The organism is Stutzerimonas stutzeri (assembly GCF_024448955.1).
GTDB lineage: Bacteria > Pseudomonadota > Gammaproteobacteria > Pseudomonadales > Pseudomonadaceae > Stutzerimonas > Stutzerimonas stutzeri_AQ.
This window is the reverse complement of record NZ_JAMOIH010000016.1, coordinates 1-56313: the sequence shown is the minus strand read 5'-3', so window position 1 is coordinate 56313 and position 56313 is coordinate 1. Positions and strand designations below refer to the sequence as shown.

52 protein-coding genes (1 of these 52 only partly in view) are annotated in these 56313 nt (G+C 60.7%); 31 read left to right on the top strand and 21 right to left on the bottom strand.

Annotated elements, in window-relative coordinates:
- The 16 genes from mraZ to lpxC all read left to right on the top strand — a co-directional run.
- Positions 1-167: the 3' portion of a division/cell wall cluster transcriptional repressor MraZ gene (gene mraZ, locus NA645_RS16585; RefSeq protein WP_256049865.1), read on the top strand. It extends 289 nt beyond the left edge of the window; the window shows 167 of its 456 coding nt (coding positions 290-456); its start codon lies off the left edge, out of view; its stop codon occupies positions 165-167.
- Complete coding sequence (gene rsmH / locus NA645_RS16580) at positions 164-1111, top strand: 16S rRNA (cytosine(1402)-N(4))-methyltransferase RsmH (protein ID WP_256049864.1); 948 nt, start codon at positions 164-166, stop codon at positions 1109-1111. The genes mraZ and rsmH overlap by 4 nt, the downstream gene beginning before the upstream one ends.
- Before the next feature lie 17 nt (positions 1112-1128).
- On the top strand, positions 1129-1398 hold the full coding sequence (gene ftsL / locus NA645_RS16575) for a cell division protein FtsL (RefSeq protein WP_256049922.1): 270 nt from the start codon (positions 1129-1131) through the stop codon (positions 1396-1398).
- A complete protein-coding gene (locus tag NA645_RS16570) occupies positions 1395-3122 on the top strand; it encodes a peptidoglycan D,D-transpeptidase FtsI family protein (protein WP_256049863.1) in 1728 nt (575 codons plus the stop codon). The genes ftsL and NA645_RS16570 overlap by 4 nt, the downstream gene beginning before the upstream one ends.
- Positions 3122-4585, top strand: a complete 1464-nt coding sequence (locus tag NA645_RS16565) for a UDP-N-acetylmuramoyl-L-alanyl-D-glutamate--2,6-diaminopimelate ligase (RefSeq protein ID WP_256049862.1) — start codon at positions 3122-3124, stop codon at positions 4583-4585. Before NA645_RS16570 ends, NA645_RS16565 begins: the two co-directional genes overlap by 1 nt.
- On the top strand, positions 4578-5954 hold the full coding sequence (locus tag NA645_RS16560; protein ID WP_256049861.1) for a UDP-N-acetylmuramoyl-tripeptide--D-alanyl-D-alanine ligase: 1377 nt from the start codon (positions 4578-4580) through the stop codon (positions 5952-5954). Before NA645_RS16565 ends, NA645_RS16560 begins: the two co-directional genes overlap by 8 nt.
- Complete coding sequence (mraY, locus tag NA645_RS16555) at positions 5954-7036, top strand: phospho-N-acetylmuramoyl-pentapeptide-transferase (RefSeq protein ID WP_256049860.1); 1083 nt, start codon at positions 5954-5956, stop codon at positions 7034-7036. The genes NA645_RS16560 and mraY overlap by 1 nt, the downstream gene beginning before the upstream one ends.
- A gap of 6 nt (positions 7037-7042) precedes the next feature.
- Entirely contained in the window at positions 7043-8386 is a 1344-nt protein-coding gene (gene murD / locus NA645_RS16550; RefSeq protein ID WP_256049859.1) for a UDP-N-acetylmuramoyl-L-alanine--D-glutamate ligase, read from the top strand.
- Positions 8386-9618: a putative lipid II flippase FtsW gene (gene ftsW / locus NA645_RS16545; protein WP_256049858.1), complete on the top strand. Its 1233-nt coding sequence runs from the start codon at positions 8386-8388 to the stop codon at positions 9616-9618. Before murD ends, ftsW begins: the two co-directional genes overlap by 1 nt.
- The gene (murG, locus tag NA645_RS16540) at positions 9608-10678 is read left to right on the top strand and encodes an undecaprenyldiphospho-muramoylpentapeptide beta-N-acetylglucosaminyltransferase (protein WP_256049855.1); all 1071 of its coding nucleotides are present in this window, start codon (positions 9608-9610) and stop codon (positions 10676-10678) included. Before ftsW ends, murG begins: the two co-directional genes overlap by 11 nt.
- Positions 10671-12131, top strand: coding sequence for a UDP-N-acetylmuramate--L-alanine ligase (gene murC, locus NA645_RS16535; protein WP_256049854.1), 1461 nt, complete (start codon positions 10671-10673; stop codon positions 12129-12131). The genes murG and murC overlap by 8 nt, the downstream gene beginning before the upstream one ends.
- The gene (locus NA645_RS16530) at positions 12128-13072 is read left to right on the top strand and encodes a D-alanine--D-alanine ligase (RefSeq protein ID WP_256049853.1); all 945 of its coding nucleotides are present in this window, start codon (positions 12128-12130) and stop codon (positions 13070-13072) included. The genes murC and NA645_RS16530 overlap by 4 nt, the downstream gene beginning before the upstream one ends.
- Before the next feature lie 3 nt (positions 13073-13075).
- Complete coding sequence (locus NA645_RS16525; protein ID WP_256049852.1) at positions 13076-13933, top strand: cell division protein FtsQ/DivIB; 858 nt, start codon at positions 13076-13078, stop codon at positions 13931-13933.
- Between the two features lie 12 nt (positions 13934-13945).
- On the top strand, positions 13946-15193 hold the full coding sequence (ftsA, locus tag NA645_RS16520; RefSeq protein WP_131649958.1) for a cell division protein FtsA: 1248 nt from the start codon (positions 13946-13948) through the stop codon (positions 15191-15193).
- A 53-nt stretch (positions 15194-15246) separates the two neighbouring features.
- Positions 15247-16431 (top strand): cell division protein FtsZ, encoded by a 1185-nt coding sequence (gene ftsZ, locus NA645_RS16515; RefSeq protein WP_131649959.1) that lies wholly within the window; start codon positions 15247-15249, stop codon positions 16429-16431.
- Between the two features lie 111 nt (positions 16432-16542).
- A complete protein-coding gene (gene lpxC, locus NA645_RS16510; protein WP_131649960.1) occupies positions 16543-17454 on the top strand; it encodes a UDP-3-O-acyl-N-acetylglucosamine deacetylase in 912 nt (303 codons plus the stop codon).
- Positions 17455-17656: 202 nt separating this feature from the next.
- Here lpxC and NA645_RS16505 read toward each other — a convergent pair whose 3' ends face one another.
- Entirely contained in the window at positions 17657-18190 is a 534-nt protein-coding gene (locus tag NA645_RS16505; RefSeq protein WP_131649961.1) for a ferritin-like domain-containing protein, read from the bottom strand.
- A gap of 243 nt (positions 18191-18433) precedes the next feature.
- On the bottom strand, positions 18434-18832 hold the full coding sequence (locus NA645_RS16500; protein WP_256049851.1) for a Rho termination factor N-terminal domain-containing protein: 399 nt from the start codon (positions 18830-18832) through the stop codon (positions 18434-18436).
- A gap of 360 nt (positions 18833-19192) precedes the next feature.
- Between NA645_RS16500 and rfbD the strand changes: the two genes are divergently transcribed.
- Positions 19193-20116: a dTDP-4-dehydrorhamnose reductase gene (gene rfbD, locus NA645_RS16495; protein WP_256049850.1), complete on the top strand. Its 924-nt coding sequence runs from the start codon at positions 19193-19195 to the stop codon at positions 20114-20116.
- A 130-nt stretch (positions 20117-20246) separates the two neighbouring features.
- Complete coding sequence (locus tag NA645_RS16490; RefSeq protein WP_256049849.1) at positions 20247-21146, top strand: AEC family transporter; 900 nt, start codon at positions 20247-20249, stop codon at positions 21144-21146.
- Positions 21147-21158: 12 nt separating this feature from the next.
- On the opposite strand, the gene NA645_RS16485 is transcribed toward NA645_RS16490, so the two are convergent.
- On the bottom strand, positions 21159-21914 hold the full coding sequence (locus NA645_RS16485) for a VC0807 family protein (RefSeq protein ID WP_256049848.1): 756 nt from the start codon (positions 21912-21914) through the stop codon (positions 21159-21161).
- 87 nt (positions 21915-22001) lie between these two features.
- Positions 22002-22955: a lysylphosphatidylglycerol synthase transmembrane domain-containing protein gene (locus tag NA645_RS16480; RefSeq protein WP_256049847.1), complete on the bottom strand. Its 954-nt coding sequence runs from the start codon at positions 22953-22955 to the stop codon at positions 22002-22004.
- A 204-nt stretch (positions 22956-23159) separates the two neighbouring features.
- On the opposite strand from NA645_RS16480, the gene NA645_RS16475 reads away from it, so the two are divergent.
- A complete protein-coding gene (locus NA645_RS16475; protein ID WP_256049846.1) occupies positions 23160-24422 on the top strand; it encodes a cytochrome P450 in 1263 nt (420 codons plus the stop codon).
- On the opposite strand, the gene NA645_RS16470 is transcribed toward NA645_RS16475, so the two are convergent.
- From NA645_RS16470 to NA645_RS16415, 12 genes are all read right to left on the bottom strand, one after another.
- Entirely contained in the window at positions 24423-27224 is a 2802-nt protein-coding gene (locus NA645_RS16470) for a hybrid sensor histidine kinase/response regulator (RefSeq protein ID WP_256049844.1), read from the bottom strand.
- Positions 27225-27339: 115 nt separating this feature from the next.
- Positions 27340-28629: a phosphoribosylamine--glycine ligase gene (gene purD, locus NA645_RS16465; protein WP_256049843.1), complete on the bottom strand. Its 1290-nt coding sequence runs from the start codon at positions 28627-28629 to the stop codon at positions 27340-27342.
- A gap of 197 nt (positions 28630-28826) precedes the next feature.
- Positions 28827-30431 carry a bifunctional phosphoribosylaminoimidazolecarboxamide formyltransferase/IMP cyclohydrolase gene (gene purH / locus NA645_RS16460; protein WP_256049842.1) on the bottom strand — a complete coding sequence of 535 codons (1605 nt, stop codon included), beginning with the start codon at positions 30429-30431 and terminating at the stop codon, positions 28827-28829.
- A 147-nt stretch (positions 30432-30578) separates the two neighbouring features.
- Positions 30579-30899 carry a DNA-binding transcriptional regulator Fis gene (gene fis, locus NA645_RS16455; protein WP_131649971.1) on the bottom strand — a complete coding sequence of 107 codons (321 nt, stop codon included), beginning with the start codon at positions 30897-30899 and terminating at the stop codon, positions 30579-30581.
- Positions 30896-31909: a tRNA dihydrouridine synthase DusB gene (dusB, locus tag NA645_RS16450; RefSeq protein ID WP_256049841.1), complete on the bottom strand. Its 1014-nt coding sequence runs from the start codon at positions 31907-31909 to the stop codon at positions 30896-30898. Before dusB ends, fis begins: the two co-directional genes overlap by 4 nt.
- Before the next feature lie 188 nt (positions 31910-32097).
- A complete protein-coding gene (locus NA645_RS16445; protein WP_256049840.1) occupies positions 32098-33369 on the bottom strand; it encodes a DUF3426 domain-containing protein in 1272 nt (423 codons plus the stop codon).
- A gap of 109 nt (positions 33370-33478) precedes the next feature.
- On the bottom strand, positions 33479-34360 hold the full coding sequence (gene prmA, locus NA645_RS16440) for a 50S ribosomal protein L11 methyltransferase (RefSeq protein ID WP_256049839.1): 882 nt from the start codon (positions 34358-34360) through the stop codon (positions 33479-33481).
- 110 nt (positions 34361-34470) lie between these two features.
- Complete coding sequence (gene accC, locus NA645_RS16435) at positions 34471-35820, bottom strand: acetyl-CoA carboxylase biotin carboxylase subunit (RefSeq protein WP_256049838.1); 1350 nt, start codon at positions 35818-35820, stop codon at positions 34471-34473.
- A gap of 17 nt (positions 35821-35837) precedes the next feature.
- Positions 35838-36293 carry an acetyl-CoA carboxylase biotin carboxyl carrier protein gene (gene accB / locus NA645_RS16430; protein ID WP_131649976.1) on the bottom strand — a complete coding sequence of 152 codons (456 nt, stop codon included), beginning with the start codon at positions 36291-36293 and terminating at the stop codon, positions 35838-35840.
- A gap of 79 nt (positions 36294-36372) precedes the next feature.
- A complete protein-coding gene (gene aroQ / locus NA645_RS16425; protein WP_256049837.1) occupies positions 36373-36816 on the bottom strand; it encodes a type II 3-dehydroquinate dehydratase in 444 nt (147 codons plus the stop codon).
- Between the two features lie 199 nt (positions 36817-37015).
- Complete coding sequence (locus NA645_RS16420; RefSeq protein ID WP_256049836.1) at positions 37016-38794, bottom strand: protein-disulfide reductase DsbD; 1779 nt, start codon at positions 38792-38794, stop codon at positions 37016-37018.
- 71 nt (positions 38795-38865) lie between these two features.
- Positions 38866-39189: a Rieske (2Fe-2S) protein gene (locus NA645_RS16415; RefSeq protein WP_256049835.1), complete on the bottom strand. Its 324-nt coding sequence runs from the start codon at positions 39187-39189 to the stop codon at positions 38866-38868.
- Positions 39190-39319: 130 nt separating this feature from the next.
- On the opposite strand from NA645_RS16415, the gene NA645_RS16410 reads away from it, so the two are divergent.
- From NA645_RS16410 to NA645_RS16400, 3 genes are read left to right on the top strand one after another with little or no spacing between them, the layout of a single operon-like run.
- Positions 39320-40357 carry a FecCD family ABC transporter permease gene (locus NA645_RS16410; RefSeq protein WP_272892113.1) on the top strand — a complete coding sequence of 346 codons (1038 nt, stop codon included), beginning with the start codon at positions 39320-39322 and terminating at the stop codon, positions 40355-40357.
- A complete protein-coding gene (locus tag NA645_RS16405) occupies positions 40357-41124 on the top strand; it encodes a heme ABC transporter ATP-binding protein (protein ID WP_256049834.1) in 768 nt (255 codons plus the stop codon). Before NA645_RS16410 ends, NA645_RS16405 begins: the two co-directional genes overlap by 1 nt.
- A gap of 10 nt (positions 41125-41134) precedes the next feature.
- Positions 41135-42007, top strand: coding sequence for a ChaN family lipoprotein (locus NA645_RS16400; RefSeq protein ID WP_256049833.1), 873 nt, complete (start codon positions 41135-41137; stop codon positions 42005-42007).
- Positions 42008-42247: 240 nt separating this feature from the next.
- Here NA645_RS16400 and NA645_RS16395 read toward each other — a convergent pair whose 3' ends face one another.
- The 4 genes from NA645_RS16395 to NA645_RS16380 form a co-directional block, all read right to left on the bottom strand.
- Positions 42248-43045 carry a cyclic nucleotide-binding domain-containing protein gene (locus NA645_RS16395; protein ID WP_256049832.1) on the bottom strand — a complete coding sequence of 266 codons (798 nt, stop codon included), beginning with the start codon at positions 43043-43045 and terminating at the stop codon, positions 42248-42250.
- Positions 43046-43150: 105 nt separating this feature from the next.
- A complete protein-coding gene (locus tag NA645_RS16390) occupies positions 43151-43423 on the bottom strand; it encodes a TfoX/Sxy family protein (protein ID WP_256049831.1) in 273 nt (90 codons plus the stop codon).
- Positions 43424-43431: 8 nt separating this feature from the next.
- Positions 43432-44184 carry a class I SAM-dependent methyltransferase gene (locus NA645_RS16385; protein WP_256049830.1) on the bottom strand — a complete coding sequence of 251 codons (753 nt, stop codon included), beginning with the start codon at positions 44182-44184 and terminating at the stop codon, positions 43432-43434.
- Positions 44185-44336: 152 nt separating this feature from the next.
- Positions 44337-45899 (bottom strand): AAA family ATPase, encoded by a 1563-nt coding sequence (locus tag NA645_RS16380; RefSeq protein WP_256049829.1) that lies wholly within the window; start codon positions 45897-45899, stop codon positions 44337-44339.
- A 153-nt stretch (positions 45900-46052) separates the two neighbouring features.
- Here NA645_RS16380 and mrcB point away from each other — a divergent pair, with 153 nt between their 5' ends.
- Genes mrcB through NA645_RS16365 form a run of 3 tightly spaced genes read left to right on the top strand, consistent with a single transcriptional unit; the run spans position 46053 to position 49450 of the window.
- On the top strand, positions 46053-48365 hold the full coding sequence (gene mrcB / locus NA645_RS16375) for a penicillin-binding protein 1B (protein WP_256049828.1): 2313 nt from the start codon (positions 46053-46055) through the stop codon (positions 48363-48365).
- Between the two features lie 51 nt (positions 48366-48416).
- Positions 48417-49118: a tetratricopeptide repeat protein gene (locus NA645_RS16370; RefSeq protein ID WP_256049920.1), complete on the top strand. Its 702-nt coding sequence runs from the start codon at positions 48417-48419 to the stop codon at positions 49116-49118.
- A complete protein-coding gene (locus NA645_RS16365) occupies positions 49118-49450 on the top strand; it encodes a YqcC family protein (RefSeq protein ID WP_256049827.1) in 333 nt (110 codons plus the stop codon). Before NA645_RS16370 ends, NA645_RS16365 begins: the two co-directional genes overlap by 1 nt.
- 34 nt (positions 49451-49484) lie before the next feature.
- On the opposite strand, the gene NA645_RS16360 is transcribed toward NA645_RS16365, so the two are convergent.
- Positions 49485-49919, bottom strand: coding sequence for a DUF4124 domain-containing protein (locus NA645_RS16360; protein WP_256049826.1), 435 nt, complete (start codon positions 49917-49919; stop codon positions 49485-49487).
- Positions 49920-50323: 404 nt separating this feature from the next.
- Between NA645_RS16360 and NA645_RS16355 the strand changes: the two genes are divergently transcribed.
- From NA645_RS16355 to msrQ, 6 genes are all read left to right on the top strand, one after another.
- On the top strand, positions 50324-52048 hold the full coding sequence (locus NA645_RS16355; protein ID WP_256049825.1) for an acetolactate synthase 3 large subunit: 1725 nt from the start codon (positions 50324-50326) through the stop codon (positions 52046-52048).
- Between the two features lie 2 nt (positions 52049-52050).
- A complete protein-coding gene (gene ilvN, locus NA645_RS16350) occupies positions 52051-52542 on the top strand; it encodes an acetolactate synthase small subunit (RefSeq protein ID WP_256049824.1) in 492 nt (163 codons plus the stop codon).
- 46 nt (positions 52543-52588) lie between these two features.
- A complete protein-coding gene (ilvC, locus tag NA645_RS16345; protein WP_256049823.1) occupies positions 52589-53605 on the top strand; it encodes a ketol-acid reductoisomerase in 1017 nt (338 codons plus the stop codon).
- Positions 53606-53755: 150 nt separating this feature from the next.
- Positions 53756-54589 carry a CDP-diacylglycerol--serine O-phosphatidyltransferase gene (gene pssA, locus NA645_RS16340; protein ID WP_256049822.1) on the top strand — a complete coding sequence of 278 codons (834 nt, stop codon included), beginning with the start codon at positions 53756-53758 and terminating at the stop codon, positions 54587-54589.
- A 58-nt stretch (positions 54590-54647) separates the two neighbouring features.
- Entirely contained in the window at positions 54648-55658 is a 1011-nt protein-coding gene (msrP, locus tag NA645_RS16335) for a protein-methionine-sulfoxide reductase catalytic subunit MsrP (protein WP_256049821.1), read from the top strand.
- The gene (gene msrQ, locus NA645_RS16330) at positions 55658-56275 is read left to right on the top strand and encodes a protein-methionine-sulfoxide reductase heme-binding subunit MsrQ (RefSeq protein WP_256049820.1); all 618 of its coding nucleotides are present in this window, start codon (positions 55658-55660) and stop codon (positions 56273-56275) included. The genes msrP and msrQ overlap by 1 nt, the downstream gene beginning before the upstream one ends.
- Positions 56276-56313: the final 38 nt, after the last annotated feature.

Here is a 56313-nt window from a genome sequence, read left to right as displayed (position 1 = left end):
GCCTGCGTGAATACGCCGGTCTGGACAAGCGGGCCATGCTGGTAGGTCAGCTGAACAAGTTCAGCCTGTGGAACGAGGACGACTGGAACGCGCAAGCAGATGCGGATCTGGCGGCCATAAAACAACCCGGCGCGTTGCCGGAAGCATTGCGTGATCTAATCCTGTGACCCAGACCAGCAGCTATAACCATGTCACTGTGTTGCTCGACGAGGCCGTTGCGGCGCTCGCTGTGCGCCCGGATGGCCGCTATCTGGATGGCACTTTTGGCCGCGGAGGCCATAGCCGCCTGCTTTTGCGGCAGCTTGGGCCTGAGGGATGCTTGCTAGGATTCGACAAAGACCCGCTAGCAATCGCTACGGGGCAAGCACTGGCGGCCGAGGATGGCCGCTTTGTCGTTGTACAGAGAAGTTTCGCCGAGCTCGGCGCCGAAGTCGCGCAGCGTGGCTGGACCGGTACGTTGAGCGGCGTGCTGCTGGACCTCGGCGTGTCCTCGCCTCAGCTGGACGATCCGGAGCGCGGCTTCAGTTTCCTCAACGATGGCCCTCTCGACATGCGCATGGATCCCAGTCGCGGCGTCAGTGCTGCGGACTGGATCGCCACGGCCAGCGAAGAAGATATCGCGCGGGTATTCAAGGAGTACGGCGAAGAACGTTTTGCCAAGCGCATGGCGCGCGCCGTGGTGCAACGGAGAACCGAGCGCCCGTTCGAGCGTACGGCCGATCTCGCTCAGGTACTGACCGTGGCCAATCCGGCCTGGGAAAAAGGCAAGAATCCGGCGACTCGCGCCTTTCAAGGGCTGCGCATCTTTATCAATAACGAGCTCGGCGATCTGGAGGACGGGCTCGAGGCTGCGCTCGAGGCGCTCGACGTCGGTGGCCGGCTGGTGGTTATCAGCTTTCATTCGCTTGAAGACCGCATCGTCAAACAATTTATGCGCCGCCACGCCAAGGGCGAAGCCGACAACCTGCCGCGCGACCTGCCGATCATTCCTGAGAAGTTCGTGCCACGCCTGAAGCTGTTGGGCAAGCCGCAGTACGCATCCCCCGAAGAGGTCAAAGCCAATCCCCGGTCACGCAGTGCCGTGATGCGCGTTGCGGAGAAGCTGCGGTGAATACGCTACGACGCGCCATGCCCAACGGCAGCCTGATGATGCTGGTGCTGTTCATTGCCGTGCTCTTGTCGGCGATCGCGGTTGCCTATAGCGCGCACTGGAACCGCCAGCTGCTCAACGAGCTGTATGGCGAACTCAGCGTACGCGACAAGGCGCAGGCCGAGTGGGGGCGCTTGATTCTGGAACAGAGCACCTGGACGGCGCATAGCCGTATCGAGACGCTGGCGACCGAGCAGCTGAAGATGCTCATCCCTGAAGCGGCTGATGTCAGGCTGGTGGCTCAATGAAGCTCCAGGGCGCGCTGTATCCGTGGCGCTTTCGCATCGTCCTGGCGTTGCTGGCCCTGATGGTTGGCGCCCTTGCGTGGCGCATCGTCGATTTGCAGGTGATCGACCAGGGCTTTCTGCAGAATCAGGGTGACGCTCGCAGTGTGCGGCACATTCCCATCCCGGCGCATCGCGGCTTGATTACCGATCGCCACGGTGAACCCCTGGCAGTCAGCACGCCGGTCACGACGCTTTGGGGTAATCCGCGTGAGCTTCAGGCTGCGCAGGCGCGTTGGCCAGAGCTGGCGCAAGCGCTAGGCCAAGAACCGGTCGCGCTTCAGCAGCGCCTCAAGGAGCAAGCCGAGCGCGAATTCATCTACCTGGTGCGTGGGCTGACACCCGAACAGGGCCAGCGTGTACTGGATCTCGGCATTCCGGGCGTGTATGCCCAGGAGGAGTTCCGTCGCTTCTATCCCGCCGGCGAGGTCGCCGCGCATGTGGTTGGCTTCACGGATATCGACGATCGTGGCCGGGAAGGCCTGGAGCTGGCATATGACGAGTGGCTGGCCGGCGTTCCCGGCAAGCGTCAGGTGCTCAAGGACCGCCGTGGCCGGTTGATCAAGGATGTGCAGGTGGTCAAGAACGCAAAGCCCGGCAAGGCGCTGGCGTTGTCCATCGATCTGCGCTTGCAATATCTGGCTCATAGCGAGTTGCGCAAAGTGGTGCAGGAGCACGGTGCCAAAGCTGCCAGTCTGGTGATGGTCGATGTGCAAACCGGCGAAGTCCTCGCCATGGCCAACCAGCCTACCTACAACCCCAACAATCGCCGCAATCTGCAGCCATCGGCGATGCGCAATCGTGCGTTGATCGACGTGTTCGAGCCCGGCTCGACGGTCAAGCCATTCAGCATTGCTGCAGCCCTCGGAACAGGTAAGTACCAGCCGGAGTCGGTAGTCAATACCTTGCCGGGCTGGATGCGTATCGGCCGGTACACCATCCGCGACGTTTCTCGCGGGGGCATGCTCAACCTGACCGGCATCCTGATGAAATCCAGCAACGTCGGGATCAGCAAGATCGCGTTGGATATCGGTCCGGAGCCAGTGCACACCATCATGCAGCAGGCTGGGTTCGGTCAGGCCACCGGTCTCGGCTTTCCAGGCGAGCGCGTCGGCAACCTTCCCAATCACCGCAAATGGCGGGATGCGGAGACCGCTTCGCTCGCATACGGCTACGGCTTATCGGTGACGGCAGCGCAGCTCGCTCATGCCTATGCCGTACTAGGTAACGAAGGCAACAATGTACCCATGTCGCTGCTGCGTCTGGACCAGCCGCAGGAAGGCGTGCAAGTCATCGACAAGACGATTTCCACCACGGTGTTGCGGATGTTGCAGTCCGTGGTCGAGGAAGAGGGCGGCGGTGGCACCCGCGCCAAGGTCCCGGGTTACCACGTGGCTGGCAAGAGCGGTACGGCGAAAAAAGTATCCGGAACCGGTGGCTATACCAAGGACGCCTATCGTTCGTTCTTCGCCGGTGTGGCACCGGTATCCAATCCACGCATCGCCGTCGTCGTCGTGGTCGACGAGCCCAGCGAGGGCGGGTACTACGGCGGGCTAGTCGCCGCGCCGGTGTTCGGCAAAGTGGCGGCTCGTGCGTTGCGATTGATGAACGTTGCGCCAGACAATCTACCGCCACCCGCAGATGTTCAAACCGCCGAGGCGGCCAAGGTCAAGGGAGGGCGTATCTGATGCCGATGCCGTTGAATCAGTTGCTGCCTCAGGCCGACAGCGCCACCTTGATTCGTGAGCTGACCCTCGACAGCCGCAAGGTGCGACCGGGCGACCTGTTTCTGGCTGTGCCTGGTTACCAGCAGGACGGTCGCGTGCATATTGCCGATGCCGTTTCCCGCGGCGCGGCGGCGGTGGCCTATGAAGCCGAAGGCGCGGTGGAAATGACCGCAGCAAGTGCCGTGCTGGTTCCCGTGCGTCATCTGGCGGAGCAATTGTCGGCGATAGCCGGACGGTTCTACGGCGAGCCGAGCCGCAGCCTGCACCTGGTTGGCGTTACCGGAACCAACGGCAAAACCAGCGTCACTTATCTGGTCGCTCAGGCGCTGGATCGCCTGGGTGAGCGTTGCGGTATCATCGGTACTCTGGGCACCGGTTTTCATGGCGAACTGATACTCGGCCAGCACACGACGCCCGATGCCATCGGCGTGCAAGCCAACCTGGCAAATCTGCGCAAGCAAGGCGCACGGGCCGTTGCGATGGAAGTGTCGTCCCATGGCCTGGATCAGGGACGGGTTGCCGCGCTGGCATTCGATGTCGCCGTGTTCACCAATCTTTCACGCGATCATCTGGACTATCACGGCTCCATGGAAGCCTACGGTGAGGTCAAGGCCCGGTTGTTCAAGATGCCGGAGCTCAGCTGCCGCGTGATCAATCTGGATGATGCGTTCGGGCGCGTTCTTGCTGCTGAAAAAGGCGAATCGCGGCTGATCACCTACAGCCTGGACGATGCCACCGCATACCTTTACTGCCCAGAGGCGCGGCTGGACGACAACGGAATCCATGCACGCCTCATTACCCCGCAGGGTGAACGCTCGCTGCGTAGCCCTTTGCTTGGCCGTTTCAACGTCAGCAATGTGCTCGCGGCGATCGGCGCGCTGCTGGGGATGAACTATCCGCTGGATGAAATCCTCGCCGTACTGCCGGAGATCGACGGTCCTGCTGGACGCATGCAGCGTCTGGGTGGTGGTGAGCGTCCGCTGGTCGTAGTTGATTACGCCCATACGCCTGACGCCCTGGAAAAGGTTCTCAGCGCACTGCGTCCGCATACTCGTGGCCGGTTGTTGTGCCTTTTCGGTTGCGGTGGCGATCGCGACCGCGGCAAGCGTGCGCTGATGGCGCAGGTCGCTGAGCGCCTGGCGGACAGCGTCGTTGTGACTGATGACAATCCACGAAATGAAGATCCGCTGCAGATTCTCGATGAGATTCGTGCCGGCTTCGGCGCACCCGAGCAGGCTGCTTTCGTGCCGGGTCGCGCCGACGCCATCGCCCGCTGCATCGCCGATAGCCATGTCGATGACGTAGTGCTGCTGGCCGGCAAGGGCCATGAGGATTATCAGGAGATAAAAGGAGAGCGCCTGCCGTTCTCCGATCTCGACCAGGCATCGATCGCCCTGGCTGCCTGGAGGGGTTCCGATGCTTGAAACCATTCGTCTGAGTGATCTAGTCGAGTCGCTGTCCGCCAGGCTGGTGAATGCCGATGTGGCGTTCAGTTCGGTTAGCACCGACAGTCGTGCCATCGAGCCAGGGCAGTTGTTCGTGGCGCTGACCGGTCCCCGCTTCGACGGCCATGCCTATCTGGCCGAGGTCGCTGCCAAGGGAGCCGTTGCCGCCCTGGTCGAGCGGCACGTGGAAGATGTATCGCTGCCTCAATTGGTGGTCGCTGACAGCCGCATCGCGCTGGGTCAACTGGGTGCGCTGAACCGCGCCGCCTTTACCGGACCGGTCGCGGCAATTACCGGCTCCAGTGGCAAAACCAGCGTAAAGGAGCTGCTCGCCAGCATCCTGCGCGCCGCCTTTGGCGCCGATGCGGTACTGGCCACCCGTGGCAATCTCAACAACGATCTTGGCGCTCCGCTTACGCTGTTGGAGCTGTCTCCTCAACACAAGGCCGCAGTGATCGAGCTGGGCGCTTCGCGGCTCGGAGAGATCGCTTATACCGTCAGCCTGACGCAGCCGGATGTCAGTCTCATTACCAACGCCGGAACCGCTCATGTCGGCGAGTTTGGTGGCCCCGAGAAAATCGTCGAGGCCAAGGGTGAAATCCTCGACGGCCTCGCGGCTGATGGCATCGCCGTGCTCAATCGCGACGACCGCGCTTATGCCACTTGGCAGCAGCGGGTGGCTGGAAAATCGGTGCTCAGCTTCGCGATACAAAGCCCCCTGGCGGACTTTCATCCCTCATCGATCGCTTATGACCAACGCGGTTGCCCGAACTTCGTCTTGAACGGCCCGTCCGGGTCCGCTCGCGTCCAGCTCAATCTGCTCGGTCGCCACAGCGTGGCCAATGCGCTCGCCGCCGCGGCCGCCGCCCACGCGCTGGGTATCGCGCGCGAACACATCGTCGCGGGTCTCGAGAGCCTGCAGCCGGTCAAGGGCCGGGGTGTTGCGCAGATGCTCGGCAATGGCGTTCGCCTGATCGACGATACCTACAACGCCAACCCAGCCTCCATCTGCGCCGCCACCGACGTGCTGGCTGGCTTCGCTGGGCGTACCGTGCTGGCGCTGGGCGACATGGGCGAGCTGGGCGATTGGGCCGAACAGGGCCATCGCGAGGTGGGCAGCTACGCCGCCGGCAAGGTGGAAGCACTGTTCGCGGTCGGGCCGCTGATGAAGCATGCCGTCGATGCATTCGGGGCTGGCGGTCGTCATTTCGTCGATCAGCAGAGTCTGATCGATGCGTTGCGCCTGGAGCAGGGCAACGCCACAACAATATTGATCAAGGGATCACGGAGCGCCGCGATGGATAAGGTCGTCGCCGCGCTTTCTGCGTCCGGCATGGAGAAACATTGATGCTGCTGCTACTCGCCGAGTATCTGCAACGCTTCCACACGGGCTTCGCGGTCTTCCAGTACCTGTCCCTGCGCGGAATCCTCGGCGTGCTTACCGCGCTGGTGCTTTCGCTGTGGATGGGACCCTGGCTGATCCGCACCCTGCAGCTGCGCCAGATCGGCCAGTCCGTACGGACTGATGGGCCGCAGACGCACCTGTCTAAATCCGGTACCCCGACCATGGGTGGCGCCTTGATTCTCAGCGCCATCGCCATCAGTACGCTGCTCTGGGCGGACCTGTCCAACCGCTACGTATGGGTGGTGCTGGCCGTCACGTTGTTATTCGGGGCGGTGGGTTGGGTCGACGACTATCGCAAGGTGATCGAGAAGAACTCGCGCGGCTTGCCGAGCCGTTGGAAGTACTTCTGGCAATCGGTGTTCGGAGTCGGCGCGGCAATCTTCCTTTATATGACTGCGCAGACGCCCGTCGAAACCACGTTGATCCTGCCGCTGCTGAAAAACATCGAGATTCCGCTCGGGATCGGCTTCGTGGTGCTGACCTACTTCGTCATTGTCGGCTCGAGCAACGCGGTCAACCTCACCGACGGCCTGGATGGTCTGGCGATCATGCCGACCGTGATGGTCGGTGGCGCGCTGGGTATCTTCTGCTACCTCTCGGGCAACGTGAACTTTGCCCAGTACCTATTGATTCCCTATATCCCCGGCGCAGGCGAACTGATCGTGTTCTGCGGTGCGCTGATCGGTGCCGGGCTCGGCTTTCTCTGGTTCAACACCTACCCGGCTCAAGTCTTCATGGGCGACGTCGGTGCCCTGGCACTCGGCGCTGCACTGGGCACCATCGCCGTGATCGTTCGTCAGGAAGTCGTGCTGTTCATCATGGGCGGTGTGTTCGTGATGGAGACCCTGTCGGTAATGATCCAGGTCGCCTCGTTCAAGCTGACCGGCAAGCGGGTGTTCCGCATGGCACCGATTCACCACCATTTCGAACTCAAGGGCTGGCCCGAGCCGCGGGTCATCGTGCGCTTCTGGATCATTACGGTGATTCTGGTGCTGGTTGGTCTCGCCACCCTGAAACTGAGGTAATAAAGAGTGCTCATCGCTTCCGATCAGTTCCGCATCGTCGTCGGTCTCGGCAAGAGCGGCATGTCCCTGGTTCGCCATCTGGCGAGCCGTGGCGTGCCGTTTGCCGTGGCCGATACGCGCGCGAATCCGCCGGAACTGGCCACTCTGCAAGCGCAATATCCGAATGTCGAAGTCCGTTGTGGCGAGCTCGATGCCGAGTTTCTCTGCCGCGCCAGCGAGCTGTTGGTCAGCCCCGGCCTGCCGCTCAGCACACCGGCGCTGCAAGTCGCCGCGTCCAGAGGCGTGAAGATCTCAGGCGACATCGAGCTGTTCGCCCGCGAAGCCAAGGCGCCGATCATTGCAATCACCGGCTCCAATGCCAAAAGCACCGTAACCACGTTGGTCGGCGAAATGGCCGCTGCAGCCGGTCGCAAGGTCGCGGTGGGCGGGAATCTCGGAACCCCCGCACTGGATCTGCTTGACGACGACGTCGAGCTCTATGTGCTGGAGCTCTCCAGCTTCCAGTTGGAAACGACCGATCAGCTGAACGCACAGGTTGCGACCTGTCTGAATATCAGCGAAGACCACATGGATCGCTACGACGGGCTGCCGGCGTATCACCAGGCCAAACACCGGATTTTCCGCGGCGCACGGCAAGTCGTGATCAATCGTGACGATCGTCTGAGCCGTCCGTTGATAGGTGATGACGTGCCGGCATGGTCGTTCGGCCTTGGCAAACCTGACTTCAAGGGCTTCGGGCTGTTCGAGGAGAACGGGGAAAAGTATCTGGCCTTCCAGTTCGATGCTCTGATGCCTGCTAATCAGTTGAAGATTCGCGGTGCGCACAACCAATCCAACGCGCTGGCCGCTCTGGCCCTGGGGCATGCGGCGGGGCTGCCGTTCGAACCGATGCTCGCTACGTTGCGCCGCTTCGCCGGACTTGCCCATCGCTGCCAGTGGGTGGGTGAGCGTAAGGGCGTTCACTATTACGACGACTCCAAGGCGACCAACGTGGGCGCTGCGCTGGCCGCCATCGATGGTTTGGGCAGCGATATCGACGGCAAGCTGGTGTTGATTGCCGGCGGCGACGGCAAGGGTGCCGATTTCTCGGGGCTGCGTAGCCCGGTTTCGCATCACTGCCGCCATGTCGTTCTGCTGGGGCGTGATGCCGAGCTGCTCGCGGCTGCGCTCGATAGCGCTGCGCCGATTCACCGTGTCCAGACCCTGCAGGAGGCTGTGCAGCAGGCGGCCAAGCTGGCGCAGCCTGGCGATGCGGTATTGCTGTCGCCGGCCTGCGCCAGCCTCGACATGTTCATCAATTTCGAAGATCGCGGACGTCAGTTCGCCGCTGCGGTGGGGGCGCTCAACTGATGCTCGCCTTCCTGCGCAGTGCGCCGTCTCCGCTATTCAGCCGCCGTGGCCTGGATCTCGATTTTCCGATGCTCGCGGGTTGCCTGGCGCTGTTGGGCCTGGGGCTCGTGATGATTACCTCAGCGTCTTCGGAAGTCGCTGCGGTGAATGCCGGCAATTCGCTGTACCACATGGTTCGCCATCTGGTGTACGTGCTGCTCGGTCTGGGGGCCGCGGCGGTTGTGTTGCTGGTGCCCTTGTCCGTATGGCAGCGGTCGGACTGGATGCTGCTGTTAGCCGCGTTTGCGTTACTGATCCTGGTACTGATCCCGGGCATTGGGCGTGAGGTCAACGGCTCCATGCGCTGGATCGGCTTCGGCGCCTTCAACGTGCAGCCGTCGGAGTTGGCCAAGCTCTTCGTCGTGGTCTATCTCGCCGGTTATCTGGTGCGCCGTCAGCAAGAAGTACGCGAAAGCCTCTGGGGCTTTCTCAAGCCATTCCTGGTGCTGCTGCCGATGGCGATGCTGTTGCTGCTCGAGCCCGACTTCGGTGCGACCGTCGTCATGATGGGCGCGGCGGTGGCGATGCTGTTCCTTGGTGGTGTCGGCTTGATCCGCTTCAGTCTGCTGGTGCTGCTGGCGGTCGGCGCGGTGTTCATCCTGGTGCAGACGCAGGAGTATCGCCTGCAGCGTCTGATCACCTTCACCGATCCCTGGGCCGATCAATATGGCGCCGGCTACCAATTGACCCAGGCGCTGATCGCGTTCGGGCGGGGCGAATGGCTGGGTGTCGGTCTAGGTAACAGCGTGCAGAAGCAGTTCTATCTGCCTGAAGCGCATACCGATTTCGTGTTTTCGGTGCTCGCGGAAGAACTCGGCATGGTCGGCGCGTTGCTGACGATTTTGCTGTTCGCCTTCGTCGGCGTACGCGCTCTGTATATCGGGCTGGCAGCCGAGCGCGCACGCCAGTTCTTCGCCGCTTACATCGCCTGGGGCGTGGCGTTTTTGTGGCTCGGACAGTTTTTGATCAACGTCGGTGTGAACGTGGGGCTCCTTCCGACGAAGGGGCTGACCCTGCCATTCCTGAGCTATGGCGGCAGTTCGCTGGTGGTGACCTGCGCCAGCATGGCTTTGTTGCTGCGTATCGAGTGGGAGAGCCGCACCGTATTGGGTAGCGAAGACGCCGAGTTCAGCGAAGAAGACTTCGCCGAAGTGCCGGCACCCAAGGCCAAGGGGGTCGCCCATGGCCGCTAACGTACTGATCATGGCCGGTGGCACTGGCGGACACGTTTTCCCCGCGCTGGCCTGTGCGCATGAATTCCAGAGTCGCGGCTACAGCGTGCATTGGCTGGGCACGCCTCGGGGGATCGAGAACGAAGTGGTGCCGGCCGCCGGTCTGCCGCTGCATCTGATCCAGGTGAGCGGGCTGCGAGGCAAGGGCGTAATGTCCTTGCTCAAGGCTCCTTTCCAGTTGCTGCGTTCGCTCGGGCAAGCCCGTCGGATCATGCGGGAGCTCAAGCCGGTCTGCGTACTGGGGCTCGGTGGCTACGTGACGGGGCCCGGCGGATTGGCCGCGAAGCTGGCCGGTGTGCCGCTGGTGATCCATGAGCAGAATGCCGTTGCCGGGACCGCCAATCGTAGCTTGGTGCCGTTTGCGCAACGGGTCTGCGAGGCCTTTCCGAATACCTTCGCCAACAGCGCGAAGCGCCGCACGACCGGTAATCCGGTGCGCCACGAACTGTTTCTCGAAACGCCCCGGCAAACGCTGCTAGGGCGTCGTCCTCGTCTGCTGGTGCTGGGTGGCAGTCTGGGCGCCGAGCCGTTGAACAAACTGTTGCCCGAAGCCCTCGGTCAATTGGCGCACGAGCTGCGCCCCGAGGTGTTCCATCAGGCGGGCAAGCAGCACGCCGACATCACCCGGGAGCGCTATACCGCCGCGGGCGTCGAGGCCGAAGTCGCTCCCTTCATCAAAGACATTGCCCGTGCCTACGCCTGGGCTGACCTGGTGATCTGCCGCGCGGGTGCGCTGACCGTCTGCGAGCTGGCCGCGGCCGGGTTGCCATCGTTCCTGGTGCCTTTGCCCCATGCGATCGACGATCACCAGACCCGCAACGCCGAATACCTGGCGAAGGAGGGCGCTGCTGTTCTTCTCCCACAAGCAAAGACCGATGCTGCCGCGCTGGCCGCGCAGCTGACAGAGGTAATGATGCAGCCGGAAAAACTCAAGACCATGGGGGCCACGGCACGCCGCCTGGCTCGGCCGGACGCCACCCGTACCGTCGTTGATACCTGCCTGGAGGTGGCGCATGGCTAAGTCTCCCGCAGCGGTCAAGGCCGAAGTGCGCCGCATGCGCCGCATCCGCAGAATTCATTTCGTCGGTATCGGCGGCGTCGGCATGTGCGGCATCGCCGAAGTCCTGCTGAATCTCGGCTACGACGTCTCCGGCTCGGATCTGAAAGAATCGGCGAGCACTGAGCGCCTGCAGAGTTTCGGTGCGCAAATTTATATCGGACATCAGGCCGGCAATGTGGCTGGGGCCGATGTGCTGGTGGTTTCCAGTGCGGTGAATGCTTCCAACCCCGAGGTCGCATTTGCGCTTGAACAGCGGATCCCGGTGGTGCCGCGTGCCGAGATGCTGGCCGAGCTGATGCGCTATCGCCACGGGATCGCCGTTGCCGGCACCCACGGCAAGACCACCACGACCAGCCTGCTGGCATCGGTGTTTGCTGCGGGCGGACTCGATCCGACCTTCGTCATCGGCGGGCGTCTGACCGCCGCCGGTACCAATGCGCAATTGGGCACCAGCCGCTATCTGATTGCCGAAGCCGACGAGAGCGACGCGAGCTTCCTGCATTTGCAGCCAATGGTTGCGGTTGTGACCAACATCGACGCCGACCACATGAGCACCTATGGCGGTGACTTCGGGAAGCTTAAGCGGACCTTCGTCGAATTCCTTCACAACCTTCCGTTCTACGGACTGGCAGTGCTCTGTGTGGATGATCCGGTGGTACGCGAAATCATTCCGCAAGTCGGCCGGCCAATTACCACCTACGGCACTCGCGAAGACGCCGATGTACGGGCCATCAACATCCGACAGGAAGGGATGCGCACTTACTTCACCGTGCTGCGTGACGGCTTCGACGCGCTCGATGTATCGGTCAACATGCCGGGCAACCACAACGTACTCAACGCGCTGGCCACCATCGCTATCGCCACCGACGAGGGCATTGACGACGAAGCCATTGTGCAAGGGCTGTCGCAATTTGGCGGTGTCGGTCGGCGGTTTCAGGTCTACGGCGAGCTGCCTGTCGAAGGCGGCAGCGTGATGCTGGTCGACGACTATGGCCACCATCCGCGTGAGGTGGCCGCGGTGATCCAGGCAGTGCGCGGCGGTTGGCCCGAGCGCCGGCTGGTCATGGTCTACCAACCCCATCGCTTCAGCCGAACCCGTGATCTGTACGACGACTTCGTGCAGGTATTGAACGACGCCAATGTGCTGCTGCTGATGGAGGTCTATCCGGCTGGCGAGGAGCCCATTCCGGGTGCTGACAGTCGTCATCTGGCTCACAGCATCCGGCAGCGTGGGCAACTGGATCCGATCTATATCGAGCGGGGCATCGAGCTCGCCCCGTTGGTCAAACCGCTGCTGCGCGCCGGCGACATTCTGCTCTGCCAAGGTGCCGGAGACATCGGCGGACTGGCTCCCCAATTGATCAACAGTCCCCTGTTTGCTGGCGATGCAAGCGCCGCGAGGAAGAGTGAATGACTGGCCTGCAATCGACCCGTGATCCCAAGGCGTTTGGCCGGGTTGCCGTGCTGTTCGGCGGCAAGAGTGCCGAACGCGAAGTGTCGCTGAAGTCCGGTGCCGCGGTACTGGGCGCGCTGCAGTCGGCGGGTGTCGATGCGTTCGGCATCGACGTTGGCGATGATGTGCTGGCTCGCCTGAACAGCGAGCATGTTGACCGCGCCTTTATCGTGCTGCACGGCCGTGGCGGCGAAGACGGCAGCATGCAGGGCCTGCTTGAGTGCGCCGGCATTCCCTATACCGGCAGCGGCATTCTGGCGTCGGCACTGGCCATGGACAAATTGCGCACTAAGCAGGTGTGGCAGAGCCTCGGCCTGCCAACCCCGCGCCATGCCGTGCTGATGACTGAGGCTGACTGTCACGCTGCGGCCGAAAGCCTGGGCTTTCCGCTGATCGTCAAACCCGCGCATGAAGGTTCGAGCATCGGCATGGCCAAGGTCGGCGGCATCGCCGAGCTGATTGCCGCTTGGCGCGCTGCCAGTGCCTATGACTCTCAGGTGTTGGTCGAGCAATGGATTCAAGGGCCGGAATACACGGTCGCCACGCTTCGCGGTTCGGTCTTGCCGCCGATCGGGCTGGGTACCCCGCACACCTTTTACGACTACGACGCCAAGTATCTGGCCAGCGATACCCAGTACCGCATTCCCTGCGGTCTGGATGCGGCCAAGGAAGAAGAACTAAAGAATCTTTCCGCCCGTGCCTGCGAGGCCGTGGGTATTCAGGGCTGGGCGCGTGTCGATGTCATGCAGGACAGCGCCGGCGCCTTCTGGCTGCTGGAGGTGAATACCGTTCCGGGAATGACCGATCACAGTCTGGTGCCGATGGCGGCGCGCGCGGCGGGGCTGGATTTCCAGCAGCTGGTGCTGGCCATTCTCGACGCCAGCCTGGCGGCAGGTAACTAACTCATGATTACCACGCTGCGTCACTCACAACCCGCTACCGGCCGTGCTTCGCGCAAACCGGCGCAGCGGGGTGCGAGCCGGCTGGTGCAACGTGAACCGCTTTCCGCGCGCCTGCCGCGCCCAAGCCTGAGTTCGCTCAAGCGTGTCCTCTGGCCGGTGCTATTGGTTGCGCTGGTGGTCGGGCTTTACGAACTGGTCGAGCGGCTCGCGCCTTATGCCGATCGGCCCATCGCCAAGGTCAGCGTTCGGGGTGAGCTGAGCTATGTCGATCAGCAGGTCGTGCAGGCGCGCATGGCTCCGTTCGTCGAGGCCAGCTTCTTCAAGGTCGATCTCGATGCCCTGCGTCGCGACCTGGAACAAATGCCGTGGATCGCGCATGTGGAAGCGCGCCGTATCTGGCCGGATGAGGTCATGGTGCGCCTCGATGAGCAATTGCCTATCGCCCGTTGGGGCGATGAGGCGCTGTTGAACAACAACGGTCAGGCCTTTGCGCCCAATGACCTGGCTCAGTATGAACACCTGCCGCAGTTGCATGGTCCGAAACGGGCCCAGCAGCGAGTGATGCAGCAATACCAGATGCTCAGCCAGATGCTTCGGCCGCTCGGGTTCTCCATTGCCCGTCTGGAATTGCGCGCTCGGGGCAGCTGGTTCTTGACGACCAGGCAGGGCGTTGAGCTGTTACTGGGAAGGGATCAGATAATCGAAAAAATGCGGCGCTTCACGGCCATCTATCAGCAGGAGCTGGCGCCGGAGAGCGAAAGAATTGCGCGGATCGACCTCCGCTACGCCAATGGCCTGGCCGTTGCGTGGCGCGAGCCGAGCCCGACCACGACGGACGAATCCGTCGTTGCGAAGAATTGAGGAATGAAACACATGTCTAGCGTGCAAAGCGGCAAGATGATCGTCGGCCTCGACATCGGCACCTCCAAGGTGGTGGCGCTGGTGGGTGAAGTGACGCCGGACGGCGAACTCGAAATCGTCGGGATCGGCACCCATCCGTCGCGTGGCCTGAAGAAGGGCGTGGTGGTCAACATCGAGTCCACCGTTCAGTCGATCCAGCGTGCTGTCGAAGAGGCGCAGCTGATGGCGGGCTGCCGTATCCACTCCGCCTTCGTCGGTCTGGCCGGCAATCATATTCGCAGCCTCAACTCCCATGGCATCGTCGCGATCCGTGATCGCGAAGTCAGTACAGCGGATCTCGAACGCGTGCTCGATGCCGCGCAAGCGGTGGCGATTCCGGCGGATCAGCGGGTGCTGCATACGCTTCCGCAGGACTACGTGATCGATAACCAGGAGGGCGTCCGCGAGCCGTTGGGCATGTCCGGCGTGCGCCTGGAAGCGAAGGTCCATGTCGTCACCTGCGCTGTCAACGCAGCGCAGAACATCGAAAAGTGCGTACGTCGTTGCGGCCTGGAAGTCGACGACATCATTCTGGAACAACTCGCATCGGCCCACGCCGTACTGACCGACGATGAAAAGGAATTGGGCGTCTGCCTGGTGGACATCGGCGGCGGCACCACCGACATCTGCATCTTCACCGAAGGCGCGATTCGGCATACGGCAGTCATTCCGATCGCCGGTGACCAGGTCACCAACGATATCGCCATGGCTCTGCGTACGCCGACGCAGTACGCCGAAGAGATCAAGATCCGCTACGCCTGCGCGCTGGCCAAGCTGGCGGGCCCTGGCGAAACCATCAAGGTACCGAGCGTCGGGGATCGTCCGCCGCGGGAACTCTCACGCCAGGCGCTGGCCGAAGTCGTGGAGCCGCGTTATGACGAACTCTTTACATTGATCCAGGCCGAGCTGCGTCGTAGCGGCTACGAGGATCTAGTCCCGGCAGGGATCGTTCTCACTGGCGGTACGGCGAAGATGGAAGGCGCCGTCGAGCTGGCCGAGGAAATCTTTCACATGCCGGTGCGCCTGGGCGTACCGCACAGCATCAACGGACTCACGGATGTGGTCCGCAATCCTATCTATTCAACGGGCGTGGGCCTGTTGCTATACGGCATGCGCAAGCAGACCGATGGCACGACCATGTCCGGTCTCGGCCACTTCGCCGAAGAACCCAAAACATCTGTCGTGGACCGGCTCAAAAGCTGGATCCAAGGCAATTTCTGAGCAGTGCGGCAGTAGCAGTAACCACAACTAGAAAGCTGGAAGGAGAGAGGGAAATGTTCGAACTCGTAGATCATACCCCGCAAAGTGCAGTGATTAAGGTCATTGGCGTAGGCGGAGGCGGCGGCAACGCCGTCAATCACATGGTGCGCAACAGCGTCGAAGGCGTCGAATTCATCTGCGCCAACACCGATGCTCAGGCGCTGAAGAAAATTGAAGCGCGGACCGTACTGCAGTTGGGTTCCGCTATTACCAAAGGTCTGGGTGCCGGTACCAATCCCGATATCGGTCGTCAGGCTGCCATGGATGACCGCGAGCGCATCGCTGAAGTGCTGCAGGGTGCGGACATGGTGTTCATCACCACCGGCATGGGCGGCGGTACCGGTACCGGCGCCGCGCCGGTCATCGCTTCGGTTGCCAAGGAAATGGGCATTCTGACCGTAGCAGTGGTGACTCGCCCGTTCCCGTTCGAGGGGCGCCGTCGCATGCAGGTCGCCGATGAGGGCATTCGTCAGCTCTCCGAGTGCGTCGACTCGCTGATCACCATCCCCAACGAAAAGCTGCTGACCATACTGGGCAAGGATGCGAGCCTGCTCGCGGCTTTCGCTAAGGCCGACGACGTACTCACCGGCGCCGTGCGCGGTATTTCCGACATCATGCAGCGCCCCGGCCTGATGAACGTCGACTTCGCCGACGTGAAAACCGTCATGGGTGAAATGGGCATGGCGATGATGGGTACGGGTTGTGCCACTGGCCCCAACCGCGCTCGCGAAGCCACCGAGGCGGCTATCCGCAACCCGCTGCTCGAAGACGTCAATCTGCAGGGTGCTCGCGGCATTCTGGTCAACATCACCGCTGGTCTGGATCTTTCGCTCGGCGAATACGCTGCCGTCGGTGAGATTATCGAGGCGTTCGCGTCCGATGAAGCGACCGTCAAGGTGGGTGCGGTGATCGATCCCGATATGCTCGACGAACTGCACGTTACTGTCGTCGCTACGGGACTCGGCCCGCGTAATGAGAAGCCGGTCAAGGTTGTCGACAACACCCTGCAGACCGCAGCGGTCGCGCCGCAGGCAGCGCCGGCTCCACGTCAGGATCAAGCAGCAGTGAACTACCGTGATCTGGACCGCCCGACCATCATGCGCAATCAGGCCAACGTGGCGACTGCGGCGAAAATGAATCCTCAGGAGGACTTGGATTACCTCGATATTCCGGCCTTCCTGCGTCGTCAGGCTGATTGATTTGATTTATCAGGAGTATTGGGTTGATTGGTATTCAGCAAACTGGGGTTCTGCTATGATCGCCACCTTTGTTGGAAACCATTCGCAACAGCGCAATAGCGAAACCAAGCCATGATCAGACAACGCACCTTGAAGAACATCATTCGCGCCACTGGCGTCGGCCTGCATTCGGGGGAAAAGGTATACCTGACCCTGAAGCCGGCACCTGTGGATACTGGAATCGTGTTCTGTCGCACCGATCTCAACCCGCCCGTGCAGATTGCCGCACGGGCCGAGAACGTCGGCGAGACAACCATGTCGACCACGCTGGTAAGCGGTGACGTCAAAGTCGACACGGTGGAGCATTTGCTTTCGGCCATGGCTGGACTTGGCATCGATAACGCTTATGTCGAGCTTTCCGCATCGGAAGTGCCGATCATGGACGGTAGCGCTGGCCCCTTCGTATTCCTGATTCAATCAGCCGGCCTGCAGGAGCAGGACGCCCCCAAGAAATTCATCCGCATCATCCGCGAGGTCACGGTGGAGGACGGCGACAAGCGCGCCACGTTCATACCATTCGAAGGCTTCAAAGTGAGTTTCGAGATCGACTTCGACCATCCGGTTTTCCGCGGTCGCACCCAGACCGCCAGCGTGGATTTCTCCAGCACTTCCTTTGTCAAGGAAGTCAGTCGTGCACGAACGTTCGGTTTCATGCGCGACATCGAGTTCCTCCGATCGCACAACCTGGCTTTGGGTGGGAGTGTCGAAAACGCGATCGTGGTTGACGAAGACCACGTGCTCAACGAGGACGGCCTGCGTTATGAGGACGAGTTCGTGAAGCACAAGATTCTCGATGCGATCGGTGATCTTTACTTGCTGGGCACCAGTCTGATCGGCGAATTCCGCGGCTTTAAATCCGGACATGCGTTGAACAATCGTTTGCTGCGCACCTTGATGGAACAGAAGGACGCGTGGGAAATGGTGACGTTCGATGATTCCCAGACCGCACCGATCTCCTACATGCGCCCGGCAGCTGCCGGCTGAGCAGTACTCTCCTTTCCTTTTTTGAGGCCACCTTCGGGTGGCCTTTTTTTGCTTTAAGCTTCAAGCGATTAGAAAAGGCAGCAACCCATTCACGGGCCACGCTTTGGACGTGCTTTGCACCGGACGGTGCTAAGCGTCATCCATCGCCCCCGACAATCCTCGCAGCTTGCAGCTTGCAGCTTGCAGCTTGCAGCTTGCAGCTTCAGTTCATACCGTCGAGCAGGCTGGCCATGTCGTCGGCGTGTTCTTCTTCCTGCGCGAGAATATCCTCGAAGATCCGGCGTGTGGTTGGGTCCTTGTCGCCGATGTACTGAACGATCTCGCGGTAGCTGTCGATGGCGATGCGCTCGGCAACCAGGTTTTCGAAGACCATGTCGCGCAAGCCGTTGCCTTCGGCATATTGCGCATGTGATCGCTCGGTAAGGCTGTCCGGATTGAAGTCGGGTGCGCCGCCCAGCTGCACGATACGTTCGGCCAGTCGGTCGGCATGTTCCTGCTCCTCGTTGGCGTGCTCGAGAAACTCTGCGGCGGCAACGCTCGATTTCAATCCAGTAGCCATGTAGTAGTGGCGTTTGTAGCGCAGGTAGCAAACCAGCTCGGTGGCCAATGCCTCGTTGAGCAGATTGATCACGGTGTCGCGGTCTGCCGAGTAGCTTTCGGTCACCGCACCGTTTTCGACATGCTGCCGGGCACGCTCGCGCAAGGTCTGTTTGTCGCTCAGTTGTACATAGCTCATCACGGTCTCCTGAATTCAATAGGGCTATTCAGCCATGCCGCCGCGCCTGCTGGCGTCTCGCTGGGCTTTAGCTGTGATGGATGAGGAGCAGGAAAGTTTAGCCGGCTCCGCCTTTCTCCGAACGGTCAGGGGCACCGGGCTCTTCAATGGGGACCGGTTGATCGGGCTCCTTGCGCTCTGGAACTGGAACGGGGCTCGGTGTGCCATCGTCCCGCGGGTCGGGGTCATGCATGTCGGTCTCCATCAGCTGAGTGCCTTGATCAGCTCGTCCTTGCGCATCTTCGACCGACCACGGACGTCACGCTCGCGGGCTTTCTGCATCAGTTCGTCCCGTGTCAGCTCAGTGAGCGAGCTACTGCCGGAGCGATTGCTACGCGCCGAGCCCTTGTTGGGGGAGTCGCCGGAGCGTGCTTTCGCCGCGCGATGGGCGGAATCCTTGCGGTCGGCGCGCTTGGCTGTCTCGCTTTTGTTCTGCCCCGATCCACCCTTGCGCTCGCCGCCGCCGGATTGCTTGTTCACCGTGGCCCACGCACGTGCTTCGGCCTCCTTCTCGGGCACACCGCGCTCCTCATAGCTCTGTTCGATATGTTCGGCTTTGCGTTCTTGTTTATCGGTGTACTTGGATTTTTCACCTCTAGGCATAACGATTCCTCCGCAAGCATGAACGATGCGAGGCCTACAGACTTGGGTACGCCGTAGGTTCCGCCATAACACCACCTCTTTCTGGTTGGTCCCCACCGGCGGTGTCGAGTTTCACGCATGTTGGCACCACCCGCTTGCGATTCGTCTTCAGAAGTTGTCATCACGGTCCCGCCATGCTTCCGACGAGCTGGGAATAATTCTTATCAGCCTTGCTTTCGACGGAACAAAATTCGTTTATGCTGGCCTGAATGTGCTTGAGCCGCGCTATCTCGGCGGTTTCAGCACGATGGGCCTGTATCGAATCTGCTTTACGAATCGTGCTTGCCGTTACTAGCGAGCTTTGAATGAGGTGATAACCAGATGCGAATCCTTGTATGCGGTGCCGGTGGCCAAGTCGGCCACGAGTTGGTAGACCGTGCGAGTAAGTATGGTCTCGAGGCGCTTAGCATGACCCGGGAGCAGCTGGATATTACCGATGCTGATCAGGTGGCAGCTGTCGTAGCCCTGCTCAAGCCGGGGATGATCATCAACGCGGCCGCCTACACCCACGTCGACAACGCCGAGACGCATAGCGAGCAGGCGTTCGCAGTGAACCGTGAGGGAGCAGCCAGATTGGCCGAAGCCGCCCGGTATGTCTCCATCCCATTACTGCACATCTCCACCGATTATGTATTTTCCGGTGAAGCCCGAGAGCCTTACCGCGAAGAAGACGAGGTCGAACCAACGGGCGTGTACGGTGCGAGCAAGCTGGCTGGTGAAGAGGCCATCCGGGCGGTGTTGGATGAGCATCTGATTCTGCGAACCAGCTGGGTGTATGGCGCGCATGGCCACAATTTCGTCAAGACGATGCTGCGTCTGGGGCGTCAGCGTGACTCGCTTTCGGTGGTCGCTGATCAGTTTGGCTGCCCTACCCAGGCCGGCAGCATTGCCGATGTGCTACTGCAGCTGGCTCAGCGATATGCGCGTGAAGGCTGGCTTGCATGGGGGCTCTATCATTACAGTGGCCGTTCGCCCTGTACTTGGTTCGATTTTGCTGTAGAGATTTTCCGCCAGGCAGCAGCCAAGGGCATGCTTCCTAAACAACCGCAGGTATCTTCGATCACGACCGCACAATACCCGACGCCCGCGCGTCGGCCGGCCTGGTCCGTGCTCGACTGCACCCGATTCGAAACAACCTTTGGCATCGCTACCCATGACTGGCACGAGGATTTGTCGGTTGTGCTCGACGCACTGGCTACTGCGGAAACGGGCGCCGCGGTTGTCGCTGCGCCTCCTCAGGTCTGACGGCTGACCTATCGGATTTGCCCGGAGCGACCTGGGGCCACACCTGTTGGTTATCCTGTCCGCGAGTCGGTATTCTTTGCCACCTTTTTACGGGGCGGCATGAGGCCGTACCGGTCGTTGGAGAAGCCGCGTGGTCGTGTTCGAGGCAATCCTGCCCATCTTTGGCTTGATCATGCTCGGCTATCTGCTGGGCTGGCGAGGTTGGCTCACTGGCGAAGCGGCAACCGGGCTCGCCAATATCACGTTCAAGTTGTTCATGCCGGCCGTCCTGTTCACCGGTATCGCCCGCGCGCAGCTGAGCGACGGCATGTCGCCGATGCTATTGCTGGCCTATTTTGGTCCGGTGCTCGCCATCTTCATCTTCGTAGGGTTGCTTGCGCATCGTTTGCTGGGGCGCGCTTCGCCGCTGGGATTGACGGCTGCCTATTCCAATAACGTGCTGGTCGGGATCCCTCTGGTGACCACATTGCTCGGACAGGCGAGCCTGGTATACGTGTTCGCAATCCTGGTTTTTCACAGCCTGATCCTATTTTCGCTGCAAAGCTTCTACAGCGCGTTCGGCTCGGGGCAGAAGGTCAGTGGCACGGCGCTGCTGAAGAATCTCGCCAACCCGCTCATCGTGGGGCTGTTGCTCGGAGCCTTGCTGAACGTTTCGGGCTTCGGTCTGCCGCAGCCGATATGGCGCATCGCCGATTGGCTAGCCCAGGCGGCGTTGCCTTGCGCGTTGCTGGTGCTGGGCATCAGCCTGTCACGCTATCGGCTGCGCCCCAGCCCCACTGCGTTGGCGCTGACGCTCGTCAAGCTGGGCTTGTTTCCGCTGTTGGTGTGGTACGTCAGCGGATTGTTGCCCGGACTGAGTCATGAAGCCCGTAGCGTGCTGGTACTGCTGGCGGCCTGTCCGAGTGGTGTGAACGTGCTCGCTTTCGTGTCCAATCCGGACGATACCCGCGCGGTCAGTTCGACGGTGTTTCTCTCGACCATGGTCGCGGCGATCAGCCTGCCGTTGTGGATGTTGCTGATGTCGGCGTGATCGCCGAGGCGGTCACGATTTTCCATCACGCCGATCGGCGTGCGCATGTGGGGCAATGATGTCCTCAAGGCGCAGGCCGGTTAGGCCGTGAATGGTACGCCAGAGGTAATAGAAGATCGCCATCATCATTAGCATGCTCGGGATAGCGATCATCGGGTAGCTGAGCAGAGTCATGCGACCCAGCTCGGCGTTAAAGGCTTCACTGCCGGCCGGGCTGTTGACGATCCATTTGGCCAGTACATAGTTCATGAAAGAAGAGAAAAAGAAGGTGCCGCTGAGAAAGTAGGTGGCGCGCAGCAGCCGCGTTTCGAAGTGAGCGGTTTGCCCGTTGCGCTCGAGTTGCTCATGGACCTTGTCGACGTTGAGCACCTTGGGGTTGTAGAGCAGGGTGCGGATCAGCGGGAAGCGGGTGCGGGTCGAGGCCAGTACCGCAATGCCGATGATGCCGGGAATCGCGGCTTCCTTGACTGCCAGCCATTGGGGGTCGAGTTGCAGCAGGCCGATGCCGCCGGTAAGCAGCACGCTGACGAGGCCCAGCAGGGCGATCCAGTTGAATTTACGATATTTCGCCAGTTCGAACAGACCCCAGCCGAGCGGAAACGCCAGCGCCAGCAGAAGCGCGCCGTCGGCGCCAAGGCGGTTCTCGCCGCTAAGCTTCATCAGGATCAATGATGGGATCACGATGCTGATCGCCAGATCCATCAAGGGCCGTGGCTTGTGCTCGGGCGGTTGATTGGAGCCTGGTCGGGTGGTGCGGGTGTCGGTCATGTGATTTCGTGTTTCATCTCGGATGGAGGCGAATGATCACCCGAGCGAGCGAACATAGCCATACTGCAATGGTGGTGTTCCCGTAGTTTACTGACCGGAGCCGATGCCGGTGCGTCGTTTTGCCGACCACTGGGTGGCTTCGAATACCATCACGACCAATATCGCCAGGGCGAATGGCAGCAGAAGGTAGAAGGCCCTGAATACGATCAGTGCAGCCAGGACATCGGCGGTAGGCAGCTCCGGCAAGGCGGCGATGAAGGTCACCTCGAGTACCCCGAGCCCGCCGGGAGCATGGGACAACAACGCCAGCGAGAAGGATGCGAGAAATACCCCAAGCACCACTAGATAGCCGGGGTTCTGCGCGTCGGGAAGTGCGAAGTAGATGATTGCCGCCGCGCAGGCCAGTTCCAGTGGCGCGGCAATCAGCTGCCTGCCGACGATCGGAAGGCGTGGGTAATCGATTCGCCATTTCCCAAGATGCATGGGCGCGAAATGTCGCCAGGCCCCAATCACGTAAAGACCGACCAGGCACAGCAGGGACGTCCCAATGGCGAACGAAAGCCAAGGCTCTGCGTCGATGAGCCTGCTCAGCAAATCCGGCCGCAGAATCAGTACGGCTCCCCCAGCCAGCAAAGTGCCGAGAAAAAACGTGAGGGAACAGAATACGATCAGTACGCCGATCTCATGCGGACTGAGTCCCTTGCTGCGATATGCGCGATAGCGCACGACCGCCCCGGAAAACACCGACGCGCCCACGTTGTGCGCCAGGGCATAGGCGGTGAACGAGCAAAGCGTGATGAACCACCAGGAGATGTTCTTGCCCAGGTGGGCTATGGCAATCCGGTCATACCAGGCCAGCGCGGTGTAGGCACCAAGCGTCGCCAGGCCGGCCAGCAGCCAGTCCCGATAGCTGATGGCCTCGAGACTTTCGGTGAGTTCGGCCAGCGAGAGATTGTGAATTTCCTGATAGAGCAGATAGCCGGAAAGCAGTACCGCGGTGATGCCGACAAAGGTCCAGACGACATCGCTCCTCTTCATCATTGGGTTGGCTCCTTGGCGACGGCTTATGCCTCGAAGCGAAGGTTCGGACAATGGGTCACAAGCGTCGCGGAATAGTTCGGCCAGTCTTTTATCGGCATCGGAGCGCGCGTTTTGTTCATTCTGGCATCGGTGTGAGCAGGAACGGGCACCGAGACAACGGGATGAGGTCCACCGTAGGGCCTGACATCTAGGGAGGAAACAGTAGTGCCTGATATCCCGCGTGATCTACAAGCAGAGAGTTCGCTTTCGTTGCTCAGCGAAGGGTACTCGTTCATTCCCAGCCGATGTCAGCGGCTTGGATCAGACATCTTCCAGGTCCGCCTGCTGCTGCAGAACACGATCTGCATGAGCGGCGAAGAGGCTGCGAAGTTGTTTTACGACGAGCAGCTATTCGAGCGTCAGCACGCCGCACCGCGCATGCTGCAGAAAACGCTGTTTGGCCAAGGCGGTGTGCAGGGGCTGGATGGTGAGGCCCATCGGCATCGCAAGCGACTATTTATGTCGTTGCTGACCGACGGCGCGGTCGCTGAATTGGTGCGGCTGAGCGAGACCCACTGGCAGGCGGCGATCGAGACGTGGCAGCGTAGCGATCGCATCGTCCTCATGCCCGAGGTCCAGGCGATTCTCACCCGTTCGGTGTGTGAGTGGGCCGGCGTACCGCTCGCCGAGGGTGAAGTACTACTGCGTCGTGATCAGCTGGCCGCCATGATCGATGGCGCCGGTGGTATTGGAGCCCGCCATTTGCGCGCGCGTAAGGCGCGTAAAGAGGCGGAAAATTGGATGATCGGGCTGATCAGCCGAGTGCGAGCCGGGGAACTGCAGGTCGATGAAACTCGGGCGCTGGCGGTGGTCGCGCGGTATCTCGATTTGGGCGGAAAGGCGCTTGATGAGAGAGCGGCGGCGGTCGAAATGCTCAACCTGCTGCGCCCGACTGTAGCGGTTACACGCTTCATCATCTACGCCGCGCTGGAGTTGCTGGCGCATCCAGAATGGCAGCAGCGGTTGCGGCGAGATGATGCTGCGCTGGAACTCTTTGCACAGGAAGTTCGCCGACTCCATGCCTTTTTTCCTTTCACGGCGGCGCGCGTGCGAACGGATTTCGAATGGCGGGGCTATCACTTCCCAAAAGGTACGCGAGTGCTCCTGGACCTCTACGGGACCAATCGAGACTCGCGGCTCTGGACTGAGCCTGAAGCGTTTCGTCCCGAACGTTTCGCCACCTGGGATGGCAGCGCGTTCAATTTCATCACTCAGGGCGGTGGCGATGCCGCGACAGGGCATCGCTGTCCCGGCGAGCCCTTGGCGATCGCACTGCTGATGAGTGCACTGCGCATGCTGACGCGGCGGATGACTTACGCGGTCCCTGCTCAGGATTTACGGATGGACGCTTCACGAATGCCAGCGCAACCGGAAAGCCTCCTGATAATTGAGGATGTGCGCAGCGTGTCGCCAATTTCCCAGCTTTGATCAGGGGCGGTTGTGCCGATCCGCAGAGGCTGCCGCTCGGATATCTACCCAACGTTCGATCAGTTCACGCAGCTGCGACATCTCGACGGGTTTGGACATGTGCCCATCCATGCCGGCTTCGCGGGCGCGCTCTCGATGCTCGCTGAGAATATGAGCCGTCAGCGCCACCACAGGCGTACGTGGGCGGCCTGCCAAAGACTCCCAGGCGCGTAGCCTCGCGGTCGCCTCGAAGCCGTCCATGACAGGCATCTCGCAGTCCATCAGCACCAGATCGTAGGGTTGCGTCTTGATCAGTTCGAGCGCTTCCTCGCCGTTGCTGGCCGTGTCCGGCTTGAGGTTCAGCTTGTTCAGCATGCCTCGGATGACTTTGGTGGAAATACTGTTGTCCTCGGCGACCAGGATGCGGAAGTCGTCCGGTACCGAAAACGATGTGTTGGATTGAATGGCGGTGGAGGCTACGGTAGTGGTGCGGCGAGAGATCTCATCGGCGAGGGTGGTTTTCAGGGTGTAGCCGGCAACGGGTTTGGCCAGGATGCGCTTGATTCCGGCGTTGCGCGCAATGATCTTGCTCGGCGCGCTGCTCATACCGGTCAGCATGATCAGCAGAATGTCGTGGTTGATGCTGAAGTCTTCCTTGATCTTGCTGGCCAGCTGCATACCCGTCATGCCGGGCATGTCCTGATCGAGCAGGACGACATCGAAGTATTCGTGCAGGTGCGCTTTGGTGCGGAGCAAGGCAAGCGCCTCCTTGCCAGAGGCCACGGCACTGACATCCAGGCCCCAGCTGCTGCACTGCTGGCTGATTACCTTCCGACAGGTGTCGTTGTCATCGACCACCAGCAGGCGTGCCCCTTTCAATTGGCTGTCGAGATCGCTGGCGGGTTGTTCGGTAAGCTCAGCACCCAACGGCAGGCTTATCCATAACGTGTTGCCCGAGATGCCGCCGGTCTGGATGCCGAACTCACCGTCCATCAAGTGAACGAGTTGTCTGGCGATGATCAGACCGAGTCGGCCGCCGTGGCGGGTTGCGGCGAGGAAGTCACGGCTATCCAGGGCAGCATTGAGCAACGCATCGCGTTCCTGCGCTTCCAAGGGTCGCCCGCTGTCTTGCACGGTGATGCGCAGACGCGGAGGCGCTTCGTGCTCGTCCACCGCCGCGATCAGCAGGACTTCGCCTTCTTCCGTCTGCTTGAAGGCATTTTCGAGCAGGTTCAGCAAGGCTTGGCGCAGACGGGTAGGGTCGCCTGCGACGACATGTGGAATCTGCGGCTGAACAAAGCTGATCAACTCGACCTTCTGCTGCTCGGCCTTGGCCCGGAAGATACTCAGACAGTCCTCGATCAGGGCGTTGAGGTCGAACTGAACATCGTCCAGTTCGATTTGTCCGGACTCCAGCTTGGAAATATCTAGGATCTCGTTGATCAGGTTGAGCAGTTCGTTGCCGGAGCTGTGAATCGTCTGTACGTAATCGCGCTGTTTGGCCGACAGGGAAGTGTCCAGCAACAACTCGCTCATACCCAGCACCCCGTTCATGGGGGTGCGAATTTCGTGGCTGATCTTGGCCAGAAAGTCTGCCTTGGTCCGTAGCTCAGCGCTGGTGACCGCCTCAGCAGTGTGTTGATTGCGACTGTTGGCTTGGATCTGCCGTTGTCGCTCCAGCAATGCGAAGCTGAGGATCAGCCCTGAGCATGTCGCGACGCTGAACATGATGCCGGTCAGCCAGTTGGGATCGAGCTGGTCGAAGCCCAGCAGAATGGGCAGAACGAATAAAAAGCCGCCATCGAACAACAGCATGCCGGCGACCACTAGTCTGGCGGGCTCATAGCGCTGCCGCCAATGATGGATCGCCACCGCGGTAACGCTGAGCGCAGTGACCAATACCGAGACGTAGATCAGCCAGCTGAACCACAATTCGCCGGTGAGCAATATGATGGTTGCCAAAGCGATGACAACGCCTGCTAGCGTCGCCAGCAACCACGTCACCCAGGGTCGCGTGCGGTGCTGGAAGAAACCAAAGGTGTAGGCAAGCAAGGACAGGCAGGTGAGCAGCGCCGCCATATCGGCAATCAATGGCTGGCTATAGATCAGGTTCGGTATCCATACCGCCAGCAATCCGAGGTTCGCCATGGCGCAGATCAGCAGCGCGCCGTGTAGCAAAGCCAGCCATACATGGCTGTAACTGAGCGTGTAGGCGAAGCGCAGCAGGTTGTAGACCATCAGCAGCGCCAGGGCACCGAACAACGCACCGAACAGGTACGCCGGGCGGGCCTGCTCGACCAGCCCAGCTTCGTCGATCGTATAGAACCAAGTCATGATCGGGTGCGACGACTGCAACCGAACGTAGGCCTCGCGAGGCGCATCGTCGTTGGGCAGCGAGAACAGGTAAGCGCGCGTCGGCAGAGGGCGCGAATCCAGCGGTCTCAGCTCGCCGGTTTCAATATGTTGCTCGAGCTGCCCATCGCGTAGCAGGTAGAAATCGAGATATTGCACGCGAGGGGCGAATACCCACAGCCAGTTCGGCTGAGTGAAGGGGGGGAGGCTCACCTGTAGCCAAACGGCGCTGTCGCTTGCCGGAGCAGCATAGGAGCGGGTGTCGATTCGCTGGAACAGACTACGCTGATCCAGAACCTCGTCGAGCGTAAGCAGGCCTGACTGGTCGACGAGCAATCGCCAGTTGGGTTCCGTTTGTTGCGTGGCGGCAGCGGGGTCGGGAGAGAGTGGCTCGGCTACCGCGTCGAATGACGACAGCGCAGCCAGCAATAGACTGAAGGCAAAAGCAATGGCGACTCTGAGTCGACGCACGATTGAAGTCCCTTCATCTGTCTGACGGCAGATTATAGCCATCGCCATGTGCCCCTGTAATGCGTGCAACGGAAGATAAGCTCTGCCGTTGCGCACATTCCAGCGAGTTTCTCGCTCAGCTTTTGCCCTGTTCGCGCGCAATTGCACGGTAGCCGATGTCATGGCGGTAGAAGTGGCCGTCCCATTCGACGCGTGCAGCCAGCGCGTAGGCGTTCTGCTGGGCTGCCGAGACCGTTTCGCCCATGGCCGTTGCGCAGAGCACGCGTCCACCTGAGGTGGTGATCGCTCCGTCCGCCAGCGTCGTGCCGGCATGGAAGATCTTGCCTTCCAGTTGCGCTGCAGCCTCCAGGCCGCGAATCGTCGCGCCCTTGCTGTAATCGCCGGGGTAGCCTCCAGCCGCGAGAACGACGCCCAGACTCGGGCGAGGATCCCATTGTGCCTCGATCTTATTCAGCGCCTTCGCCAGTGCGGCCTCGACCAGGAGCACCAGGCTCGATTGCAGGCGCAGCATTATGGGCTGGGTTTCCGGATCGCCGAAGCGGCAATTGAACTCGATGACCTTCGGTGCGCCGGCCTTGTCGATCATCAGGCCGGCATAGAGAAAGCCGGTGTAGACGTTGCCTTCGGCGGCCATGCCCTTGACGGTCGGCCAGATGACCTCGTCCATGACACGCTGATGAACCTCAGCAGTGACCACCGGAGCGGGCGAGTAGGCGCCCATGCCGCCGGTATTCGGCCCGCTGTCCCCGTCACCGACGCGCTTGTGATCCTGGCTGGTGGCCATCGGCAGGACGTTCTCGCCATCGACCATGACGATGAAGCTGGCCTCTTCGCCATCGAGAAATTCCTCGATCACGACGCGTGCGCCGGCATCACCGAAGGCGTTGCCCGAGAGCATGTCGCGTACGGCTTCTTCAGCTTCGGCCAGGGTCATGGCGACGATCACGCCCTTGCCGGCGGCCAGGCCGTCGGCCTTGATCACGATGGGGGCGCCTTTCTCGTGCAGATAAGCCAGCGCCGGCTCCACCTCGGTGAAGTTCTGATAGTCGGCGGTAGGAATCTGGTGACGAGCGAGGAAGTCTTTGGTGAAGGCCTTCGAGCCTTCCAGCTGTGCGGCGGCGGCGGTAGGGCCGAAGCAGTCCAGGCCACGCGAACGGAACAGATCGACCACGCCTTTGACCAGCGGCGCTTCCGGACCGACGATGGTCAGTTGCACGTTCTGCTCGGCGAAGTCCGCCAGTTGCTCGATGGCCAGCACGTCGATGGCGACGTTCTGGCACTTGGCCTCGGTCGCCGTACCGGCATTGCCTGGCGCGACGAAAACCTTCGCAACGCGCGGATCCTGCGCGACCTTCCAGGCCAGCGCATGCTCGCGGCCGCCGCTGCCGATGATCAGTACGTTCATGAAATTCTCCTGATGGGTCCGGACGATGCCGGATCGTTGGGTATCGCTTCGCTCCTCCCAACCTACGGATCTCGAGGTCGTAATCGGGTCGGTAGATGCAATGCGCCCGGCTCTTCACCAAGCGGTTGCCTTCTGGCAAATGAGCATTGGGAAAGAGCCGGGCAACCAGCAGGTGCCAATCCGAGTGCGACCGTCAGTTAGTGCCTGAAATGACGCATGCCGGTGAACACCATGGCAATGCCTGCTTCGTCTGCTGCGGCGATGACTTCGGCGTCGCGCATCGAGCCGCCCGGCTGAATCACCGCAGTGATGCCGGCTTTGGCGGCGTTGTCGATACCGTCGCGGAAGGGGAAGAAGGCATCCGAGGCCATGACCGCACCGGGTACCGGCAGGCCAGCATGTTCGGCCTTGATGGCGGCGATGCGGGCTGAGTTGACCCGGCTCATCTGACCGGCGCCGACACCGACGGTCTGGCGGTTCTTGGCGTAGACGATGGCGTTGGATTTGACGAACTTGGCCACCTTCCAGGCGAAGATCAGGTCGTGGATTTCCTGCTCGGTCGGGGCGCGTTGAGTCACGATCTTCAGGTCGTCCGCGGTAATCATGCCGATGTCGCGGCTTTGTACCAGCAAGCCGCCGTTGACCCGCTTGTAGTCCCAACCCGGCGCGCGTTCGGCCGGCCATTGGCCGCACTCGAGCAGGCGCACGTTGGCCTTGGCGGCGACAACCTCACGGGCTTCGGCGGAAATGCTCGGCGCAATGATCACTTCGACGAACTGACGCTCGACGATGGCGCGGGCGGTTTCACCGTCCAGCTCGCGGTTGAAGGCGATGATGCCGCCGAACGCCGATTCGCTGTCGGTGGCATAGGCCAGCTCGTAGGCCTGGCGGATGCCGCCTTCGTCTTCCGGCACCACGGCGACGCCGCAAGGGTTGGCGTGTTTGACGATGACGCAGGCCGGCTTGACGAAGCTCTTCACGCATTCCAGGGCGGCGTCGGTGTCGGCTACGTTGTTGAACGACAGTTCCTTGCCCTGCAGTTGGGTAGCGGTCGCGACGCAGGCTTCATCGGGCTGTTCGACGTAGAAGGCGGCGATCTGATGCGGATTCTCGCCGTAGCGCATGTCCTGCGCCTTGACGAACTGCGTGGTGAAGGTGCGAGGCAACAGGCTGCGGCCTTCGGTGGAAAGGGTTTCGACGCTCTGGTCGATGGTGCCCAGGTAGTTGGCAATCATGCCGTCGTAGGAAGCGGTGTGTTCGAAGGCTTTGAGGGCCAGATCGAAGCGCTGCGCGTAAGTCAGGCCGCCGTTGCGCAGATTCTCAATGATGCCGGCGTAGTCATCAGCATTGACCACGATGGCTACGTCTTTATGGTTTTTCGCAGCGCTACGAACCATAGTCGGACCGCCGATATCGATGTTTTCGATGGCGTCCGGGAGCGTGCAGCCGGGTTTGGCGACGGTGGCGGCGAACGGGTAGAGATTGACCGCCACCAGATCGATCGGGGCGATGCCGTGCTCGGCCATGACCGCACTGTCCAGATCGCGACGGCCAAGAATGCCGCCGTGGATCTTCGGATGCAGTGTCTTGACCCGACCGTCCATCATTTCCGGAAAGCCGGTGTAGTCTGCGACTTCGACGGCGGTGATATCGTTCTCGCGCAGCAGCTTGTAGGTGCCGCCAGTGGACAGGATCTCGACACCGAGGGCGGCGAGTTCACGGGCGAATTCAACGACGCCAGTCTTGTCGGACACGCTGATCAGCGCGCGGCGGACGGGAAGGCGGAGGGAATGGTCGGTCATCTTTATTCCAGTCGATGGAGGCGGATTCGGGTCAGCTAGCTAGAAGCTAGAAGCTAGAAGCTAGAAGCTAGAAGCTAGAAGCTAGAAGCTAGAAGTCGAGCCGTATGCCGAGGCTGGAAACGTCCGGCTTCCAGCTTTTGGTTCGGCTTACAGCAGGTCGTACTGCTTGAGTTTCTTGCGCAGAGTGCCGCGATTCAGGCCCAGCAGTTCTGAGGCCTTGGTCTGGTTGCCCTTGACGTAATTCATTACGGTTTCGAGCAGTGGTGCTTCCACTTCGGAAAGGACCAGGTTGTAAACGTCCGTGACGTCCGCACCTTCCAGATGGGCAAAGTAATTGTGCAACGCCTTCTCGACACTGCCACGCAGGGTCTGGCCTGCTTCGCTCGGCGTGTTGAGGTGTTGCTTGAGGTTCACGTTGTCGCTCACGGATGTTGTTCCAGTTACCAGTGTTTCGTTCAACAGCGTCATGCAGCCACCCCTTTCCCTTCCCCCGAGTCAGGGCCTGTTCGGCGTTCGGCAAAGAATGCTCGAACACTGGCGCATTGCGCGTCCCTGTCTTCCAAACCATTGAACCGGGCGCGATATTCACGCGCGCCGGGTAGTGTTGCGAGATACCAGCCGACATGCTTGCGCGCGATGCGCACACCCATGACATCGCCATAGAAGGCGTGCAGCGCGCTCAGGTGTTCCAGCAGAATGTCTTCGATTTCGGCCAGACCCGGCGGAGCCAGCAGCTCGCCGGTCGCCAGGTAGTGATTGATCTCGCGAAAGATCCAGGGCCTGCCCTGTGCCGCTCGACCAATCAAAAGTGCATCGGCACCTGTTGCGCTCAACACCTGACGCGCCTTTAGCGGCGTATCGATATCCCCATTGGCAAATACCGGTATCGACACCGCCTGCTTGATCGCCGCGATGGTGTCGTACTCGGCGTCGCCCGTATAAAGGTCGGCACGGGTACGGCCATGTACGGCCAGGGCTGCGATTCCGGATTGTTCGGCGATCTTCGCCACCGTCAATCCATTTTTGTTCTGCCTGTCCCAACCGGTGCGGATCTTCAAGGTCACCGGAACATCAACCGCACCGACGACGGCCTCCAGAATTTCAGAGACGAGCCGTTCATCTTTCATCAACGCCGATCCGGCGGCCTTGTTACAAACTTTCTTCGCCGGGCAGCCCATGTTGATGTCGATGATCTGCGCGCCCAGCTCGACATTGCGAGCGGCGGCTTCGGCCAGCATCTGCGGATCGCCACCGGCGATCTGCACTGAACGCGGCTCCGGATCACCTTCATGCAGCAGGCGCAGTCGCGATTTGCGGCTGTTCCACAGGCGTACGTCACTGGTCACCATTTCTGACACCACCAGACCTGCGCCGAGACGCCGACAAAGCTGGCGGAACGGCTGATCGGTCACACCGGCCATGGGTGCGAGGATCAATCGATTCGGAAGGGTATAGGGGCCGATGCGTACCGCTGACATGAAGATTCCCTGCTTGGAGCCTGCTTGTTAGGTCGATCGGGACAGCAAAAAAGGGTGTGCATAATACCCGCTCCGGATGACGGGTTAAAGGTTGTTTTGAACAAAATCTGAGCAGCCCTAAGCTTATAACCAGCGCAGGGATTGGCACGCCGATACGACAGGCGGTGGAGGCGATAGCGTGTTTGGCACTAATCCGGCGAGCGGAAGCTCAGGCTGTAGTTAACTGCCTTTGCGCCTGGGTCGAGGATGTCCAGAGCGATATGAATGGGAATCTGCGATGGCATTTCCCGCCGACCGGCAAGCTCCCCCGACAGGTACTCGCCAGGTTTGAACGTGCGCTGGGCCAGTGTCTGCCCGTTGATGTCGGCGAAGCGGATTTCCAGCAGTGGAAACGGCTGGGCGAACGATGCGCGGTTGTAGATGATCGCATCGACCACCAGCGCTCCGGCGAAGTCGGGATGGCTACGCACCACCAGATTGCTGCTTTTGATCTGGCTGATATCGACCCTGGGCGGCAGCTCGCAGCCCAGAGCGGGGCAGATTCGCTCCAGCCACGGGCGATATTGGTCTTGTCGCGACACTTCATCGAAGTTGTACGCAACATATTGGCCTGCGAGGGCAAGCAGGGCGATCAGGTTCAGCAAACCCCAGCCCAGCCAGCGTCCCCAGGGGCGGCGGTGCGCTTCCCAGCCGAGTTGCAGGGGTTCGTCGTCGAGCTCGAACAGCGGGTCCTCACGGTTCCTGCGAGTCGTTCGGTCAGGAGCCTGCTCCGCGTCGCCCCTCGGTTCGGCCGCGACTTCCGCCTCGATCAGGCTGGTGAAGACAGGCTCGACGCGCTCCCGCGAATCGGGGTGCTCGTTCAACGGAACGGACCGGCTTGTCAATGGACTTGGCGGCGCGGGATGCTCGGCGCTTACAGGCGTGAAGCGAAGATCGGCTGTCTTGGCCAATGGCTCTGCAGTGAGCGCTGGCTCCGCTTGCGTTCGGTTGTGGTTTGTCGGTGTGTCGGTTTCCGCGCTCAGCAGCTGCTCGGCCCAGGCCTCGTCATCGGCCGATGAGAGTTCATCCGTTGGGGTTCGCAGGCGTTCGCCAGGTTGAGGCTCCAGCTCCAGAAACTCTCGCGACAGCTCTAATTCCTGGCGTTCGAGCTTCGCCAGTTCCTCGTCCAGGTCGAGGCTGTCCAGATCAAGGTCATCGTGGATCCAGAGCGTTTCGTCAGTGGTGGGATGCCGGGACGACGTCGCGTGAGCCGGTGCCGGTTCGCTGTGGGAGGGCTGGCTGGCTGCTGCCGAATCGAGGGCAATGTCGCTCGCGATATCGTCCCCTTGCAGGTAGCGGGCTGCATTGAACAGTTCCATGCAGGCGCCGCAACGCACTACGCCTTGGGCAGCTGCGAGTTGAGCGCGGCTGACCCGAAAGCTTGTACGGCAATGAGGACACTGAGTGACGAAGCTGGTCATGCGTTGGTCCGGCGAAAAATGCCCGTAGTCTAGCGCATGCGCATCGATGTACGGCAGTGGCGTCTCGCAACGGAAATTGCGGCATGGCTGCCGCGATTCGACGCTTTGTTCAAGAGCGTCGAGTTCCCGTGATCCGCACCCAGCCGTCTTTTGCAGCGGTGGGGTCCAGGTCGAAGTGGCCAGCGTAGGCGGCGCGAACCTCTTCGGCTTGTTCGGCTAGAATTCCGGACAAAGCCAGGCGCCCACCGAGTTTGGCGCGCTCGATGATCCGTGGCGCCAGTTCCACCAGCGGTCCGGCCAGGATGTTGGCGACCACGACGTCGAACTGGCCTTCCGGCAATTGCTCGGGCAAATACAGCGGAAAGCGTGCGGGGTCGATGCCGTTGCGTCCGGCATTGTCGCGGGAGGCCTCGATGGCCTGAATATCAATATCGGTACCAACCGCCTTGTCAGCACCCAGCAACAGCGCCGCGATGGCGAGAATTCCCGAGCCGCAACCGAAATCCAGCACCTGCAGGCCGGTCAGCTCTTGAGAATCCAGCCATTCCAGGCACAGCGCGGTGGTGGGGTGGGTACCGGTGCCGAAGGCGAGGCCGGGATCGAGCAACAGGTTCACCGCATCTGGCTCGGGCGCGGCGTGCCAGCTTGGCACGATCCACAAACGACGGCCGAAGCGCATGGGCTGGAAGTTATCCATCCAGCTGCGTTCCCAGTCCTGATCCTCGATGCGTTCCAGCTGGTAGTCGGGCAGTTCGCCGCCGGTCAGTAGCTGCAGGTGGGCGAGCAGGTCGGTTTCATCGACATCGGCTTCGAACAGGGCGAGCAGGTGGGTATGTGACCACAGCGGTGTGGTGCCCAGGTCCGGCTCGAAAATGGGTTGGTCCTCGGCATCCATGAAGGTCACCGATACCGCGCCGACGCCGAGCAGGGCGTCTTCGTAGGTTTGCGCCTGTTCCGGGGCGATGGCGAGGCGAAGTTGTAGCCAGGGCATGCGAAGCTCCCTTCGAAAGCAGCTTCAGGCAACAAGCCTCAAGCTGCAGGAAAAAGAAAGGGAGCGGCTAAGCCGCTCCCTTGGGGTTGCACATCATACAGCTAGCAACGTTAGTGCTTGTCCATACCCAGTTTCTTTTCCAGGTAGTGGATATTCACGCCGCCTTTGCAGAAGCCTTCGTCGCGAACCAGATCGCGATGCAGCGGAATGTTGGTCTTGATGCCGTCGACCACGATCTCGTCCAGCGCGTTGCGCATGCGCATCATGGCTTCTTCGCGCGTCGCACCGTAGGTGATCAGCTTGCCGATCAGCGAGTCGTAGTTCGGCGGAACCGAATAACCGCTGTACAGATGCGAATCAACGCGAACGCCATTGCCGCCCGGTGCGTGGAAATGCTTGACCTTGCCAGGGCTCGGGAGAAATTTCTCCGGGTCCTCGGCGTTGATCCGGCATTCCAGCGAATGGCCACGGATGACCACGTCTTCCTGCTTGATCGACAGCTTGTTGCCCGCGGCGATGCTGAGCATTTCCTTGACGATATCGAAGCCGGTCACCATCTCCGTAACAGGATGCTCGACCTGCACGCGGGTGTTCATTTCGATGAAATAGAAACGACCGTCTTCATAAAGGAACTCGAAGGTGCCGGCGCCACGGTAGCCGATCTCGACGCAGGCGTCGGTGCAGCGCTTGAGCACTTCGGCGCGGGCCTTCTCATCGATGAAAGGCGCTGGTGCTTCTTCCAGTACCTTCTGGTGGCGGCGCTGCAGGGAGCAGTCGCGATCGCCCAGATGAATGGCGTTGCCCTGGCCGTCGGAAAGCACCTGAACTTCCACGTGACGTGGGTTGCCGAGGAATTTCTCCAGATAGACCATCGGGTTGCCGAACGCAGCACCGGCTTCGGTGCGAGTCAGCTTGGCTGACTTGATCAGGTCTTCTTCCTTGTGCACCACGCGCATGCCGCGACCACCGCCGCCGCCTGCAGCCTTGATGATCACCGGGTAACCCACCTCACGGGCGATGCGCAGGGCTTCCTTCTCGTCTTCCGGCAGCGGACCGTCGGAGCCGGGAACCACGGGTACGCCGGACTTGATCATGGCGTCCTTGGCGGAAACCTTGTCGCCCATCAGGCGGATGGTTTCCGCTTTCGGGCCGACGAAGGCAAAACCGGATTTCTCTACCTGTTCGGCGAAGTCGGCGTTCTCGGCGAGAAAGCCGTAGCCGGGGTGAATGGCGGTAGCGCCGGTCACCTCTGCCGCGGCGATGATCGACGGGATGTGCAGATACGAATTGGTGGCAAGGGGCGGGCCGATGCAAACGGACTCGTCCGCCAGGGCCAGGTGCATCAGTTCGCGGTCGGCGGTGGAATGCACCGCGACGGTCTTGATACCCAGCTCCTTGCAGGCTCGCAAGATCCGCAGGGCGATTTCACCGCGGTTTGCGATCAATACTTTTTCCAACATCGCTGGCTCTCCGCGGTTCAAACGATGGTGAACAGCGGCTGGTCGTATTCGACCGGCTGACCATTCTCCACCAGGATGGATTCGATGGTGCCGCTGGTTTCGGCCTCGATGTGGTTCATCATTTTCATGGCTTCGACGATGCAGAGGATGTCGCCCTTCTTGACGCTCTGGCCAACATCGGCGAACGGCTTGGATTCTGGCGAGGAGGCGCGGTAGAAGGTGCCGACCATCGGCGAGCGAACCACGGTGCCGTTCAGCTTCGGAGCAGCCGGAGCGGCGTCAGCGACCGGGGCAGCAGCCACAGGTGCCGCTGCTGGCGCGGCGGGGGCCTGTGCGTAGATCGGCTGTTGCATGGCCACTTGTTTGCTGTGGCGGCTGATGCGTACCGACTCTTCGCCCTCGTGGATCTCCAGTTCGTCGATCCCGGACTCTTCCAGCAGTTCGATCAGTTTCTTGACTTTGCGAATATCCATGAAGCGTTGACTCCCAGGTAAGTTCAAAGGGTGTTGCCGCTCGCTTTATCGAGCCCCGGCATGCTTGCGCGCAGGCCCGTCAGGAAGCAGCGAGTTGTTCCAGGGCAGCCTCCAATGCCAGCCGATAGCCGCTGGCGCCAAGGCCGCAGATCACACCTACCGCGACATCCGAAAAGTAGGAGTGATGGCGGAAAGGTTCACGTTTGTGCACGTTTGAGAGGTGCACTTCGATGAATGGGATGCTCACTGCCAGCAATGCGTCACGTAACGCGACACTTGTGTGTGTGAAGGCGGCAGGATTAATGAGGATGAAGTCGACACCCTCATCGCGAGCGGCGTGAATGCGCTCGATCAATTCGTATTCGGCGTTGGATTGCAGGTGCAGCAGATGGTGGCCGGCATCACGCGCGCGCTGCTCCAGATCCTGATTGATCTGCGCCAGCGTCATCGAGCCGTAGACGCCCGGTTCGCGGGTGCCGAGCAAATTCAGATTCGGGCCGTGAAGGACCAGAAACGTCGCCATGAATATTCCTTGTTGTTGTGTCCGATCGCACCCATAAAGGCGGAGCTGATCGGGAAGGGGAAAAACTATGCACGAAGCGGGGGCTGACTGTCCAGTCATGCTGTGATCGGCGTAAATGCCCGCATTATGAGTGGAGATTGCCGCAAGGTTGCTGGGTGCAATTCCGTTGCGCTGCGATCGCGGCGAAGCGGGGCAGGCCCTAGCGCAATGCCTCAGCGCGGTTCAACCGTTCAGCGAATTGAGCCACGTCGATTTCGCCGACGACACGGGCATCGGAGATTTCCTGGCCGCTGCGATCGAAGAACAGGACGGCCGGTGGGCCGAACAGTTTGTAGCGATCGAGAAGTGCGCGTTGCTGCGCATTGCTTTCGGTGATGTCGAAGCGGATCAGGCGGTAGTCGGCCAGGCGAGGCGCGATCAGCGGATCGGCAAATACTTCGCGCTCGATCACCTTGCAGCTGATGCACCAGTCGGCATACCAGTCGAGCATCAGCGGCTCACCCGCAGCGCGAGCGGCTGCGAGTTGTGCATCGAGTTCCGCTGGCGTCGACAGGGTGTGCCAGTTCTCGACTTGCGCGGCCCCGCTGCCTGCAGCGAGCGTGGCACGTGGCAGCGGCCGCAGCGGATCGGAGCCGCCTTGCAATGCGCCAATCCACGCGGCTAGGGCGTAAACCAGCAATACCAGGCCAAGTAGCTGCGCGAGCTTCTGTCGTGGTGGCTTGGGAGCGAGTTCAAGCGTGCCCAGAAACAACGCCGTACCGGCGGCCAGCAACCCCCACAACGCCAGCGCCAGCGGACCCGGCAGCACGCGTTCGAGCATCCAGACCGCCACGGCGAGCAGCAGAACGCCGAAGGTGTTGCGTACGCTGATCATCCAGGGGCCGCTCTTGGGCAGCAGCGCACCGCCACTGGTGGCGAACAGTACCAGCGGGGCACCCATGCCCAGGCCCAGCGCGAACAGTTTCAAGCCGCCGCCCAGCGCATCGCCGCTGGCGCTGATATACAGCAGGGCGCCTGCCAACGGCGCCGATACGCACGGAGAGACCAGCAGACTGGAGACGCCGCCGAGCAGGGCGGCGCCCGTGAATGAGCCGCCCTTGGCGTTACCGGCCAGACGATCGAGACGACTGCTCAATGCCTGTGGCAGGCGCAGTTCGTACAGGCCGAACATCGCCAGCGCGAAGGCCACGAAGAACAGCGCGAAGGGCACCAGGACCCAGGGTGATTGCAGGCGTGCCTGCAAATTCAGTTCGGCGCCGAACACGCCCATCAGTGCACCCAGCAGGGCAAATCCGCCGGCCATCGGCAACACGTAGGCGAGCGACAGTAGGAAGCTGCGCATGCCGCCGGGCTGTCCACGCAGCACCACGCCGGAAAGGATCGGCAGCATCGGCAGCACGCAGGGTGTGAAGGTCAGGCCCAGGCCGGCGAGAAAGAACAGCGCTAAGGAGCGCCAGGAAAGCGCATCGCCATCTCTGGTATCGCTGGTATCGCTGGGTGCAGCGGCGGCCGGAGTGCCACTTGCGGTGATCTCGAACGACTCGGTTTCCGGTGGATAGCACAGCCCCTTATCGGCGCAGCCTTGGTAGCCGACCTGCAGCGTGAAGGGTCTGTTGTCGGGGTTCCGCACCGGCAGTTCGACGTCGAGTATGCCGTAATAGACTTCGACCTCACCGAAGTACTCGTCGGTCTTCTGCTCGCCTGCCGGAAGCTGTGCGTCGCCGAGAATCACACCGGCGTCGCTCGCCTTGAACTGAAAACGATGCCGGTAGAGGTAGTAGCCTTCGGCGCCGATGAAGCGCAGTTTGATCCGCTCAGGCGTTGCGCTCACCAGGCTCAGGCGGAAGGCTTCACGCACCGGTAGAAAGTCGGCGCTGTTGTCCAGGCCGCCCAGGGTGGCACTGGGGCGACCATCGAACAGGCCCGCAGTGGCAGGAAGGGTGAATAGCAGGATCAGCAGACACAGCAAACGGCGCATGGTCATCTCACTTGGGACAGTGCACGAATGATACCCAACGTGGCGAATCGTCGCCTGGGCGCAACGTCGCACTACCGCGCGTTTTGCAACCAGATGATGCCGTCGCGCTCGGTGCTCGGCAGTGCTCGCAGGGCCTGACCGGCGCACGGGCCGGCTACGCATTCGCCGCTATCGATGAGAAACAGCGCGCCGTGAGTGGCGCACTGGATCAGGCTGCCACTGCTGTCGAGAAACTGGTCCGGGAGCCACTCCAGGGGTATCCCCCGGTGCGGACAGCGGTTCTCGTAGACATGCACGATGTCGTCCTTGCGTATGACAAACAGGCGCTGCCCCTGTATTTCCAGGCCTTTGCTCTGACCTTCGGCGATATCGCTCGCGGCGCATAATCGAATCATGTGTCCCCCTGTCGGCTCGGGATTATCACCCAGGTGCTCGGATCGGTGGAGAGCCAAGGCGGATAAAAGGTGGCGGACCGACTGGCTGGCTTTTATCCTTCGCCCGAACTCCGACCTGGCGACACTCTCGATGAGCCCTGTGCTGACCGCACGCCCCCTGTTCCTTTCGCTGGGCCTGTTGTGGCTGATTGCCTTCTGGCTATCGCTGGCATTGGGGCCGGTCAGCCTGTCGCTCGGTCAAACTCTGCAGGCCATGCTGCGTCTGCTTGGTCTCTCGTTTGGCGCCGAGGGTACAGCGCAGGCCGAACTTATCCTGGGGCAGATACGTTTGCCGCGGGCCTTGCTTGGGATGGCTGCAGGCGCTGTATTGGCGCTCGCCGGCGTCGCCATGCAGGGTTTGTTTCGCAATCCACTGGCCGATCCCGGACTGATCGGCGTCTCGAGTGGTGCCGCATTGGGTGCGGCAATGACTATCGTTGGGGGCGAACTGATCGGCGGCATTTCACCGCTACTGGAACCCTATCTGCTGTCGCTTAGTGCGTTCGTTGGTGGCCTCGGGGTCACCGCGCTGGTCTATCGCCTGGGGCGTCGCGAGGGGCGCACCGATGTCGCCACGATGCTGCTCGCGGGCATCGCGCTGACTGCGCTGGCGGGCGCCATGATCGGGCTGTTCACCTACCTTGCCGATGACAGCACGTTGCGTACCCTGACGTTCTGGAATCTTGGCAGTCTCAACGGTGCAAGTTACGCGCGGCTCTGGCCGTTACTGCTGGTCGCAATGGCGGTGACATGTTGGCTGCCGCGCCGCGCCCGAGCGCTGAATGCGCTGCTGCTGGGCGAATCCGAAGCGCGTCATCTGGGTTTCGACGTCGAGCGGCTCAAGCGCGAGCTGATCTTTTGTACTGCACTGGGCGTGGGGGCGGCAGTGGCTGCCGCGGGCATGATCGGGTTCGTTGGGTTGGTGGTGCCCCATTTGGTACGTCTGTTGGTCGGACCCGACCACCGATTGTTGCTACCGGCCTCGGCGCTGGCTGGCGGCAGTTTGCTGCTGCTGGCCGATCTGCTGGCGCGGCTCGTACTGGCGCCTGCGGAGTTGCCGATCGGCATCGTCACCGCGCTACTGGGCGCGCCGTTCTTCCTTTATCTGTTGCTACGAGGGCGTCGCTGATGCTCTGCGCCCGGAATGTTTCGGTCCGTCGCGGCGCCATGACCGTACTTGAGAACATTGATCTTGAATTGGCGCCAGGCCAGGTTCTGGGCGTGTTGGGCCCCAACGGTGCCGGTAAAAGCACCTTGCTTGGAGCGCTGAGCGGTGAGCTGTCGATCAGCGCCGGTGAGGTGCAGCTGCATCAACGGTCGCTGCATGACTGGGACGGGCCTGAGCGAGCACGCTCTCTGGCGGTGCTGCCGCAGACATCGACGCTGAGTTTCGGGTTCCGTGTCGACGAAGTGGTCAGCCTCGGGCGGTTGCCCCACGCCAGCGGCCAAGACATCGACAGACGGATCGTCGCGGCTGCGTTGCAGGCTGCGGATGCGCAGCACTTGGAAGCCCGCAGTTATCTGGCGTTGTCGGGCGGCGAGCAGCAACGCGTGCACCTTGCGCGCGTGCTGGCGCAGTTGTGGCCAGGTGGCGCCGGGCAGGTCCTGCTGCTGGACGAGCCCACGGCCATGCTCGATCCATTGCATCAGCACGGCATTCTGCAGGCCGTCCGACAGTTCGCGGAGCAGGGCGGCGCGGTCATGGTGATTCTGCATGATCTGAATCTTGCGGCACGCTACTGCGATCACCTGTTGTTGCTGGCGGACGGACGGGCGCGGTTAAGTGGTGCGCCCGAGCAGGTGCTGCGTGCAGAACCGCTGAAGTCGGTATTCGGCCTGGATGTGTTGATACAGCAGCACCCTGAGCGGGGACATCCGCTTGTCATTGCACGCTGAGGAGCTGTCGATGCGATTCTTGTTGCTTATTGGTCTGATCCTGCTGACCGCGTGTCAATCGAACCCGCCATTTCCGTCCTGGCAGAGCCCCGAGGGCCTGGCGCATCCTGATCTTGGTCAGATCATGGAGCTGCGCAGCGGCGAACGGCTTTCGGCACAGCAGCTGGTGAGCGAGTTGGCCGATGTCGATCAGGTATTGATTGGTGAGCGCCATGACAACCCCGATCATCACGCCCTACAGCGCTGGCTTCTTCAGGCGCTGGCTCAGCGGCGCGAGCAGGGCAGCCTGCTATTGGAAATGCTCAACCCGGATCAGCAGAAGCGCGTCGCGCGCGTGCAGGCGTCTATCGGGCGAGGGCAATGGCCGGCGGATCTTCCTGAAGCGCTGGAGTGGCAAAAGGGCTGGGATTGGGACCTTTACGCGCCAGTAGTCGAGTATGCCTTGGCGCAACCTTATCCGATGCTGGCGGCGAATCTCGATCGCGCGGAAATCACTGATATCTACCGCCGCAAGCCGCAGTTGACGGGTGCTGCGGCTGCAGAGCCTGTGCAGAAGAAACTGCTGGCGCAGATACGCGTTTCTCATTGCGACATGCTGCCTGAGGCCCAGCTGCCGGCAATGTTGGCCGTGCAACAGCAGCGCGACCGCCGGATGGCCGAACAAGTGAACGCGGCGCCGAAGCCTGCGGTATTGCTGGCGGGCGCCTTTCATGTGCGGCGTGATCTGGGTGTGCCCTTGCATCTGGCGAATCGCGACACGAAGGTCCTGGTACTCGCCGAGGTGGGCGAGACCTTGAGCGCGGAGCAGGCCGATTTCGTTTGGTTTACACCGGCCCAGCCGCAGCAGGACCATTGCGCCGAGTTCGGTAAAAAGCTGCAGTAGACGTCAGGCAAGCGTACCCGAGGCGGCATGCATTTATGTCAGGCAAAAAAAGACCCGGCAAGAGCCGGGTCAAAACCGTGATTAGCCTGATGAGGAGATAACCTGAAAGTCCGACTGCCTGGCCTTCCAGCTTACCAACTGATCTCTCGATCAGTGGTGCTAATAGTAACAATTCTCATTTCGACGTCAACAGCTGATTCGAAATAAATTTCGCTCAGGAAAATCGGCTTCATTGCGCGGTCAAGCGGAGATTGGCAGGCGCAACTGGGTGACTTCCTTGTTAAGAAGGTCGATCCGCCTAGCCATGCTTTCTATCAGGCTATGCGCGATCTTCGGGTTGTTCTGCATCAAGCTGAGGAACTGATCCTTGGGGATCAGCATGACGGTGCAGGCGGACGTGGCAACGACGCTCGCGCTGCGCTTTTCATGAGTGAACACAGCCATGGCACCGAAGATTTCATCGCGCTGGACATCGCCGACCTTCTGGCCGTCGACAATCGCTTCGGCGTGTCCCTCGATGATGATGAATACATTGTCTGCATCGTCGCCCTGACGAATCAGCTCTTCGCCAGCAGCAAAATGCTGGAATCCGGTCGTCGGATGAATTTCGGGCTGCTTCAGGCGGGCCAGCGCATCAGATAACAGTACCGTCTGGCCGACAAGATATTGCGTAAAGAGCTCCTGTCGGCGCTGATCGGCATGGATATGTTGAAACACCGCGCTGCGTGAATACGGAATCAGGCGGATCGATTCGTCGCTGCGATAACGACAAGCTGGCAAGTCGATGCCTTGGCGAAGGCCGAGAAGATCCCCTTCCTGCATATAGAACAGCGGTCGTTCATCAACGAGCGCATGCAGTAGCCCGCTCTCGATGATGAACAGTTGCTGTTCGGGCAGTTCATCGGTGAGATCGTCAGAACCCTTGATTTCGATAGGTGAGGCAGTAGGTGCCAGGCCTTCCAGGAGTTGCGCGGGGATCCCCTGCAAGCGGTTGATCAGCTGATCGGCATAAGCCGGTTGTTCCCCGAGTAGATACATGACGACAGTCCTTGAACAGCGGGCTCAGAACGGTTGAGCGATGCGCGCACTCACGATAATGCTGTCGAGGGGGAGGAGTAAATCACGCTACGTAGAGGTTGTGAGCTAGCTCTTGTCTCCAGCGTCGCCGCCATTGAGCCGCTGATTCAATTCATTCTTGAGCGTGTCCGGAAGCTCCTTCCAGTTCATGTCCCGCAATGCCCCTTCGATGGCATAAAGCAACACGCGCGATGCGTTGAATCCACGTGACTTGACCGCCTGGTAAGCGTTGATCGCGCCGAGCCGATGCAAGTCCTCGGCTGTATGAATACCCGAGGCGTGCAGCCATTGCGCCGATGTCTTACCTAGGTTTTTCAGGGTCAGCAGCTCGTCGTGCACGGTTGCTCCTATCGGCCCGGATAGCCGGCAAGGAAGTGAAGCGGCCAGCGAACCTTGCGCTGTCGCTCCGGATCGCCCCAGCGCTGCGTGAGTTCGGGTGCGAGCTGAGTTATCGGATCGTTCCCATGGACTTTTTGCCACTGTTTCACGGCTGACCATGTCCGCATATAGCCGAGCAGTTGGGGCAGATTCCAATGGGCCTCGATTGCGAAGTCCGGAGGCTCGAGGGTTTCGAACGGCGCATGGATATCGCGATAGCCTGCGTCGACACTGGCCCGCCCTTGTGGCCAGTAGCCGTTCAGCGTTTCGCCATGCAGACGAGCAATGACCGAATCCAGCGTCGGCTCGATACGAAGCAGGGAATAGCACCAGGCGCAGAAGAAACCGTCGGGCGCGAGCACTCGCTTTGCCTCGGCGAAAAACGCCGGGGTAGCAAACCAGTGCAACGCCTGCGCGACGACCAGTAAATCGACCATGCCATCGCGCAACGGCAGCCGCTCGGCCTGGGCAGCGAAGCGCGTTGCGGACCGCCAGCCCGAACTGCCGGTCAGTTGGTGAGGGCTGGCATCGCAGGCAAGAACCTGCTCGAAATGATCCAGCAGAGGAAGCGTCGCCTGGCCGCTACCAGCCGCGACATCTAGGGCATAGCGACGTCGTGGGCTCCGATCGGCGAGCCAGCGGAACAGGTCGTCCGGATAGGTAGGGCGGAACTGTGCGTATTCGTCGGAGCGAATCGAAAAAAGCCGGACGCTGTCACCCATGGCGATGGTCCGGCGGCACTAAAGGCAGAGCGCTGTGTGGCATGGTCGACTTCCGCAGACAGGCATCGCCAAGTATAGAAGCACCGCAGGGTTCTGCCCGTAGCGGTGCGTGAATACTGTCGGTTGCGCCTACGGGATGTCGTATCCGTGCGTTAAAGCCCTGGCAGCCGTTGGCGAACTGCACTGACAAGGTTGTCGAGGCTGCCTGCCTCGGGTGTGTTGATCTGGCGGCTGAGCAACTGTTCGCGTTCGGTCAGCGGCTCGCGGCCGGCCTGTTGCGCCTTGATCACGGCCATGGTCGCGTCGGATGGATCACCGCCTTCGGCCTGCCGCTGGGTAAGCCATTGTTCGATCACCGCCTCGGGCGCTTCGCACGTGAGGATCAGGAACGGGACGCCGGTCGACTCAGCGACTTGCCACGCCGACTGACGCTGCTGCTGCTTGAGATAGGTCGCATCGATCACCACCGAAAAGCCCGCATTCAGTGCGGTTTCAGCCACTGAGTGCAGCCGCTGGTAGGTCGCTTCGCCCGCTTCGGCGCTATAGATGCCAGTGTCCAGCTCAGTGGCAAAGGCTTGCGGCTGCTCACCATGCAAACGCTTGCGCTCGACGTCCGAACGCAACCTGATGGCGCCCAGCGCCTCGACCAGACGTAGCGCAACCTGGCTCTTACCGACCGCCGAAACACCATGGGTGATGGCAAGAAAGCGAGAAGGAATGGCGCTGTAGCTTTCGGCCAAATTGGCGTAGCTGCGGTACTGACGCAGGATCACCCGGCGCTCCACCGCGTCCTGCTCCTGATGCAATCGGAACAGGCTGACCTTGGCACGCACCAGCGCGCGGTAGGCCTTGTACAGACTGAGCAACTCGAGCGAGGCGTAGTCCCCGGTGCGCTCCAGCCAGCCGTTGATGAAACGACGTGCCTGGCACTTCAGTCCGCGATCTTCCAGGTCCATCGCCAGGAACGCTGCATCAGAGGCTATATCGATCAGGCGGAAGGGCTCGTTGAATTCGATGCAATCGAACAGCACGACCTTGTCGTCGATGATCGTTGCGTTGCCCAGGTGCAGGTCGCCGTGGCATTCACGGATGAAACCCTGCTGGGCGCGCTGCTCCAACAGCGGCCGCAGGCGGGCGATGCTCGTTTCGGTCCAGTCGAGCAGCGCGTCGAGTTGCTGCAGGTCGGGTTGCTCGCTCAGCAGGGGGCGGATCTGCTCGAAGTTTTGCCGCATCGGCGCAACGATCGCGTCGGCACTGTTCAGCGAGTGGCCGGCCGGCACCTGAGGAATGCTCAGATGAAACTGCGCGATCTGCTCGGCGAGGGCGTCGATATGTGCGTCGGTCAGCTCGCCGCGTGCCTGCACTTCGGCCATTAGTTGAGCCTGCGGAAACTCGCGCATTTGCAGAAGGTAATCGATCGGCTCGCCGTCGCCGTCGATCACCGGGGCGTCAATGCTGCCGGTAATAGGCAGGACGCGCAGATAGATGTCTGGAGCCATTCGCTGATTCAAACGCAGCTCTTCTTCGCAGTAGTGCTTGCGAGCCGCCAGGTCGGTAAAGTTGAGGAAGCCGAAATCCACCGGCTTCTTCATCTTGTAGGCATAGGTACCGGTGAGGATGACCCAGGAGATATGGGTTTCGATGACCCGGAAGCCGTCGACCGGATGTGGGTAGAGGGCCGGATCTTGCAGTGCGGCGATCAATGCTTGGCTCACGGTCATTCCTTGCAGTTTGTCGATGGGGTGTGCGGGTCCAATGGGACGCAGATCACACAGTCGAAAGCGCTCCATTATGTCTTCCCCGACCAGACCTGCAAACCGCCAGGAGGCCGTCTTCCGGGCAAATCAAAGTGCGTATAATGCGCCGCCATGACTAAAGCACGCTCCTCTCGATCCCGTACCAAGCGCCGTTCCAGTGGGTCTCGCCCCTGGCTGGGCTGGGTAATCAAGCTATCTATCGTGGCCCTGGTGATACTCGCCGGCGTCGCCGTTTACCTCGATGCCGTGGTGCAGGAGAAATTCTCCGGCAAACGCTGGACCATTCCGGCGACTGTTTATGCGCGGCCGCTGGAATTGTTCGTTGGGCAAAAGCTCGCCAAGGATGACTTCCTGACGGAGCTCGATGCGCTGGGGTATCGCCGCGAAAAGGCTGTCAGCGGTCCTGGCAGTATGTCGGTTGCCGCAAGCACCGTGGAAATGCACACCCGCGGGTTCCGGTTTTACGAAGGGATCGAAGAGTCGCAGCGCATCCGCGTGCGTTTTTCTGGCGATTTCGTCGCCGGTCTCACTCGCGCCAATGGTGACGAGCTGCCGGTGGCCCGCCTCGAGCCTGTAACGATCGGTGGGCTCTATCCGGCTCATAACGAAGACCGCATCCTGATCCAGCTCGACCAGGCGCCGCCCTATCTGGTCGAAACATTGGTCGCGGTCGAGGATCGGGAGTTTTTCGATCACTTTGGTGTTTCACCCAAATCCATCGCGCGCGCCGTCTGGGTTAACCTGACTGCCGGCGAAGTGCGCCAGGGTGGCAGCACGCTCACCCAGCAGCTGGTCAAGAACTTCTATCTGACTAACGAGCGCAGCCTCAGCCGCAAAGCCACCGAAGCGATGATGGCCGTGTTGCTGGAGCTGCATTACGACAAGAACGAAATCCTCGAGGCCTACCTCAATGAGGTGTTTCTCGGGCAAGACGGTCGCCGAGCCATTCACGGGTTTGGTCTGGCCAGTCAATACTTCTTCGGTCGTCCACTGGCCGAATTGAAGGTTCAGCACATCGCGCTGTTGGTCGGCATGGTGAAGGGTCCGACTTACTATAATCCGCGGCGCCATCCGGAACGGGCGCTCGAACGCCGCAACCTTATCCTGGACCTTCTGGCCGAGCAGCAGGTGCTCACTTCCGAAGAAGCCGAAGCGGCTCGGAAAGCTCCGCTCGGGGTGACGCAGCGGGGCAGCCTGGCGGACAGTTCCTATCCGGCATTCCTCGATCTGGTCAAGCGCCAGCTGCGCGAGGATTACCGCGACGAGGATCTGACGGAAGAGGGGCTGCGGGTCTTCACCAGCTTCGATCCGATTCTGCAGATGAAGGCCGAGAGGGCGATGAGCGAAACGCTGAAACGCCTCGGCAAGGCCGCCGAAGGCGTCGAAGGAGCGATGCTCGTGACCAACCCGGAAACCGGGGAGTTGCAGGCGATGCTCGGTGGTCGTCAGCCTGGGTTCGCCGGTTTCAACCGTGCGTTGGATGCGTCGCGACCCATCGGGTCGCTGATCAAGCCAGCAATCTATCTCGCGGCGCTGGAGAAACCGAGTCAGTACACGCTGACCAGCCTGCTGGAAGATGAACCCTTTTCGGTCAAAGGCGCGGATGGCCAGGTATGGAAGCCGCAAAATTACGGGCGCACCGCGCACGGTACCGTTTATCTCTATCAGGCGCTGGCCAATTCCTACAATCTGTCGACGGCGCGCCTTGGTCTCGATCTAGGGGTGCCCCATGTCCTGAAGACCCTGGAACGACTGGGCGCTTCGCCGGATTGGCCAGCCTATCCCTCTATGCTGTTGGGCGCTGGCGGGCTGCGGCCTATCGAAGTTGCAGACATGTACCAGACGCTGGCCAACGGAGGTTTCAATACGCCGCTACGAGGTATTCGCAGTGTCTTGGCCGCCGACGGAGAGCCGCTGAGTCGCTATCCGTTCAAGATCGAACAGCGTTTCGATGCCGGCGCTATCTATCTGACCCAGTACGCCATGCAGCGCGCCATGCGCGAGGGGACGGGCCGCTCAGCATACAATCACGTGCCGAAGTCATTAACGCTGGCGGGCAAGACAGGCACCACCAACGATTCACGTGATAGCTGGTTCGCCGGGTTCAGCCAGGACCTGCTTGCGGTGGTCTGGCTGGGGCGTGATGACAATGGCAAAACGTCGCTGACCGGCGCCACCGGAGCGTTGCAGGTATGGGCAGATTTCATGCGCCGTGCCGATCCGCTGCCGCTGCAGGCCTCGTTGCCTGAGAATGTCGAGATGGCCTGGGTAGATGCTCGAACCGGTGAGGGGACGCTGGAAAACTGTCCTGACGCCGTACAGATCCCCTACATTCGCGGTAGCGAGCCTGCGCCGGGCCCTGGGTGTGGAATCCAGGCGCCGGCCGAATCGGTCATGGATTGGGTTCGTGGCTGGTTACCCTGATCGGCCAGCTGAGTGGAATTTCAAGAGGTTCGAATGTTGAGCAAACAATGGATGATAGTTGTGATGGCCGCTGTGCTGGTGCAAGGCTGCGCAACGGTTAAGCGAGGGGCGATACCCGTCGTCGACTCGGGAGCGCCTGTTTCCGAGGAGGTTTCGGCGCGGCAGGCTCAGCGTCCGGCTGTTCCGCCTGCAATGACAAGTCCTGCTGCTGCGCAAGAGTCGGGCGTCACGGTTATGGTGCCGCAGCAGAATTCGGAACCGCTGCAGACGTTCGCGGCTCCGGATAGCGCATTCTCTGGATCTGTCGCGCCGGCACCGGATGCACCAGAGCAATGGAGGGCGCCGGAACCGGCTCCGATTCCAGCGCCGAGCCAATCCGTGCCCACCGGCATTCCGTCCAGTAGTGGCACGCTGTCGGCCGATGAGCGACTCGATGGGCCGGTGCTGGCATTGCTGACCACGGCTCAGCAACAACAGGGTGGCGGCGACTTGAACGGCGCGGCTTCCAGCCTCGAACGTGCTCAGCGTATCGCGCCTCGCGAACCTCAGGTACTTTACCGCCTGGCCCAGGTGCGCCTGGCTCAAGGTGATCCGGTGCAGGCCGAGCAGCTTTCCCGGCGGGGCTTGAGCTATGCCAGTGGCCGTCCGGCGCTGCAGGCGAGCCTGTGGGAGCTGATCGCCCAAGCGCGCGAGCGTCAGGGTAATACTGCCGGCGCCGCGCAGGCTCGCGAGCGAGCCAAGGTTACGATGTGATGGATAGTCGTGTTCCCGAATTGGCTGAACAACTGCTGGTCATCGAGCGGGAAATGCGTGTGTGTGGGCTATGGGCTTCGTCGCCACCTGATGCTCAGGCGTTTGCGAGCCAGGAGCCTTTCTGTGTCGACACGCTATCGTTCGAGCAGTGGCTGCAATGGGTTTTTCTTCCGCGTATGAAAGATATTCTGGAGCGCGATGATCTGCTACCGACCGTTTCGGGCATTCTGGCGATGGCGGAGATGGTCTATCAACGCCGGCCGTTGGAGATGGCCGGCCTGCTGAGGGCGCTCAAAGCCTTCGATGAGTTGATCAGCCGCGGCGAAGCGTGACGCGCGCCAGCCGGAAGGCTGGCGCTGGCTTTGTTCATTGGTTGCAGGTGTCAGCGATTTTCTGGCTGGTTTCGGTAATGCGTTCCTGACGCTCTTCTTCCTTTAGCCGACGCATTTCCCCATCTTCTTCTACGCGTACTCGAGGATTGTTCTGGAGCTGCGCCAGGTTGGTTCGTAGCGTTGTGCAGTAGCGTTGACGCTCCGCTTCTTGTTCGGCCACCTGTTTCTTCACTTGGCGATCTATCTCGCGCTGTTCCGATTCCCCCGAAGGTTCTGTCGTGGCAGCCGCAGCAGGAGTAGGTCTGGGTGGCGGTGTTGCAGTGTTGAGCACTTCGGCGGGTTGGCCCTGCGGAGGTTGCGCACCAAAGTGAGTGACGCCTTGTGCATCCACCCACTTGTAAACCTGGCTGGCCATGACGCTGCTGCTCAAGGCAAGCAGCAGACCGCCAGCGAAAATCGTCAAACGCATGCTAATCCCTTCTGTGGAATGCAGAACCAGGTCGGTACTATACGCAAAAGCCGAGCGCCTTCATTCTGCGCTGGATCACAGCTGAAACAGCCGGAAGGCCAACTGTAGACTTGACTTGGCCAGGCCTAATCCGAACAATTCCACGCTTATTGTTCTGATTGGTCGGTGAAACGGGCTTTTCAGCAATCATGAAGGTGCACACCCGCGCCGACTTGTATCATCCGCAACGCGTTACCTCGCGCTGGGAAGGAAGGCTCCGCAACACTTTGGGGCGTTCCTGAATACTCGCTAGTCAGCAGCTGACGTAGTCGGCGACCACCGTCGCTCATGTGCTGTCTGGCAGTAAACCAATTTCTGGCCGGTCCAACGCGGGGCGGCTATCTGGCGTTTTAGAGGTGAACAACGTGGAACTTTTATCCGGCGCTGAAATGGTCGTCCGCTTCTTGCGCGACGAAGGCGTTAAGTACATCTATGGCTATCCTGGCGGAGCCTTGCTGCACATCTACGATGCGCTGTTCAAGGAAAAGGACGTCACGCACATCCTCGTTCGCCACGAACAGGCCGCCACGCACATGGCCGATGGTTACGCCCGCGCGACCGGCAAAGCTGGCGTGGTGCTGGTGACCTCTGGCCCCGGCGCAACCAACGCCATCACCGGTATTGCCACCGCCTATATGGACTCGATCCCGATGGTGGTGATTTCCGGCCAGGTGCCGAGCACCATGGTCGGCACCGACGCCTTCCAGGAAACCGACATGATCGGTATCTCCCGGCCCATCGTGAAGCACAGCTTCATGATCAAGCATCCTTCGGAAATCCCCGAAGTGATGAAAAAAGCGTTCTATCTCGCTGAGTCTGGCCGCCCTGGACCGGTTGTCATCGACATCCCGAAGGATATGACCAACCCGGCCGAAAAATTCGAATACGTTTACCCGAAGAAAGCCAAGCTGCGTTCTTACAGCCCGGCGCTGCGTGGTCATTCGGGGCAGATCCGCAAGGCAGCGGAATTGCTCCTGTCAGCCAAACGGCCAATCATCTACGCAGGTGGTGGCGTGGTCATGGGCGGCGCCTCAGCGCAGCTGACCGAGCTGGCGAAGATGCTCAATCTGCCAGTAACCAACACTTTGATGGGGCTTGGTTGCTATCCGGGCAGCGACCGCCAGTTCGTCGGCATGCTTGGCATGCACGGCAGTTATACCGCCAACTTGGCAATGCATCACTCCGATGCGATTCTTGCTGTCGGCGCGCGTTTCGATGATCGCGTAATCAACGGTGCGACCAAATTCTGCCCGAACGCCAAGATCATTCACATCGACATCGATCCGGCCTCCATCTCAAAAACCATCAAGGCTGACATTCCGATCGTCGGACCGGTCGACAGTGTGCTCACCGAGATGGTCGCTATCGTCAAGGAAATCGGCCAGGCGCCGAATACCGAAACCATCGCGAGCTGGTGGAAGCAGATAGAAGAGTGGCGTGGCAGTCGCGGCCTATTTCCGTATGACAAGGGCGACGGCACTATCATCAAGCCGCAAGCGGTTATTGAAATGCTATGCGAAGTGACCAAGGGCGAGGCCTATGTTGCCTCTGACGTTGGTCAGCATCAGATGTTCGCTTCCCAGTACTACCGGTTCGACAAGCCCAACCGCTGGCTCAATTCCGGAGGCCTTGGCACCATGGGCTTCGGTTTCCCAGCGGCTATGGGCGCCAAGTTGAATTTCCCAGAGGCTGACGTTGCCTGTGTCACTGGTGAAGGCAGCATCCAGATGAATATTCAGGAATTGTCGACCTGCCTGCAGTACGACCTTCCAGTGAAAATCATCAACCTCAACAATGGCGCGCTGGGCATGGTCCGCCAGTGGCAGGACATGATGTACAGCAGCCGCTACTCGCACTCTTACATGGAGTCGCTGCCAGACTTCGTCAAGCTGGTCGAGGCTTATGGGCATGTGGGCATGCGCATCACCGATCTGAAGGATCTCAAGCCGAAGATGGAAGAGGCCTTCGCCATGAAAGATCGGCTGGTGTTCCTCGATATCGCCGTTGATACCAGCGAGCACGTCTATCCAATGCAAATCAAAGACGGCGCGATGCGCGATATGTGGCTCAGCAAGACGGAGCGGACCTGATCATGAGACACATTATTTCCCTTTTGATGGAAAACGAACCAGGCGCTTTGTCTCGTGTGGTCGGGCTGTTCTCGCAGCGCAACTACAACATCGAGAGCCTGACCGTCGCGCCAACCGAAGACCCAACGCTGTCGCGGTTGACCCTGACCACTGCAGGTCATGAGGAGGTGATCGAACAGATCACCAAGAACCTCAACAAGTTGATCGAGGTCGTCAAGTTGGTTGACCTGTCCGAGAGCGCGCACATCGAGCGCGAACTCATGCTGATCAAGGTAAAGGCAACCGGTGCACAGCGCGCCGAGGTCAAACGTACCACTGATATCTTCCGTGGGCAGATCGTCGACGTTACCTCCAATGTCTACACCATCCAACTCGCCGGCACGACCGACAAGCTGGACAGCTTCATCCAGGCCATCGGCACCACGTCGATTCTGGAAGTCGTGCGCAGCGGCGTCACCGGGATCTCCCGCGGCGACAAAGTGCTGAGCATCTAACACGATTTATCGAATGGCCCGAACGGCCAGCAACAGGGGTAATTCCATGAAAGTTTTCTACGACAAAGATTGTGACCTCTCCATCATCCAAGGCAAGAAGGTCGCGATCATCGGCTACGGCTCCCAGGGCCATGCGCATGCCTGCAACCTGAAAGATTCCGGTGTTGACGTGACTGTCGGACTACGTGCCGGCTCGCCTTCGGTTGCCAAGGCTGAAGCCCATGGTCTGAAAGTTGACAACGTGGCTGCCGCGGTTACTGCAGCTGACGTTGTGATGATCCTCACCCCGGACGAATTCCAGGGTCGCCTGTATAAGGACGAAATCGAGCCGAACCTGAAGAAGGGCGCAACCCTGGCGTTCGCTCATGGTTTCTCGATTCACTACAACCAGGTCGTACCTCGCGCTGATCTGGACGTGATCATGATCGCGCCGAAGGCCCCAGGCCACACCGTGCGTTCCGAATTCGTCAAGGGCGGTGGTATTCCTGACCTCATCGCCATCTACCAGGACGCTTCCGGTAATGCCAAGAACGTTGCGCTGTCCTACGCTTCCGGCGTTGGTGGTGGACGTACCGGCATCATCGAAACCACTTTCAAGGACGAAACTGAAACCGATCTGTTCGGTGAGCAGGCGGTCCTGTGCGGTGGTTGCGTCGAGTTGGTCAAGGCTGGCTTCGAGACTCTGGTCGAAGCTGGCTATGCGCCGGAAATGGCCTATTTCGAATGCTTGCATGAGCTGAAGCTGATCGTCGACTTGATGTTCGAAGGCGGCATCGCCAACATGAACTACTCGATTTCGAACAACGCTGAATACGGCGAATACGTGACTGGTCCGGAAGTCATCAACGCCGAATCCCGTGCCGCTATGCGCAACGCGCTCAAGCGTATTCAGGACGGCGAATACGCGAAGATGTTCATCACCGAAGGTGCGGCCAACTATCCATCAATGACCGCTTATCGCCGCAATAACGCTGCTCACGGCATTGAAGTGGTTGGTGAAAAGCTGCGTTCGATGATGCCGTGGATCGCTGCAAACAAGATCGTCGACAAGAGCAAGAACTGATAGCGGTTCTGCTTGGAAAGAACGCGGCCTAGGCCGCGTTCTTTCGTTATGCCTATTGGCATCTGGTATAAATCGATTGCTTGAAGCCCAGCTGAACCCGTGATCCTGGGGTCTGTCGAAATTATTCAAACCTGCTGTAAGGTAAATTGCATGAGTGAGCATCCCGAAGAGCCGAACAAGTCAGTCGAGCCGGAAAGCTTGCTGCCGATCGACGAGCATGTCGAAGAGATCCAGGATTCAGAGGGACGAAAGGTTCGTCACCGTGGGATCTACCTGCTTCCCAACCTGTTCACCACTGCCAATCTGTTCGCCGGCTTCTTCTGCATCATTACGGCCATCAATGGCAACTTCTACGTAGCGGCCGCGACGGTATTCGTGGCGATGGTGCTAGACAGTCTCGATGGACGAGTGGCGCGGCTGACTAACACGCAGAGTGCCTTCGGTGCTGAATATGATTCGCTGTCGGACATGGTCGCCTTTGGTCTGGCGCCGGCTGTTCTGGCGTATGAGTGGGCGCTATCAGGCTTGGGCAACGTAGGACTTACCATCGCGTTTATCTATGTTGCATGCGCCGCGTTGCGCCTCGCACGGTTTAACACTCAGATCGGCAAAGTCGACAAGCGCTGGTTTATCGGTTTGGCCAGCCCGGCTGCTGCGGGTGTGGTTGCCGGCTCGGTATGGGCGGTATGGGCGTTGGACGAGCCGGGTATTCGGGGCGTGGATTTGCCGATCGCAGTGGTGATGCTGTTTGCGCTGCTGGTCGCCACGGCTGGCCTGCTGATGGTCAGTAATATCAAGTACTACAGTTTCAAGGACCTCGATCTCAAAGGTCGGGTGCCCTTCGTGGCGATCCTGGTGGTAGTTCTGGTTTTCGCGGTGGTGTTCAGCGATCCGCCGCGCATTTTGCTGTTGATTTTCCTTGCCTACGCCGTCTCCGGACCCGTGCAGTTCTTGATGCGTCGTCGTAAGCGCATCGAAAGTTGATTTCTCCGGTGATCCGCTGTCTATTGAATGGCCCAGGCCTTAGGCAGCGGAGCACATCATGCTTATCAAGATTCCTCGTCGCAGCGATTGCCGTGAATCCGAGGTAACGCCCGAAGCGCTTTATCTGAATCGCCGGCAGACATTGCAGCTGACTGCGATCTCGGTCGCCTGCGCGGGCTTCCCGCTGATGGCGCACGCGCAGGAATGGCGATACGAAGGGGTGGACGCGGCAGATGCTCCTGCTTGGTTCGATGCCAAGGGGGATAAAGCGCGTTGGGAAGCCGTCGTCGCGAAAGGTGAAGCCATCACTCCCTATCGCGATGCTACGCACTACAACAACTTCTATGAATTCGGCCCGGACAAGGGCGACCCCGCGGCTCATGCCCCCAAGCTAGTCACCGAACCCTGGACGGTCATGGTCGATGGCGAAGTAGCGAACCCGGGGACCTACTCCGTCGAGGATCTGTTTGCCGCGCCCCGGCTTGAGGAGCGTATTTATCGCTTGCGCTGCGTCGAGGCGTGGTCGATGGTCATTCCGTGGCTGGGCTTTCCGCTAGCTGAACTGATCCGTCGCCTCGAGCCGACCTCCAACGCAAAGTTTGTTCGTTTCGAGACTCTGGCCAGGCCTGAACAGATGCCGGGAATGCGTGCCGGTCTTTCACTGATTGGCTGGCCCTACATTGAGGGGCTGAGAATGGATGAAGCGATGCATCCGCTGAGTTTGATGACGGTCGGCATGTATGGTCGCGTGCTGCCAAACCAGAACGGCGCGCCCCTTCGCCTGATTGTTCCATGGAAGTATGGCTTCAAGAGCATCAAGTCCATTGTGCGCATCAGCTTCGTTCGGGAGCAGCCGGCAACCACCTGGCAGACGATGGCGCCTCAGGAATATGGTTTTTATGCCAACGTGAATCCGGACGTCTCCCATCCGCGGTGGTCCCAGGCGAGGGAGCGACGACTGCCCGGTAGTTTGTTCAGTCCCAACGTAAGGGCAACGCTCGCATTCAATGGATACGCCGATGAAGTTTCGAGCCTGTACGCCGGAATGGATCTGAGCAAGGACTATTGATGCGCTACCCATGGCGGCGGTTGTTGTTGTTTCTGGCCGCGGCGAGCGTGCCTTGCTATTGGCTGTACCTGGGGACTATCGCGGCATTGGGACCCGACCCTGGCAAGGTGCTGGTGGACAACCTGGGGGAAGGCGCTCTGGTGATGCTGCTGTGCTCGCTGGCGATGACGCCGTTGCAGCGACTCACAGCCTGGTCCGGATGGGTCGTATTCCGTCGCCAGCTTGGGCTGTGGTCGTTCGCCTATGCAGTGCTGCACGTCTCGGCCTATCTGTATTTTCTCCTGGGGCTCGACTTCACCGGCTTCACGGCTGAGCTCGTCGAACGGCCCTATATCGCCGCGGGCGCGATTGCGCTGATGGGGTTGTCGGCGCTCGCCGCTACGTCCAACGGTGGGAGCATGCGCAAGCTGGGCAAGCGCTGGAAGAAACTGCATCGGGTCGTTTATCCGATTGTCCTGATCGTGCTGCTGCACATGCTATGGGTCGTGCGAGCCGATGCTGGACGCTGGGCGCTTTACGCCACGGTTGCTGCTGTCCTGCTGTTGGCACGGTTGCCATCGGTAGAAAGAAAGCTCGCTGGCCGCGGCAGGGCGAAGCGAGTGCGATCTATTGATTGAAACAAAACTGAAAACAACCGTTGACGTGGTTTTCTGAG

What these genes read in the sequence shown, in the direction of transcription:
- lpxC (WP_131649960.1), top strand. Translation starts at nt 16,543, where the DNA reads ATGATCAGACAACGCACCTTGAAGAACATCATTCGCGCCACTGGCGTC.
- NA645_RS16565 (WP_256049862.1), top strand. Translation starts at nt 3,122, where the DNA reads ATGCCGATGCCGTTGAATCAGTTGCTGCCTCAGGCCGACAGCGCCACC.
- pssA (WP_256049822.1), top strand. Translation starts at nt 53,756, where the DNA reads ATGAGTGAGCATCCCGAAGAGCCGAACAAGTCAGTCGAGCCGGAAAGC.
- msrQ (WP_256049820.1), top strand. Translation starts at nt 55,658, where the DNA reads ATGCGCTACCCATGGCGGCGGTTGTTGTTGTTTCTGGCCGCGGCGAGC.
- prmA (WP_256049839.1), bottom strand. Translation starts at nt 34,360, where the DNA reads ATGCCCTGGCTACAACTTCGCCTCGCCATCGCCCCGGAACAGGCGCAA.
- murG (WP_256049855.1), top strand. Translation starts at nt 9,608, where the DNA reads ATGGCCGCTAACGTACTGATCATGGCCGGTGGCACTGGCGGACACGTT.
- NA645_RS16360 (WP_256049826.1), bottom strand. Translation starts at nt 49,919, where the DNA reads ATGCGTTTGACGATTTTCGCTGGCGGTCTGCTGCTTGCCTTGAGCAGC.
- purD (WP_256049843.1), bottom strand. Translation starts at nt 28,629, where the DNA reads ATGAACGTACTGATCATCGGCAGCGGCGGCCGCGAGCATGCGCTGGCC.
- dusB (WP_256049841.1), bottom strand. Translation starts at nt 31,909, where the DNA reads ATGTCAGCGGTACGCATCGGCCCCTATACCCTTCCGAATCGATTGATC.
- NA645_RS16365 (WP_256049827.1), top strand. Translation starts at nt 49,118, where the DNA reads ATGGATAGTCGTGTTCCCGAATTGGCTGAACAACTGCTGGTCATCGAG.
- mraY (WP_256049860.1), top strand. Translation starts at nt 5,954, where the DNA reads ATGCTGCTGCTACTCGCCGAGTATCTGCAACGCTTCCACACGGGCTTC.
- ftsZ (WP_131649959.1), top strand. Translation starts at nt 15,247, where the DNA reads ATGTTCGAACTCGTAGATCATACCCCGCAAAGTGCAGTGATTAAGGTC.
- NA645_RS16420 (WP_256049836.1), bottom strand. Translation starts at nt 38,794, where the DNA reads ATGCGCCGTTTGCTGTGTCTGCTGATCCTGCTATTCACCCTTCCTGCC.
- ftsW (WP_256049858.1), top strand. Translation starts at nt 8,386, where the DNA reads ATGCTCGCCTTCCTGCGCAGTGCGCCGTCTCCGCTATTCAGCCGCCGT.
- NA645_RS16405 (WP_256049834.1), top strand. Translation starts at nt 40,357, where the DNA reads ATGCTCTGCGCCCGGAATGTTTCGGTCCGTCGCGGCGCCATGACCGTA.
- NA645_RS16395 (WP_256049832.1), bottom strand. Translation starts at nt 43,045, where the DNA reads ATGTATCTACTCGGGGAACAACCGGCTTATGCCGATCAGCTGATCAAC.
- NA645_RS16480 (WP_256049847.1), bottom strand. Translation starts at nt 22,955, where the DNA reads ATGATGAAGAGGAGCGATGTCGTCTGGACCTTTGTCGGCATCACCGCG.
- aroQ (WP_256049837.1), bottom strand. Translation starts at nt 36,816, where the DNA reads ATGGCGACGTTTCTGGTCCTTCACGGCCCGAATCTGAATTTGCTCGGC.
- murC (WP_256049854.1), top strand. Translation starts at nt 10,671, where the DNA reads ATGGCTAAGTCTCCCGCAGCGGTCAAGGCCGAAGTGCGCCGCATGCGC.
- NA645_RS16500 (WP_256049851.1), bottom strand. Translation starts at nt 18,832, where the DNA reads ATGCCTAGAGGTGAAAAATCCAAGTACACCGATAAACAAGAACGCAAA.
- NA645_RS16410 (WP_272892113.1), top strand. Translation starts at nt 39,320, where the DNA reads ATGAGCCCTGTGCTGACCGCACGCCCCCTGTTCCTTTCGCTGGGCCTG.
- NA645_RS16445 (WP_256049840.1), bottom strand. Translation starts at nt 33,369, where the DNA reads ATGACCAGCTTCGTCACTCAGTGTCCTCATTGCCGTACAAGCTTTCGG.
- NA645_RS16560 (WP_256049861.1), top strand. Translation starts at nt 4,578, where the DNA reads ATGCTTGAAACCATTCGTCTGAGTGATCTAGTCGAGTCGCTGTCCGCC.
- NA645_RS16415 (WP_256049835.1), bottom strand. Translation starts at nt 39,189, where the DNA reads ATGATTCGATTATGCGCCGCGAGCGATATCGCCGAAGGTCAGAGCAAA.
- mrcB (WP_256049828.1), top strand. Translation starts at nt 46,053, where the DNA reads ATGACTAAAGCACGCTCCTCTCGATCCCGTACCAAGCGCCGTTCCAGT.
- rfbD (WP_256049850.1), top strand. Translation starts at nt 19,193, where the DNA reads ATGCGAATCCTTGTATGCGGTGCCGGTGGCCAAGTCGGCCACGAGTTG.
- fis (WP_131649971.1), bottom strand. Translation starts at nt 30,899, where the DNA reads ATGACGCTGTTGAACGAAACACTGGTAACTGGAACAACATCCGTGAGC.
- NA645_RS16485 (WP_256049848.1), bottom strand. Translation starts at nt 21,914, where the DNA reads ATGACCGACACCCGCACCACCCGACCAGGCTCCAATCAACCGCCCGAG.
- accC (WP_256049838.1), bottom strand. Translation starts at nt 35,820, where the DNA reads ATGTTGGAAAAAGTATTGATCGCAAACCGCGGTGAAATCGCCCTGCGG.
- NA645_RS16400 (WP_256049833.1), top strand. Translation starts at nt 41,135, where the DNA reads ATGCGATTCTTGTTGCTTATTGGTCTGATCCTGCTGACCGCGTGTCAA.
- NA645_RS16570 (WP_256049863.1), top strand. Translation starts at nt 1,395, where the DNA reads ATGAAGCTCCAGGGCGCGCTGTATCCGTGGCGCTTTCGCATCGTCCTG.
- ilvN (WP_256049824.1), top strand. Translation starts at nt 52,051, where the DNA reads ATGAGACACATTATTTCCCTTTTGATGGAAAACGAACCAGGCGCTTTG.
- ftsA (WP_131649958.1), top strand. Translation starts at nt 13,946, where the DNA reads ATGTCTAGCGTGCAAAGCGGCAAGATGATCGTCGGCCTCGACATCGGC.
- ftsL (WP_256049922.1), top strand. Translation starts at nt 1,129, where the DNA reads ATGCCCAACGGCAGCCTGATGATGCTGGTGCTGTTCATTGCCGTGCTC.
- NA645_RS16530 (WP_256049853.1), top strand. Translation starts at nt 12,128, where the DNA reads ATGACTGGCCTGCAATCGACCCGTGATCCCAAGGCGTTTGGCCGGGTT.
- NA645_RS16385 (WP_256049830.1), bottom strand. Translation starts at nt 44,184, where the DNA reads ATGGGTGACAGCGTCCGGCTTTTTTCGATTCGCTCCGACGAATACGCA.
- NA645_RS16505 (WP_131649961.1), bottom strand. Translation starts at nt 18,190, where the DNA reads ATGAGCTATGTACAACTGAGCGACAAACAGACCTTGCGCGAGCGTGCC.
- NA645_RS16525 (WP_256049852.1), top strand. Translation starts at nt 13,076, where the DNA reads ATGATTACCACGCTGCGTCACTCACAACCCGCTACCGGCCGTGCTTCG.
- purH (WP_256049842.1), bottom strand. Translation starts at nt 30,431, where the DNA reads ATGACCGACCATTCCCTCCGCCTTCCCGTCCGCCGCGCGCTGATCAGC.
- ilvC (WP_256049823.1), top strand. Translation starts at nt 52,589, where the DNA reads ATGAAAGTTTTCTACGACAAAGATTGTGACCTCTCCATCATCCAAGGC.
- NA645_RS16370 (WP_256049920.1), top strand. Translation starts at nt 48,417, where the DNA reads ATGATAGTTGTGATGGCCGCTGTGCTGGTGCAAGGCTGCGCAACGGTT.
- msrP (WP_256049821.1), top strand. Translation starts at nt 54,648, where the DNA reads ATGCTTATCAAGATTCCTCGTCGCAGCGATTGCCGTGAATCCGAGGTA.
- accB (WP_131649976.1), bottom strand. Translation starts at nt 36,293, where the DNA reads ATGGATATTCGCAAAGTCAAGAAACTGATCGAACTGCTGGAAGAGTCC.